This window comes from Streptomyces sp. NPDC044719 (genome assembly GCF_056433405.1).
Genome location: NZ_JBWKHE010000001.1, coordinates 1,355,532 through 1,413,202, shown reverse-complemented (window position 1 = coordinate 1,413,202; position 57,671 = coordinate 1,355,532). Strand labels below are relative to the sequence as shown.

Below are 57,671 nucleotides of genomic sequence, written 5' to 3'. Positions count from 1 at the left end.
ATTACGGCACATGCCTTGGCGCGAGCACATCCCGCCCGCACAGCCACTCAATGGGAGGCGGCCCGGCACACAGTGTGCCGGGCCGCCTCGAACCGCGTATGACTAGGAGATTCTCACCGGGTTAACGACGTCCGCGATCAGGACCAGGATCGTGAAGCAGACGAAGATCCCGGCGACCACGTAGGCGACCGGCATGAGCTTCGCCACGTCGAAGGGGCCCGGGTCCGGCCTGCGCAGCACCTTGGCGGTGTTGCGGCGCAGCGACTCCCACAGCGCGCCCGCGACATGGCCGCCGTCGAGCGGCAGCAGCGGGAGCATGTTGAAAAGGAACAGGGAGAGGTTGAAGCCGGCTACCAGCATGAGGGCCATGGCCAGTTGCTGGGTCGGCGGGATGTCCAGGGTGAAGATCTCGCCGCCGACGCGGGCCGCGCCGACCACGCCCATCGGGGAGTCGGCCTCACGGGGAGCGCCGTCGAAGGCCGCGTTCCACAGCGCCGGGATCTTGCCGGGGAGGGCGGCGAGGGAGTCGACGGCGTCGCCCATCCGGTCCCCCATCCAGGTCACGGACTCGCCGAAGTCCTGCTTGACCACGCCGGTGGCCGCGCTGAAGCCGAGGAAGCCGGCCTGGACGTACTGGCCTTCGACGATCTGCCCGCTGGAGTCCTTCTTGGCGACCTGGTTGGTGGCGATCTTCGCCTGCAGGGTGACGTCCTGGCCCTTGCGGTCGACGACGATCGGCACCTCCTTGCCAGGGGTGGCGCGGATGAGGTCGGACAGCTTGTTCCAGTCGTCGGTCTTGACGCCGTTGAAGGAGACGATCTTGTCGCCCGCCTTCAGTCCGGCGGCGGCGGCCGGGCTGGCCGGGTCGCCCTTCTCGCACTTGTCGCGGTTCTCGCTCTGGGCGATGACGCACTGGGAGACGGAGCTGACGGTGTTCGTCTGCTGGGTGATGCCGAAGCCCATCAGGATGGCGAGGAACAGCGCCACCGCGAGCACCAGGTTCATGAAGGGGCCCGCGAACATCACGATCACGCGCTTCCAGGGCTTGCGCGTGTAGAACAGGCGCTTCTCGTCGCCCGGCCCGAGCTCCTCGTAGGCGGCGGTGCGGGCGTCCTCGATCATGCCGCGCCACGGGGAGGTGGAGCGTGCCGTCAGCCGGCCGTCGGGGCCTGGCGGGAACATGCCGATCATGCGGATGTAGCCGCCGAACGGGATGGCCTTGATCCCGTACTCGGTCTCGCCTTTCTTGCGGGACCAGATGGTCGGGCCGAAGCCGACCATGTACTGCGGCACGCGGATGCCGAACAGCTTGGCGGTGGACAGGTGCCCCAGCTCGTGCCACGCGATCGAGAACAGCAGGCCGACCACGAACAGCACTATGCCGAGGATGAACATCAAGGTCGTCATGCACGGGCCTCCGCCGTCTGTGCCGCCAGTTCCCGGGCCCGGGTCCGCGCCCAGGTCTCCGCTTCGAGGACGTCCGACACGGTGAGTGAGGTTCCCGTACGCGGGGTGCCGTGCTCCTCGACGACCCGGGTGACGGTCTCCATGATGCCGTTGAAGGGCAGCGCGCCCTGGCGGAACGCCTCCACGCACTCCTCGTTGGCCGCATTGAACACCGCGGGGGCGGTGCCCGCGAGCTCGCCGACGTGCCGGGCGAGGTTCACCGAGGGGAAGGCCTCGTTGTCGAGCGGGAAGAACTCCCAGGTCGAGGCCTTGCTCCAGTCGAAGGTGGGGGCCGCGTCGGGGACGCGCTCGGGCCAGCCGATGCCGATGGCGATGGGCCCGCGCATGTCGGGCGGGGTCGCCTGGGCCAGTGTCGATCCATCCGTGAACTCAACCATCGAGTGGACATACGACTGCGGATGCACGACGACCTCAATGCGGTCGAAGGGAATGTCGTAGAGGAGGTGTGCCTCGATGACCTCCAGGCCCTTGTTGACGAGGGTCGCGGAGTTGATCGTGATGACCGGGCCCATCGCCCAGGTGGGGTGTGCGAGGGCGTCCTCGACGGTGACGTTCGCCAGCTGCTCCTTCGTGCGGCCGCGGAAGGGACCCCCGGACGCCGTGACGACCAGCTTGCGGACGTCGGCGCGGGTGCCGGCGGCCAGGGCCTGGAAGAGGGCGGCGTGCTCGGAGTCGACGGGGATGATCTGGCCGGGCTTGGCGAGGCCCTTGACCAGCGGGCCGCCCACGATGAGCGACTCCTTGTTGGCGAGCGCGAGGGTGCGGCCCGCCTCCAGGGCGGCCAGGGTCGGGGCGAGGCCGATGGAGCCGGTGATGCCGTTCAGGACGGTGTGGCAGTCGGATGCCGCCAGCCGCGTGGCCGCGTCCGGGCCCGCGAGGATCTCGGGGAGCGGCTCGCCCGTGCCGTACTGCGCGGAGAGCGCCTCGCGCAGGGCCGGTACGACGTCCTCGCGCGCGACCGCGACCGTGGGCACCCGCAGCCGGTACGCCTGCTCGGCGAGGAGGGCGACGCGGCCGCCGTTGGCGGACAGGCCGGTGACCCGGAAACGGTCGGGGTTGCGCAGCACGAGGTCGATGGCCTGGGTGCCGATGGACCCGGTGGAGCCGAGGATCACCACGTCCTTCGGGCCGTCGCCCACTACGGGGTCGTACACCAGGTGGGGGTCGGCCAGGGCACGGGCCGCGAGCCCCGTCGTCCGCCCGGAGGGCGGGCCCTGCGCCCGCCGCGGAGCGGCAGATGTCGCCCGAAGGTGCGTGCTCTCGCCGTGCCGGGCGCCGTCCTGCGTACTGGATGTACTCGGGTCGGCGCCCGGTGCGGCGAGAGTGCGTGCATGGCGTCGCGGGGCAGACGGGGCTTGCGGCCCGTGCCCTGAGGGGGCTGGACTGTCGCTCATTCCTCCATTGTTGCCGTAAGGCCGGTGTCTGAGGACAGCGCATCCCCTTCACGGGGGCGCGCGCCATAGCTGTGCACGCCCCCGTGGGGGCCGGGGTTACCTGATCGGCCGGTGGAGGTTCTCCCGCTGGGAGGGGCCCGGTGTCGCGTCCGCGATCCAGGGGCCGTCGCCCGACGGGTCGACGATGCCCCGCTCCAGCCACTCGTAGGTGCCGGAGAGGACGCCCTTGACGACCTTGCGGTCGAGGTCGTCGGTGTTGGTCCACAGGCGGTTGAAGAGCTCCTCGACGCGGATCCTGGCCTGGCGGCAGAAGACGTCGGCGAGCTGGTAGGCCTCTCGGCCGTGGTCGCCCTGCTTGCGCAGGAGTTCGGCGCGTACGCAGGCCGCGCTCATGGCGAACAGTTCGGCGCCGATGTCGACGATCCGGCCGAGGAAGCCCTGCTTGGACTCCATCCGGCCCTGCCAGCGGGACATGGCGTAGAAGGTGGAGCGGGCGAGTTTGCGGGACGTGCGCTCGACGTAGCGCAGGTGCCCGGAGAGGTCCACGCCGTGTTTGAAGTCGCCGTAGGACATGGGGAGCTGGCCCGGGCCCGCGACGAGCTTGGGGAGCCACTTGGCGTAGAAGGCGCCCGCGTTCGCGCCGGCCTTCGCCTTGTCGCCCAGGGACTTCTCCGGGTCGATGAGGTCGCCGGCGACCGAGAGGTGGGCGTCGACGGCCTCGCGGGCGATCAGCAGGTGCATGATCTCCGTGGAACCCTCGAAGATGCGGTTGATGCGCAGGTCGCGCAGGAGCTGCTCGGCGGGGACGCCGCGCTCGCCGCGGGCCCGCAGGGACTCGGCCGTCTCGAAGCCGCGTCCGCCGCGGATCTGGACGAGTTCGTCGGCCATCGTCCAGGCCATCTCGGAGGCGTACAGCTTGGCGAGGGCGCCTTCGATGCGGATGTCGTTGCGGTCCTCGTCGGCCATCTGCGAGGCCAGGTCCGTCACGGCCTCCAGGGCGAAGGTGGTGGCCGCGATGAAGGAGATCTTGGAGCCGACCGCCTCGTGGTGCGCGACGGGTTTGCCCCACTGCTCGCGGACCGCCGACCACTCGCGGGCGATCTTCAGGCACCACTTGCCGGCGGCGACGCAGGAGGCGGGCAGGGAGAGCCGCCCGGTGTTGAGCGTGGTCAGGGCGATCTTCAGGCCCTGACCCTCCTCGCCGACGCGGTTGGCGGCGGGGACCCGGACCTGGTGGAAGCGGGTGACGCCGTTCTCGATGCCTCGCAGGCCCATGAAGGCGTTGCGGTTCTCCACGGTGACACCCGGGGAGTTCGTCTCCACGACGAAGGCGGTGATGCCGCCTCTGTGGCCTTCGCTCTTCGGCACCCGGGCCATGACGACCAGCAGGTCGGCGACGACACCGTTGGTGGTCCACAGCTTCACGCCGTCCAGGACGTAGTCGTCGCCGTCCGGGATCGCGGTGGTGGCAAGGCGGGCCGGGTCGGAGCCGACGTCGGGTTCGGTGAGCAGGAAGGCGCTGATGTCCGTGCGGGCGCAGCGCGGCAGGAAGCGCTCGCGCTGCTCCTGCGTGCCGAACAGCTTCAGGGGCTGGGGCACGCCGATCGACTGGTGCGCGGAGAGCAGCACGCCGATCGCGGGGCTGGCGGAGCCGGCCAGGGAGAGGGCCTTGTTGTAGTACACCTGCGTGAGGCCGAGCCCGCCGTACTTGGTGTCGATCTTCATGCCGAAGGCGCCGAGCTCCTTCAGGCCGTCGATCACCTCGTCGGGGATCCTGGCGTCGCGCTCGATGACGGCCGGGTCCACCTTCGTCTCGACGAAGTCGCGGAGCTTGGCGAGGAACTCCTCGCCGCGCTGGGCCGCCTCGTCGCCGGGGAGCGGGTGGGGGTGGATGAGGTCGAGCCGGAAGCGGCCGAGGAACAGCTCCTTGGCGAAGCTGGGCTTGCGCCAGTGCTGTTCCCGGGCGGCCTCCGCCACCTCACGGGCCTCCCGCTCGGTGACGGCGGGACGGGAAGAGGGAGTGGAAGCGGACATGAGGGGCACCTCGCCGCATCTAGGGTAATTGAGGACTGTACGTTACCGACCAGTGCTACTGGATCGTTGGTACCCGAAACCGGACGCTCCCACCAGTCCTCGCGCGTCCGTTCAGCCGAAGGCCTGGCTCTGCCGCACGTCCGAGAGCGGTGGTGCGCCGGAGCGCCTTCCGGGAGACTGACCCCTTCGCCACCCGCTCGCCGGAATTCGGTATCGAAGCGCTTCGACAACCTATGGACACGTACTCCTGCTGGAGCTACTGTCGAACCACCCTCACCCGCGAATATCAGCAATGCGCATTGTCGAAGCGCTTCACAAAGCTTGGAGAGCTGGATGGTCACCCTCGCCGAGGTCGCCCAGCACGCCGGAGTCTCGGCGAGCACGGTGAGCTATGTCCTCAGCGGCAAGCGGTCCATCTCCGTCAACACCCGGCAGCGGGTCGAGCGGAGCATTCGCGAGCTCGGGTACCACCCGAACGCCGGGGCCCGCGCCCTGGCCAGCAGCAAGTCGAACATCATCGCGCTGATGATCCCGCTGCGCACGGACATGTACGTGCCCGTGATGATGGAGATCGCCATCGCGGTGGCGACCTCCGCCCGCACGCACGGGTACGACGTCCTGCTGCTCACCGGCGAGGAGGGCCCCGACGCGGTGCGCCGCGTCGCCGGGAGCGGGCTCGCCGACGGGATGATCCTGATGGACGTCGAGCTCGACGACGAACGGCTGCCGTTGCTGCGTGCGACCGACCAGCCGTCCGTGCTCATCGGGCTGCCCGCGGACACCTCCGGTCTGACCTGCGTCGATCTGGACTTCAGGGCGACGGGCGCGCTGTGTGTGGAGCACCTGGCGAAGCAGGGGCACCACGACATCGCCGTCATCGGCGAGGCCCCGGCCGTCTACGAGCGGCACACCGGCTTCGCCGAACGCACGCTCGAGGGGCTTCGGTCGCGTTCCCGGGAGCTGGGAGTGCGGCTGCTGCACCGGCCGTGCGAGGGCGGCTACGACGCGATGGCCGTGACCCTCGCCCGGATCCTCGACGAGCGCCCGGACACCTCCGGGATCATCGTGCAGAACGAGTCCGCGGTCGAACCGCTGCTCGCGCTGCTGCGGCAGCAGGGCCGGGCCGTGCCGGAGGACGTGTCGGTGGTCGCGATCTGCCCCGACCCGGTCGCGACACAGGCCTCCGTACGGCTCACGTCGGTCGCCATCCCCGCGCAGGAGATGGGCCGGCACGCGGTGGAACACCTGGTCGCCAAGCTCGAGGGACGCGGCAGCGACGAGGTCGTGCTGATCGCTCCCGAGCTGACGGTACGGACGAGCACGGGGCCGGCGCCGGCCCGGCCGTAGTCACTCCCAGCCATTGCACAGCGCCCCCTCCAGGGCACCCCCATGTCTGCTTCCGCACAGGAGCCCGCCACGTGAATCAGCCTGCTGAAACCCAGCCCCAGGTGAGCCTGGCGCAGTCCTCCCCCACCGTCGGCACGTTCCGCGAGCGGGACGGCGCGCTGGAGTGGAGCGGCCGTCAGGAGACCGTACGGATCGAGCCGTGGGGTCCGGACGCGGTCCGGGTGCGTGCCCGGCTGGGCGGCCCGGTCCTCGAGGGGCTCCCGGGCGCATTGCTCGACGAGGCCCCCGCGACACCGTCCACGGTGAAGATCGAGGACGGCCGGGGGCAGTTGACCGTCGGCGCGCTCACCGTCGAGGTGAGCGCCGAGGGCCTGATCCGTTTCCTGCGCACGGAGGACTCCGCCGAGCTGCTCGCCGAGGACCGGGCCCACTTCTGGTGGCCCGGCTCCCGCCTCTACACGGCCGTGGGCAACGGCCACCACCGCCTGGAGCAGCGCTTCGCCGCCTACGACGACGAGAAGCTGTTCGGCCTCGGCCAGCACCAGCACGGGCGGCTCGACCAGAAGGGCCTGGTGCTGGACCTGGTCCAGCGCAACGCCGAGGTCGGCATCCCGGTACTCACCTCCAGCCGTGGCTACACCCTGCTGTGGAACAACCCGGCGATCGGCCGGGTGGAGCTGGCGCACAACGGCACCCGGTGGGTCGCCGACTCGGCCCGGCAGATCGACTACTGGATCACCGCGGGCGACCCGGCCGGCGGCCAGCGCCGCTACAGCGCGGTGACCGGCCGCAGCCCCATGCTGCCGGAGTGGGCGGCGGGCTTCTGGCAGTGCAAGCTGCGCTACCGCACCCAGGACGAACTCATGGCGGTGGCGCGGGAGTACAAGCGGCGCGGTCTGCCCATCTCCGCGATCGTCTGCGACTTCTTCCACTGGACGCACCTCGGCGACTGGAAGTTCGACCCGAAGGAGTGGCCCGACCCGGGGGCGATGGTGCGCGAGCTGGACGAGCTCGGCATCAAGCTCGTGGTGAGCGTCTGGCCGTCGGTGTCGCCGCTGAGCGAGAACCACCCCGTCATGGAGCAGCGCGGGTACTTCATCGGCACCCAGTACGGCCCGATGGCGCACGCCGACTGGCCCGACAAGGAGGTCGCCTCCACGGTCCAGGTGGCCTTCTACGACGCCACCAACCCGGACGCCCGGGAGTTCGTGTGGTCGAAGGTGAAGGAGAACTACCTCGACCCGTACGGCATCACGGCGTTCTGGCTGGACGCCTGCGAGCCGGAGCTGAAGCCGGGCTTCCAGGAGAACCTGCGCTACTGGGCGGGCCCGGGCCTGGAGGTCGGCAACGCCTACCCGGCCGAGAACGCCCGGACCTTCCACGAGGGCCTGCTCGCCACCGGCGAGGAGGAGATCGTCACCCTCAACCGCTCGGCCTGGGCGGGCAGTCAGCGCTACGGCGCCGCCCTGTGGTCGGGTGACATCGGCACGGACTTCCCGACCCTGCGCCGCCAGATCGCGGCCGGCCTCAACACGGCCCTGTCGGGCATCCCGTGGTGGAACACCGACATCGGCGGCTTCCACGGCGGCGACCCGGACGACCCGGCGTACCGGGAGGTGATGGTCCGCTGGTTCCAGTTCGGCGCGCTGTCCCCGCTGATGCGGCTGCACGGCTTCCGCGACCCGGGCATGCCGCTGGGCCCAGAGATGACGGGCGGCCCGAACGAGGTGTGGTCGTACGGCGAGGAGGCCGGGGCGATCCTGGAGCGGTACCTGCGGCTGCGCGAGCGGCTGAAGCCGTACGTGCTGGACATGATGCGGGCGGCCCACGAGGAGGGCCTGCCGGTGATGCGGCCGCTGTTCCTGGAGTTCCCCGACGACCAGGCCACCTGGTCGGTGGACGACTCCTACCTCTTCGGCCCGGATCTGCTGGTCGCCCCGGTGCTGACCGCCGGCGCGACCGCCCGTACGGCGTATCTGCCGGCGGGGGCCGCCTGGACGGACGCGTGGACGGGTGAGACGTACGAGGGCGGCCGGGCCGTGACGGTCGACGCCCCGCTGGACCGCATCCCGCTCTTCCTGCGGGACGGGGCGCGGCTGCCTGTAGCGGAGTAGCCGCGCGAGGAGGCGGCCGGGGCGAGCGGGCTCCGGCCGCCTCCACATGCCAGCAACACGCCTGTCATGTACGGCAGTTCAGCCGATAGGGTCGGCGCGTGGCCTCATCACCGCTCGCCCTGACCCTGGCCAATCTGCTGGTGCGGCCGGGCTTCGGCTCCCGTCGTGACCCCGGCCGGATCTTCGACCGCATCGTGGTGGAGGCCGGTCAGGCGCCGGGCGACCGGGAGTTCGTCGACGAGTTCCGGGCCCTGCTGGGGTGGTGGGCGAAGGCCGGGAGCCTCACCCCCGTCGGCTGGCAGTCCGCGCAGGCGCACGTCCGGCGGCACCTGGCCAATCGCGCCCGGGTGCGACGGCTGATCGCCGAGCACCCGGACATCGAGCGGGAGCCGATCGAGAAGCCGGTGTTCGTCGTGGGGCTGCCGCGCACCGCCACCACCGTCACGCACTCCGTGCTGTCGATCTCGGACGGGCACCGCTGCCCCCTGCTGTGGGAACTGCTCTCGCCCGACCTGGAGTTGCCGACCCGGCGGCGGCGGAAGGCCATCGCCGCCGGGCGCCGGATGGTGCGGGGCACGGACCTCTTCGCGCCGCGCTTCCGCGACATCCACGCGATGGCCGCCGAGGGCCCCGAGGAGTGCACCTTCGTCCTCCCGCACGCCCTGATGCCGTTCTCCCAGGCCCGTATCCCCGAGTACCAGGCCTGGCACTGCGCGCGGGACTTCACCGCCGACTACCGGTATCTCAAGCAGGTCTACCAGGTGCTCCAGTACGGCCGTCCGCGCAAGCGCTGGATGCTGAAGTCCCCGATGCACCTGGAGAATCTGGACGCGCTGCGCACGGTCTTCCCCGACGCCACGATCGTGTGGTGCCACCGCGACCCGGTGACCGTCGTGGCGTCGTTCTGCTCGCTGATCGAGCACGGCATGGCCGTCAGCTCCCGCCCGGTCGACCTGGCCGGCATCGGCGCCACCTGGCTGGAGCTGCTGAGCCGCGCCATGACGCGCGGGCTCGCGGCCCGGGCCGCCATCCCACCGGAGCGGCTGGTGGATGCCCCGTACTCCTGGCTCGGCTCGGATCCCGCGACCGGCGCCCCGAAGCTCCACGCCGCCGTCGGCGCCCCCTGGACAGAGGCCGACGCGGCCCGTCTCCCGGCGGCCGTCGCCCGCCCCGAGGGCACGCGCCGCCACACCTACGACCTGTCCCGCTACGGCCTGACCCGGGCCGAGGTCGAGTCGGCCTTCGCGGACTACAACGCGCTGCGGGCCGAGGTCGACCGCGCCTGACGGCACGGCCGACCCCGGCCCGCGCCGGGTCAGCCGCTGGTGATGCTCATGCTGTTGGTGCGGAAGTCCAGGCCGCCGGAGGACGAGGTGATCTCGAAGCCGAACTGGACGTCACCGATGGTCTCGTTGCCCATCCACCGCTTGGTGTCCTTGATCCACTTCAGGACGGGCAGGATCTGCACGGAGCCGGAGGTGGAGTCGGAGGTGCGCAGGAACGAGAAGACGTCCCAGTAGGTGCCGTCGGCCCGCTGGGCCCGGCCCTTGTAGACGTCCCAGGTGTGGCCGCCGACCGAGACGCGCTCCTGGTAGCTGCCGAGCGCGCCGACGGCCCCGTTGTAGTTGACCCAGAGCATGATCTCGTAGTCGTGGTCCGTGTCCCAGACGTCGTACGAGGTGTTGTACGAGCCCGAGGACGGGACGGTGACGTTGTAGCTACTGTTGAGCGACGCCAGCGAGGTGATGGACTTGTTCACCACCTTCTTGGCGTTCGGGTAGGACTTGATGCCGCCGGTGTTGGGGTGGTTGGCGTTGACACCCCAGTTGGTGCCGGAGTTGGCCCAGATGCACTGGGCGCCGGCGCCGCCGCCCCAGATGTTGTTGTAGAGCGTGTAGCCGTTCAGGCTCGTGTTGCCCCACTGGTCGCAGGAGTTCCAGACGGCGGCCGAGGCGGGGGCGGAGGCGAGGCCGATGGTCGCGCCGAGTGCCAGGGCCGGGGCGAGCAGGGCCTTGGTGACCCTGCTCAGGGTGCGTGATGCCATGGTGTCCCTTCCATGGGGTGGGGGGATGGGGGAACTACCGCGACCTCAGGCTGAGGACGTGGTCTTCTCGCGGAGGTGGTCAGGGCCGGAGCACCGCCGCCTCGTAGCGGCCGAGGGTGATCCGGTCGGTGACGGCCGTGCCCGTCAGCAGGTCGTGGTGGGTGCCGGGGACCTCGACGGTCACCGGCTCGCGGCCGTGGTTGAGCAGGAACAGCAGCTCGCCCCGGCGCACGGCCTCGACCTGGTCGGGAAGACCGTCGAGCACCGGCCGGACGCCCGCGCCGTCGGCGATCCGGGCCAGCAGGTCGCGCAGCGCCTCCGGCTCCGGGAGCGTGGAGAGGTACCAGGCGCGGTCCTTGCGCAGCACGGCGGGCATGCCGTCCAGTTCGCCGCCCTTGTAGCAGCTCGTGTGGTCGGGGTCGGCCGGCTCGATCTCCTCTGACCACAGCGTGCCCCGGAAGCCCTCGCACGCGACGGTCTCCCCCGCGTCCAGCGGCCACCACTCGTGCAGCGTGCGGATGCCGAACAGCTCCCGCAGCCGGGCGTCCATGCCTCCGGGGCGCACCCGGTCGTCCTCGTCGGCGACCCCGGTCAGGAAACCGCAGACGAGGGTGCCGCCGCCGCGGGCGTAGGCGAGGAGGTTGCCGATCGCCGCGTCGGTGAGCGCGTACATCTGAGGCACAACGACCATCGAGTACGGCGTCAGATCGTGCTCGGGGTGGGCGAAGTCGGTGGTGAGGTGGGCCTGCCAGAGGGCCTTGTGCCAGGCGCGCAGCACGTCCGGGTAGTCCACCTCGGTGGACAGGCGTCCGTCCTGGGCACCGGCCCACCAGGCGTTCCAGTCGTGCAGGACGGCGACGTTCGCGGTGATGTGCCGGCCGGTCACCTCGGGGGCGATCCGCGCCAGGTCCGCCCCCAGCCGCTTGACCTCCTGGTACGTACGGCCCTCCTCTCCCGCGTGGCTGACCATGCCGGAGTGGAACTTCTCCGCGCCCTGCCGGGACTGCCGCCACTGGAAGTAGCAGACGGCGTCGGCGCCCCGGGCCACGGCCTGCAGGGACCACAGCCGGTTGAGGCCGCGCGGCTTGGGGTGGTTCACCCCGCGCCAGTTGACCGGCCCGGCCGCCTGTTCCATGAGCATCCAGGGCCCGCGCGCCTGGGAGCGGGTCATGTCCTGCACCAGGGCCCCGTTCTGGGCGCCGAGCGGATCACGCGGGTCCGGGTAGAGGTCGACGGAGACGACGTCCTCCTCCTCCGCCCAGCGCCAGGCGTCCTGGCCGAACCACAGCGGCATGAAGTTGCTGGTGACCGGCAGGTGCGGGGTGTGGCGCCGGACGATGTCCCGCTCGGCGACGTAACACTCCAGGAGCATGTCGGAGGTGAAGCGCCTGAAGTCCAGGACCTGGCCGGGGTTGCGCAGGTAGTGGGGCAGGCGGGGCGGCAGGATGCCGTCCCAGGTGTCGTAGCCCTGGCTCCAGAAGGCGGTGCCCCAGGCCTCGTTGAGCGCGTCGAGCGTGCGGTACCTCTCGCGCAGCCACCGCCGGAAGGAGGCGGCGGCCTCGTCACCGTGGTCGAAGGTGCAGTACTCGTTGTTGATGTGCCACATCGTCAGGGCCGGGTGGCCGCCGTAGCGGACGGCCAGGTCCTCGGTGATCGCGGCGGCGTAGCGCCGGTAGGTGGCACTGGAGTGCGAGAAGTGCTGCCTGCCGCCCCACCACTCGGTGCGACCGTCCTCGGTGACGGGCAGGGTGTCGGGGTGCAGCCGGCCCATCCAGGGCGGGGGCGAGGAGGTGGGGGTGGCGAGGACGACCCCGATGCCGTTCCCGTGCATCAGGTCCATCAGGGTGTCCAGCCAGCCGAACTCCCGTGCTCCGGGCTCCGGTTCCAGTTTCGACCACGAGAACACGCCGAGCGTGACGGAGTTGACGCCGGCGTCCTTCATCAGCCGGACGTCGTCGTGCCAGGTCTCCTGAGGCCACTGCTCCGGGTTGTAGTCGCCGCCGAAGAGGAGACGGCCCCGGGTGGCGTCGCTCAGGGCGGGCCCTTGTCGCGCGGGCATCAGACGGGCTCCCCGTACTGCACGCCGCGTCCGTTGGTGGCGATGTAGATCCGGCCGTGGATGCGCGGGTCGCCGGTGATGGTCGCGCCGATCCAGCCCCACTGGTGCCGGTCGTCGTTGATCCGGGTCCAGGTCTTCGCCTCGTCGTCGGAGCGGTAGACGGCGGTGATGCTCTCGGTGGAGCCGACCAGGTAGAGGGCCGGGTAGGAGGCGCCCTCGGCGGCCTTGCCGAAGCCGAGGGTGTACGAGGCCCAGCAGCTGCCGACCTTGGTGAAGGTGGCGCCGCCGTCGGTGGAGCGGTACAGCCCGTTCCATTTCAGGCTCAGCCACAGGTCGCCCGAGCGGCCGGGGGCGGCGGTCAGCTGGAACTCGCTGTCGCCCGAGTTCAGGCCGGTGGCCCGCGCGGTGAAGGTCTGGCCGCCGTCGGTGCTGGCGTGGAGCGTTCCGGTCGTGGTGTCGAAGGCGTAGAAGCGCGTCGCGTCGACCGGGTCCGCGACCGGGGCGGCGCCCTTCGGGAATGAGGCGATCTCGGACCACGTGGCGCCGTTGTCCGCCGAGCGGAATCCCGGGTTGGCGGTGCCGAAGGACCACAGCAGCACACTGCCGTCGGCGTTGGTGGCGATCGGCCCCGGCGCGGACTTGGCCATGGGCGGCTGGGCCTTGAAGGGTGCCCAGGTCTTGCCGCCGTCGCGCGACCAGGCGCCGTTGCCGTTGTCGCCCCACCCGGCCCGCACGACGTACGACGGCTCGGCAGCGGCCAGCGCGAGTCCCGTCGCCGTGCCGAACACCGGGTTCGACGCCATGCCCCGGGATGGGGAGGCGGTGAGCCGCTCGTGGTACATCACGCCGATGTCCCCGGACCCGCTGATCAGGTGCGCCTCTCCGGCCGGAGGGGAGATCAGCTGACGTATGGACGCCTCCTCCAGGCCCCGGATCTGCGGGGCCCAGTGCTTGAGGTCGCGGGTGCCGTAGAGGGTCGCGCCGGTGCCGTAGACGACGTGCTCGGAGTCGTACGGGTCGACGGCGAGGGCCTGGATCCACCAGCCGAACTTGGGCTTGTCGGCGCCCCACTTGAGGTACGGGGTCTCGGACACGTCCAGGACGGCCTTGTCCTTCAGGGACTTCCAGGTGCGGCCGCCGTCGGTGGTCCGGTACAGGGTGTCGACCAGCGCCCAGCGGTTGTTGGTGGAGACGACGACGGTGCCGGGCCTGCGGGCGTCGACGGCGACACCGCCGTACCCGAAGGAGTCGGTCCCCCCGTCCTCCGTCGCCCCGCCGGGCTTCACGGGCGTGACCTCGGTCCACTTCCCGTTCGTCGTCCGCAGCTTGTGCACGCTGCCGTCGGACTGGCCGTTGGGGCCGGGGGCGTTGGCGTACGTCACGTACAGCTCGCGGGTGTGCCGGTCGTACGCGGCCCGGATCGGCACCTTTGCCGTGGTGCCGGCGGGCTGCTTCGGGACTGCCTCCCACGTCGTGCCGTCGGACGTGCGGTACAGGTTGGGCTTTTCGGCCGTGCCGTCGGAATCGCCCCAGCCGGCGTAGACCGTACGGCCCGCCGCGACGAGGAGCGTGACGCCCTGGCCGGTGGCGCCGGCCGTGGCCGGGAAGCTCACGGCCGTGAAGGTCGCGCCCCGGTCAGTCGACTTGAGCAGCCCGTCGTGCCGGGTGCCGAGCCACAGGGTGTCGCTGTCGCGCGGGTCGACGAGCAGCCGCTCCCCGCAACCGCGCCCGTCCTCGTTGGCCCCGAGCTTCACGGTCAGGTCGGTGCGCTTCCAGGTGGCCCCACGGTCCTCTGACCGCAGCACGGCCCCGTTGCCGGCCCAGGACTGCGCATACGTACCGAGGGCGAGGTACAGCCGGTTCGGATGAGCCGGATCGACGGCCATGGCCTCCACACCGAGGAGGTTCCAGTCGTCCCAGCCGATGTGATCGGTCAGCGGCACCCACCGGCCGGTCCGGTCGTCCCAGCGATAGGCGCCCCCGATGTCGGTGCGGGCGTAGGCGAGTCCTCGGACCGAGGGGTGGAAGAGCACCCCGGTGATGAAGCCGGTGCCGCCCTGGACCACGTTGCGCCACCGGTAGCCGCTCTTGGCGGATGTGACGGCCGCGGCTTGTCCCTGAGTCGCCGGAAGGGAGACGACCGCGGCGACGGCAGCGGTCCCGGCCAGCACGGAACGTCTGCTCAGGTGAAACGTGCTCATGACATACCTCGGTTCTTGCGAACGGGGAGTAGAGGGAGGCTCTTTCGGGAGCGCGGGGAACTGCGCGACAAGCCACAACGCAGCCGCAGACAACAAACAGCCGACAGCCCTACGGCGAGACTCGGAACAAGGGCATCACCCCTTGACGGCCCCCGTGAGCATGCCCTTCTTGAAATGCTTCTGGACGAACGGCGAGATCACAGCGACCGGCAGCAACGCCATCACCATCACGGCCATCTGAATCGCCAGCCCGGAGATCTGCCCGGTCTTGATCGCCTGACTCACCCCCACCGGCGCCTCCTGCTTCTGCACCAGCTGGATCATGACGTTCTGCAACGGCATCATGTCCTGGTCGCTCAGATAGATCGACGCGTTGAACCAGGCGCTCCAGTAACCGACCGCGTAGAACAACGTGATCACCGCGATCACGGCCCGGGACAGCGGCATCACGATCTGCCAGAGAATCCGCCAGTCCCCCGCCCCGTCGATCCGCGCGCTGTCGACGAGTTCCGGCGAGATCCCCATGAAGAACCCGCGCAGCACCAGAATGTTGAACACGCTCACGGCGCTCGGCAGGATCAACGCGAGATACGTGTCGGTCAGCCCGAGCGACTGCACCAGCAGATACGTCGGAATGAGCCCGGCCCCGAAGAACATCGTCGCCAGCAGCGTCATCAGCAGCCAGCGGTGCCCGAGCGAACCGCTGCGGGACAAGCCGTAGGCGGCCAGCACCGACACCGTCATGGAGAACACCGTGCCGACCAGCGTCACGCACACGCTGACGATCGCGGCCCGGGTCACCTGCCCGCCGCTCAGCAACTCCTGGTAGGCGATGAAGGTGACGCCCTTCGGAATCAGCACCAGTCCACCGGCCTCGGTGATGGTCTGCTTCGAGGAGAGGCTGGTGACGATGACGATCCACAGCGGGAACAGGACCGCGAGACAGGCACCGGCCAGGACGATGCCCTTGCCCGCGATCCCGGCCTTGCCCGGCTCGTCGTCCCAGACGGGCCGCGGCGGAGCCTCCCACCAGCGCGGTGCACGCGCCGCCTCCTCTTCGGCGGCCTTGTCCATGACGGCGGTCACTTCTTGTACACCCCCTGCTCGCCCATGAAGTGGGCCACCTTGTTCGCCGCCAGGACGAGCGCCACGCTCACCAGGCCCTTGACGAGGCCCGCGGCTGCCGCGTAGCTGAAGTCCTGGTTGCGGACGCCGTTCCACCACACATAGGTGTCGAGGACTTCCGACGCGCCCGGTCCCACCGCGTCGCGTTGCAGCAGGATCTGCTCGAAGCCGACGGTGAGCGCGTCACCGACCCGCAGCACCAGCAGCAGGGCGATCACGGGCCGCAGCGCGGGCAGCGTGACGTGCCACATGCGGCGCCAGCGCCCGGCCCCGTCCATGGCCGCCGCCTCGTAGAGGTCGGGGCTCACGGAGGCAAGCGCGGCGAGGAAGACGATGACGCCCCAGCCCGCGTCCTTCCAGACGCCCTCCGCCGTCACCAGGAACTTGAAGATCCCCGGGTCGGTCATGAGGTCGAAACCCTCGTAGCCGTGCTCGCGCAGGGTCTGCGCGATGATGCCCGCCCCGCCGAAGATCTGCTGGAAGACGGTGATGACCAGCACCCAGGAGAAGAAGTGCGGCAGGTACAGGATCGCCTGCGACACCGCCCGCACCCGCGGCCTGATCACGCTGTTGATGAGCAGCGCGAGCACGATCGGGATCGGGAAGAACAGCACCAGCTGGAGGACGAACAGCACGAGGGTGTTCTGTACGGCGTCCCAGAACGCCGAGTCCGCGAAGAGCCGCTCGAACTGCTCCAGGCCCACCCAGGGGCTCTCCAGCATCGCGACGAAACCGTTGTCGCTGACGTACGGGTCGTACTCCTGGAAGGCGACGACGTTGCCCAGGATCGGTATGTAGTTGAAGACCAGGACCAGCGCGATGGCGGGCAGGGTCATCAGGATCAGGGTGCGGTCCCGGCGCAACCGCAGGCGCAGGCTCAGTCTGCCGGAGAGTTTCCTCTCCGGCCGGCCCCCTCCGGGGCCGTCCGCCGCGCGGGGGTCCGCCTCGTTCGTCTTCGCCTCGGCCCTGCTGCGAGGCACCGTGCTGTGGGACACGGCCTACTCCTTGCCCCAGCGCCTGGTCACTGTGCGGAACCGTTGGTGTCGTGCAGCTTCTGGTACCAGTCCCGCAGCTTGTCGCCGCCCTGCTTCTTCCATTCGGCGACGGCCTGCTGCACATCGCTGATCTTCTTGCGGCCCCGGACGACGTCGTCCTCCAGCTGCTCGAAGTCGTTGGAGAGGTTGGTGTAGCGGGCGGGCTCGGTGATCTGCATGCCCCAGAAGGTCGACTTCTTGGTGAAGGCACCCATCCGCTGCTGCCATTCCACCTGCTCCTTCGCGATGTCCGGGAGGTCCGGGTGCGCGATGGTCGGGGCGGGGCTGGCGAGCATCACATAGGCGTTGATGACCTCCTGGTTGCCCTTGTCGTTCTTGGTGGGCACCCCGTCCTCGACGGTGTAGTGCGTGCCCTCCACCCCGTAGTTGGTGAGCATGTACTCCTTGGTGCCGTACGGGGCGGCGGTGACGTTCGCGGCGGCCAGGATGTCCTCGACGACGGCCTTGGACGCCTTCTTGCTGACGAAGGCGAAGATGCCGGCGGGCGAGCCGGCCCACAGCGTGGGGTCGCCGCCGTCGGCACCGAAGATGTCCATGCCGGAGATGCGGAAGCCGGTCTTCTGGCCCGCCTGCTCGGCCATCTTGCCCCACCAGTCCGAGATGTTCTGGTTGTACATCAGGACCTGGCCGGCGGAGAAACGGTCGCCCGCCGTGCCCTGGTTGGCCGCCTTGGCGTCGGGGTGGACCACGCCGGCCGAGTAGAGCTTGCGCGTCCACTCCAGGGCCTCGAGGTACTCCTCGGTCTCGACGCGGTAGACCAGCTTGCCGTCCGTCAGGTTCCAGCCGAGCGGCTTCTCGCTGCCCGAGAGCACACCGAAGATGTTGAAGGCGGTCCACTTCATGTCGTCGCAGGCCCACACCTTGGCCTTGGGCCGGGTGATCTCCTTGGCGAGGGCGAGGAACTCGTCCGCGGACTTCGGGAGGTCGTAACCCTCCTTGTCGAAGACGTCCTTGCGGTAGAAGGGCACGATGCCGGTCAGGGAGGGGGCGGGCTGGGGCAGGCCGCGCAGCTTGCCGCCGAAGATGGAGTACTGCCAGGCGCCGCTCGGGATGGCGGCGAGGTTCGGGTACTTCTTGACCGCGTCCCCGGACAGGTACGGGCCGAGGTCGGCGAACTTGCTGATGATGGCGCTGGGTATCTTGCCGCCCATGTTCCAGCTGGGGATGACCACGACGTCCGGCAGGTCGCTGGAGGCGAGCACCGCCCCCAGCTTCTCGTCGTAGGTGTTGCCGTCCTGGTTCTGCCAGGTGATGTCGACACCGATCAGATCGTTCATCGCCTTGTAGTAGGGGTTGTCGCCCTTCGGCGGCGTGCCCCAGAACGGCGACATGATCTTGATGGCACTGCCCTTGCCCAGCTTCTTCGGCACCGCCGTCTTGAGGTCGGCCAGGTCGAGCTTGCTCGTGAAGCCCATGGCCGAGCCGTTCTTGGACGGGATGTCCGGGCTCACCACGTTGCTGGCGACGTACGCGGGCAGCAGCTTCTTCGCCGACTTCCCCGACGTGGTGCCGTCCCGCGAGCCACTGTCCGAACCGCCGCAGGCGGCGAGCAACGGCATCCCGCCGGCCACGGCCGCGGTGGCGACCGCCGTGGAGGCGAGGAAGGATCTCCGGCTCGGTCCGGAGGAGGCGGCGTTCGGCGTCATTGCGTCAACCCTTCATGGCACACCAGGACACCCGGCGGAGAGCCGTCGGCCGCGGTGTCTCGAGTGGAACTGGCTGAGCCGAAGCGAGCCTTCGACCCATGTACCCGGGGTTCCCGCAGTCGAAGCGCTTCGATGTTGCTGTGAGGTTAAGTGAACGCCTCAGGGTGCACAAGGGTCGTCCCCAAACTTCCTCCTGGGCACGGGAAGGGACCTTTCCATATGCACCGCTTGAAGTGACGGCGTCATTCCCTTGACACCCGACCCGTCGCCGAACCAGCATCGAAGCGCTTCGAAAGCACCTCGCCGAGCCATCGCAAGGGATCCCCACGTGACCGCACACTCGCCACGCACCGAACCGTTCCGCGATCCGCAGCTGCCGTTCGGGAAGCGCATCGACGATGTGCTGAGGCGGCTCACCCTCGACGAGAAGATCTCCTTCCTGCACCAGTTCGCGCCCGCCGTCGAGCGCCTCGGCATCGCCGCCTTCCGCACCGGCCAGGAGGCCCTGCACGGCGTGGCGTGGATGGGCCCGGCGACGGTGTTCCCGCAGGCGGTCGGCCTCGGCGCCACCTGGAACCCGGAGCTGGTGCGGCGGGTCGGCGACGCGGTGTCCAAGGAGGCCCGCGCGATGCGCGCCAAGGACGAGCGCGTCGGGCTCAACGTCTGGGCCCCGACGGTCAACCTGCTGCGCCACCCCCTGTGGGGCCGCAACGAGGAGGGCTACTCGGAGGACCCGAAGCTCACCTCGGCGATCGCCACCGCCTATACGCACGGTCTGCGCGGCGACCATCCCACCTACTGGCGCACCGCGCCCGTGCTGAAGCACTGGCTCGCCCACAACAACGAGACGGACCGGTCGACGACGTCGAGTTCGGTGCGGCCGCGCGTGCTGCGCGAGTACGACCTGCGGGCGTTCCGCGAGACCGTCGAGGCGGGCGCGGTGGCCGGGGTGATGCCCGCGTACAACCTGGTCAACGGCCGTCCCAACCACGTCTCCCCGTACCTGGCCGAGCAGCTGCGGTCCTGGACCGGCGAGGAGCTGCTGGTCTGCTCGGACGCGGGCGCGCCGAGCAACCTGGTCGACTCCGAGCACTACTTCGACACCCACGAGGAGGCCACCGCCGCCTCCCTCGTGGCGGGCGTCGACAGCTTCACCGACCACGGCACGGACTCCTCGCAGATGACCGGGCGGCTGCGCGGCGCCCTGGAGCGCGGTCTGCTGACCGAGGCCGACCTCGACACGGCCGTCCGCCGCCAGCTCTCGGTGCGCTTCCGCCTCGGCGAGTTCGACCCGGAGTACGACCCGCACGACGCCACCAGCGAGTTCGACTCCCCGGGGCATCGCGCCCTGGCCCAGGAGGCGGCCGAGCAGGCGGTCGTGCTGCTGAAGAACGACGGGGTGCTGCCGCTCGCCCCGGACACCCGGATCGCCGTGGTCGGTCTGCTCGCCGACGAGTGCAAGCTCGACTGGTACAGCGGCACGCTCCTGCACCGCTCGACCCCGCTGGAGGGCCTGTACGGGCGGTTCGGCGCGGAGCGGGTGGAGTTCGCGGAGGGTGTGGACCGGGTCCGGCTGAAGACCTCCGGGGGCGCGTTCCTGCGCGTGCCGGTGGCGGCGGACGCCGCCGACGAGGTGCGCGGCGCCGAGGGCGCGCTCGACCCGGCGCTGCTCGCGGGCCGCACGGACCTGCCCCCGCTGACCACCGACGCGACCGGCACCGAGCTGGTGCTGGCCGACTGGGGCGAGGGCGTGCTGACGCTGCGCGCGCCCGACGGCCGCTACCTGTCGGTCGCCGAGGACGGCCGGGTCCGCGCCTCCGCCGACCAGCCGGGCGGCTGGATCGTCCAGGAGACGTTCCGTCTGGAACCGCACGGGAAGGGGCACCTCCTGAAGCACCTCGGGACGGGTCGTCATGTCTGTGTCTCCGCCGAGGGCGTGAAGGTTGCCGACGAAGATCCCGAGGTGTTCGAGCTGGTCGTCGCCGAGCGCGGCGAGGACGCGGTGGGGCGGGCCGCCGCTGAGGCCGACGTGGTCGTGGTGGTCGCGGGCAACGACCCGCACATCAACGGCCGTGAGACGGAGGACCGTACGACTTTGCGTCTGCCGGAGCACCAGGAGCGGCTGCTGCGGGCCGCCCGGGCGGCGAACCCGGCGACCGTGCTGGCACTGGTCTCCGCCTATCCGTACGCCGTCGACCCGGGGGACCTCGCGGCCGTGCTGTGGACCGCGCACGGCGGCCAGGCGGCCGGCACCGCGCTGGCCCGCGTCCTGGCCGGAGACGTCTCCCCCGCAGGCCGCCTGCCGCAGACCTGGTACGCCGACGACGCCGATCTGCCCGGCCTCCTCGACTACGACGTGATCGGCGCCCGCCAGACGTATCTGTACTTCGAGGGCACGCCCCTGTTCCCGTTCGGGCACGGCCTGTCGTACACGTCGTTCGCGTACGACGGCCTGACGACCCGGGTCGACGGCGGCACGCTGCACGTCTCGTTCAGGGTCACGAACACCGGTGACGCCACGGCCGACGAGGTCGCCCAGCTCTACACCCGCGCCGTCGACCCGTCCGTGCCCCGTCCGCGCCGCGAGCTGCTGGACCACCGCCGTGTCGCTCTCGCCCCCGGCGCCACGGCGGAGCTGAGCTTCGACGTTCCGCTGACCGCCTTCGCGTTCTGGGACGTGGCCCAGGACCGGTGGCGCGTGGAGCCGGGCGCGTACGAGCTGCTGGCCGGGGCCTCCAGCGAGGACGTCCGGCTGCGGACGACCGTCACGCTGGAGGGCGAGCCCACTTTGCCGCGCGCGGTCCTGGCGGGCGGGCTGGACGCGGCCGGTTTCGACGAGCAGAGCGGCATCGAGATCGTCGACCGTACGAAGGTGTCGGGCGACGCGGTGACGCCGGCGGGCCCGGCCCCGGGCGAACTGGTCTACCGCGACTGCGACTTCGGCCGAGGCATCACCGAGGTGACGGTGGAGGTGGCCGGCGAGGGCACGGTCGAAGTGTCCCTCGGCGACGGCCCGGCCCTCGCGGTGATGTCGACCACCGGCCCCACCTCGGGCCCGTACGACTACGTCTCGCTCGGCGCGTCGCTCGCCGCCGCGGGCGTGCACGACGTCCGTCTCAGGCTGCGCGGCCCGCTGCGGCTCGCGCACGTCGGCTTCTCCGGTTGAGGGTCCGGAGCAGGCCGGCGTAAAGAAGGGGCCCGGCACCGGAAGGCATCGGTGCCGGGCCTCTTCGCCAAGCCTATATGAAAATGGTTCCCATGAGCTAGAGGTCGATCCCGGTCAGGACCAGCACGCGCTCGTAGGTGTAGTCCTCCATGGCGAACCGCACGCCCTCGCGGCCCACGCCGGACTGCTTGACGCCGCCGTACGGCATCTGGTCGGCGCGGTAGGACGGCACGTCGCCGACCACGACACCGCCGACCTCCAGGGCCCGGTGGGCACGGAAGGCGGTCTGGAGGTCGTGCGTGAAGACGCCCGCCTGGAGGCCGTACTTGGAGTCGTTGACGGCGGCGAAGGCCTCGGCCTCACCGTTCACCTTCTGCACGGTGAGGACCGGCCCGAAGACCTCCTCGCAGGAGATCGTGACGTCGGCCGGTACGTCGGCCAGGACGGTCGGCGCGTACGAGGCGCCGTCCCGCTTGCCGCCGGTGAGCAGCGCGGCACCGGCGTCCACGGCCTCCTGGACCCACGTCTCGACGCGCTTGGCGGCGTCCTCGCTGACCAGCGGGCCGACGTCGGTCGCGTCGTCGCCGGGGTCGCCGGTGACCTGGGCCTCGACGGCGGCGACGACGCGCGGCAGCAGCCGGTCGTAGACGGCGGCGTCGGCGATGACCCGCTGGACGGAGATGCAGGACTGGCCGCCCTGGTAGTTGGAGAAGGTGGCGATGCGCTGCGCCGCCCGGTCCAGGTCCTCGTCGCTCGCCCAGTCGGCCAGGACGACCGCCGCGCCGTTGCCGCCCAGCTCCAGGGTGCAGTGCTTGCGCGGCACCGAGTCCATGATCGCGTAGCCGACCTTCTCGGAGCCGGTGAAGGAGATCACGGGCAGGCGCTCGTCCCGCACGAGGGCCGGCATCTTGTCGTTGGCGACGGGCAGGACGCTCCAGGAGCCGGCCGGCAGCTCGGTCTCGGCCAGCAGCTCGCCGATGATCAGGCCGGACAGCGGGGTGGCCGGGGCCGGCTTCAGGATGATCGGCGCGCCGGCGGCGATGGCCGGGGCGATCTTGTGGGCGCAGAGGTTGAGCGGGAAGTTGAAGGGCGCGATGCCGAGCACGACGCCCTTCGGGAAGCGGCGGGTGAGGGCGAGCCGCCCCTGGCCGCCGAGGTCGGTGTCGAGGCGCTGGGCCTCGCCACCGTTGAAGCGCCGGGCCTCCTCGGCGGCGAACCGGAAGACGGACACGGCCCGTCCGACCTCGCCGCGCGCCCACTTCAGGGGCTTGCCGTTCTCTGCGGAGATCAGCCGGGCGATCTCCTCGGTGCGCTCGACGAGGCGCTTGCTGACGTGGTCGAGGGCGGCGGCCCGCACATGGGCCGGGGTGGCGGCGAACTCGTCCCGCACGGCGTACGCGGCGGCCACGGCCTCTTCGACCTGCGCGTCCGTCGGCACGCTCACCTGGCCGACGAGCCGCCCGTCCCACGGGGAGCTGACGTCGAAGGTGTCCTCGCCGGTGGCCTGGCGGCCGGCGAGCCAGAAGGCGTGGGTGGAAGTCATAGAGGTGTTCCGGCCCTTCGGCGTCGGGGGTGGTCCTGTGCTTGCGGGTTCCCACGGTAGGGGCCGGATGACCGAAGTGCGTTTGTCCGGGGTGTAGCAGTACCGGCCGCGAACACTACGGTTTGGCGGACGGCGCCGGTTCCGTGGTCGTCGCCTTGAGGGCCAGCCAGAGCTCCATCCGCGCGTCCGGGTCGTCCAGGGAGCGGCCGAGGATCTCCTCGACCCGCCGCATGCGGTAGCGCAGGGTGTGGCGGTGGACGCCGAGGTCGGCGGCCGCCGCGTCCCACTGGCCGTGCCGGGACAGCCAGGCGCGCAGGGAGGCGACGAGGTCGCCGCGGCCCGTGGCGTCGTGCTCGTACAGCGGCCGCAGCATCCCGTCGGCGAAGGCCCGCACCGCGTCGTCCGCCAGCAGCGGCAGCACGGATCCGGCCGCCATCTGCTCGTGCTCCACCAGGACGCGTCCGCGCCGCCGCGCCACCGACAGGGCCTGTTCGGCCTGCTTGTACGCGGCCGAGGCGGCGATGGGCCCGGCCGGTGCCGACAGGCCGACGACCAGCTCGGCCTCCTCGCCGCCGGGCACCTTCTCGCGCGTGCCGACCCGGGCCGTCTCCAGGGCGGCCGCGTACTCCCCGCAGGCCGCGGCGGCGGCGCCGCGGTCCGCGGCGAGCACCACCAGCCGCTCCCCCTCGGGCACCACCAGGACGGCCTCGCCGGCCCGGGCAGCGGCGGACTCCATGACGTCGGCGAGCGCCGCGAGGGGGTCGCCGCCGGTGTCGGCGGCGGCGAGCGCGGCGGCGGAGGGCCGGTCCGCGGCCGGGACGCCCGCCCGGGCCTCGGCGCGGGCCAGCGCGGCCGACGCCGACACCGGTACCCGCTCCGCGACCAGCATCCGGAACGGTGCGTCCAGCAGCCCTCCGTACAGGTCCCCCGCCACCGTGCGCGCGTGGTCCGGCTCCCCGGCCAGCAGCATGCGCAGCACCGCCGCGCCGACCCGCTGCTCGGCGGCCTGGAGGGACCGGGAGCGTTCCGTGGTCAGGGTCAGCAGCGCTATGGCCGAGTGGACGGCGTAGCGCTCGGCGGTGCCGAGGGCGGCGGCCGTGCCGACCGCCAGAGCCGCGCGAGGGCGACGGCCCGTGCCGATGGTGTGCAGCTCGACCCGGTCCTCGTTCTCCGGCCCGCCGACCACCGAGGAGGCGGGCGCCGGCCGCTCCCGCAACCGCTCGACGTCGCCGGTGAGCCGCGCGGCCCGCCGTCCGGCCCACTCCGGTGCCGTGGCGACGACGGCGCCCGAGGCGTCGTACAGCGCCGCCCAGCCGTCGACCTGTGAGGCGAGGGCGGACAGCAGTCCCTCCGGCCCGCCGGTCTGCGCCTGCCGGGTCAGCTCCCGCTGGGCGGCGAACCCGGCCGTGACGGATCGGTACTGGTCGGCGGCGATCGCGGCGGACACGGCCTTGCTGATGGCGAGGAAGGGGGTGCGGCGCGGCACCTCCAGCAGCGGCAGGCCCTCTTCCCCGGCCGCGTCGACGAGCGCCTTGGGCGTCTCCTCGTAGTTGACGCCTATGGCGAAGCCGAGCCCGACCACTCCGGCTCCGGCCAGCCGCCGCACATAACGGCGCATGGCCTCCGGGTCCTCGGCGTCCAGCTTGAGCGCGGTGATCAGCAGCAGTTCCCCGCCCTCCATGTAGGGCACGGGGTCGGCCAGCTCACTGACATGTGCCCAGCGCACCGGCACGTCGAGGCGGTCTTCGCCCGCCCGCACGGTCAGTTTCAGCGCGGAGTGATGGACGAGCGAGGCGAGGGTCGGGGGCATGAGGCCTTCATGTCTGCGTCAGGACTGTGTAGTGCTGTGTGATCTTTGTGCTCTTTGGCCGTCGCGTATGAACGACCTGTGACGATTCTGCCTCACCGTACGGTCCTCGCGTACCGCACCAGCCCGTAGAGGTCAGCCCCTAAGGTCCACCAGCAGCGGCGGAGCGTGCTCGCCCTTCACATCGGTCAGCGACAGCACCGCGTGCCCCGCCGGTACGCCGTGCGCCAGCTCGGACGCGGACCAGCGCTCCCGCTCGACCTGCCGCACGGTCACCGCCCGCGCGGTCGGCGCCTTGCCGGTGATCACCCGGCGCAGCATGTGCACGGCCTTGCCCGCCGGGGTCTCGGCGATGATCTGCCGGTCGGTGACGTCCCGGGCCTCGGTCCACTCCTTGCCCCACACCTCGGCGAAGTCCTGCCCGTCCCAGGGCGTGACCCCGGACAGCGCCATCCGGCAGCCGGTGGCCCCGAGCAGCGGTCCGCGCAGCGGCCGGGCCACGTCGTCCAGCGTCCGCAGGGTGAGCACGACACCGGCGTTGCCGGACCGCAGCCGCTGGATGCCGCGCACGCCCTCCGGCGTCACCACGCCGGTCGCGTCGTCCAGCACCAGGCAGGCGAACAGCGACCGGTCCTCGCGCACCGCGACGCTCGCGGAGAACTGTGCGAGCACCAGCCGCGCCAGCATCCGGGAGGCGTCGGCGTGCCCGCGCTCGGGCAGATCGATCCGCACCCGCACGGGGTGGTCGAGGGCCTTGAGCGTGAAGGGCCGGGTGGCCCCGGACGTGTCGAAGAACGAGGCGAAGGCGGGCCGGTCGAGCAGCGCGACCCGGTCCGCGAGCACCCCGCCGACGTCTCCGGGCTGCCCCATCTGCCGCTCCCGGGCGTCGAGCTCCCGCAGCAGCGAGTCCTGCCCGGCGTCCTGCAGCCCCTGCCGCAGCGCGGCGAACGGCCCGGGCGCCCCGTCCAGGAGCTGCCGCAGCTCCGGTACGGAGGGAAAACGCCCGTGCACGGCCCGGAACGGTCCGAGCAGCTGGGCGAGCACGGTCGTGGAGCGCCGGGTGTCACTGCCCGGGTGCGGATCGGCGAGGTCCCCGACGAGCGCCTCGGCGAGCACGGCGGCGGCCTCGTCCGGGTCTGCGGTCCCGCCGTACAGATCGAGGTCGTACTCGGAGTCCTGGTTCCCGATCCGCACGACGACGTCGTACGCGTCGGCCGGCCCGAGCCCCGCGCCCGCCCCACCGACCACGACCACGGCGGCCCGTCCGGCCAGCGCGTTCAGACACAGCGACTCGGCGAGCGGCCGGACGACGGTACCGGTCTTGCCGGACCCGGCGGGGCCGACGGCCACGAGCGAGGTACCGAGCAGATCGGGCCCGAGGGCGAGCCCAGCGCCTCGGTAGGCGTACGGGTTACGGCTGTCGTCGACGGTGGTCCCGAGCCGCACCTGGCCGGTGACGAGGTCGTGGCGGGCGAGGCGGGTGGGGAGATCCCGGGCACCGGAGGGGTGCAGGCAGGCGGTGGCGCCGTCCCGCAGGACGGTGGAGCTGAAGGTGGCGAGGCTGTGCCGTCCGGTGCGCACGCCCTGCCAGGCACGGAGGATCCGGGCGTGGTCGACGTCCTTCATGAGCCCGGAGCGGGCGTCGGCTGCGAGCCGCTCGGCGGCGTCGACGGCTCCGGCGGCGCGGAGCTCGTTCCACTGGGCCGGGTCGTCCTGGGGGTCCCGATGAGCCGTCTGGGGCTCCGCCCGGCGGAAGCGCGGCACGACGAAGCGGCGCCACACCTCACCCCAGCGGCCGAGCCGGGCCACCCCGACCATGATCGCCAGGGCGACGAGCAGCTCATACCCCTGGTACACGACAAACGTGCCGGTCTCGCCGAGATCGCTGTCGCCGCCGCGCCAGGCATCGGGGACGATCAGGTCGAACGGCACCCACCACCAGTTGCCGAGGTACCCGTTCTGCAGCAGCGACCAGATCAGCCACCCCACGAGGAAGGCGATCAGGGCCCCGCTCAGCAACTGCCGGGTGGGGATCTCCTCGGGTTCCTCCGCGGGCCGCGGCCGGTGCCCGAACCGCCAGACGCCGGGTGCAGCGTCGGGCCGGGGCGTGCGCAGCCACGTCATGAAGGACGAGCCGTCGGGCACCGGCGGCGCCCCGGGCGCCCGCGTGGGCCGGGGCGGCACGGCCGGTCCGTCCAGGGGCGCGCTCCGGCCGCCCGGTGGCTCGCCGGGGCCGTTCGGTGGCACCGAGGGCACCTCCGGCGCCCCCGCCGGACGCGGTACGGGGCTCGCATGGGTACCCCGTGCCTCCTGCGTCCCGTCGCTGTCCATCGCCCTTTCCCCCTGACCAGCCGCTCCGTCCACCATCAGCGAGCCAATCTAACGCCCTCCCCTGGGGAGTTCACCGCTTACACGGCCGGGGCGTGGGCAGCAGCCCACCTAAGCGCCATGTCCACCCCGGACAAGCCGCCCCGCCGACAACGCCCACATGGAGTATGCCCACCCCCCTTTCCCGGCCCTAGCCTGCGAGAAAAGAAGAGCCAAGCGTCCTCAGCACACCATCCGCACCACCCCAGGAGCCCCGCATGACCTCACTTCCGCAGGAGCGCCGCGTCGTCACCGCCATCCCCGGACCGAAGTCGCAGGAGCTGCAGGCCCGCCGCACCGCCGCGGTCGCGCAGGGCGTGGGCTCCGTACTGCCCGTGTTCACGGCGCGTGCGGGCGGCGGGATCATCGAGGACGTCGACGGCAACCGGCTCATCGACTTCGGCTCGGGCATCGCCGTGACGTCCGTCGGCGCCTCCGCCGAGGCCGTCGTCCGCCGGGCCTCCGCCCAGCTGGCCGACTTCACCCACACCTGTTTCATGGTCACGCCGTACGAGGGGTACGTCGAGGTCGCCGAGGCGCTCGCCGAGCTGACCCCCGGTGACCACGCCAAGAAGAGCGCCCTGTTCAACTCCGGCGCCGAGGCCGTCGAGAACGCCGTCAAGATCGCCCGCGCCCACACCAAGCGCCAGGCCGTGGTGGTCTTCGACCACGGCTACCACGGGCGGACCAACCTGACCATGGCGCTGACCTCGAAGAACATGCCGTACAAGCACGGCTTCGGGCCGTTCGCGCCCGAGGTCTACCGGGTGCCGGTGGCCTACGGCTACCGCTGGCCGACCGGCGCGGAGAACGCGGGCCCCGAGGCCGCCGCGCAGGCCATCGACCAGATCAGCAAGCAGGTCGGCGCCGAGAACGTGGCCGCCGTCATCATCGAGCCGGTCCTCGGCGAGGGCGGTTTCATCGAGCCGGCCAAGGGCTTCCTGCCGGCGATCCGCCAGTTCGCCTCGGACAACGGCATCGTCTTCGTCGCCGACGAGATCCAGTCCGGCTTCTGCCGCACGGGTCAGTGGTTCGCGTGCGAGGACGAGGGCATCGTCCCGGACCTGATCACCACCGCCAAGGGCATCGCCGGTGGCCTCCCGCTGGCCGCCGTGACCGGGCGCGCCGAGATCATGGACGCCGCGCACGCGGGCGGCCTGGGCGGCACCTACGGCGGCAACCCGGTCGCGTGCGCTGGTGCGCTCGGCTCCATCGAGACGATGAAGGAGCTCGACCTCAACACCCGGGCGAAGAGCATCGAGGCGGTCATGAAGGCCCGCCTCACCGCCATGGCCGAGAAGTTCGACATCATCGGCGACATCCGCGGGCGTGGCGCCATGATCGCCATCGAGCTGGTCAAGGACCGGGCCACGAAGGAGCCGAACCCGGAGGCGACCGCCGCGCTCGCCAAGGCCTGTCACGCGGAGGGCCTGCTGGTCCTGACCTGTGGCACCTACGGCAACGTGCTCCGCTTCCTGCCCCCGCTGGTGATCGGCGAGAACCTGCTGAACGAGGGCCTCGACATCATCGAGCAGGCCTTCGCCCGTATCTGACACGGCAGTTGCGCATCTGAGCCGCCGTCGGGGCAGGTGAGCCCTCATGGTTCCGCTCCCGGGGGCGGCGAGCGGCAGAGCGTGTGAAGAACGTGTGCGAGGTGGATGACAGGCGGCCCTGTGGCCTGTCCTCCGCCCAGCCCCTGTCGTAGGTTCTACCCAGATGAGAGATACACCCCCGCCCACAGGGGACTGTGGGTGACATCAGGCCGGGGCCTCCCCAGCTTCGACCTGGTCGTGCCCTCGCGCACATAGCCGGAGCCTGCGGCTCTGGAATCTCCTCACCGATCGGACAGTCGCCCGCCCCAAACCCCCCGGGGCGCGCGACGTTCCGGTCCGGACGGCCGCCTCGGAACCACCCCCCCTGTTCCGGGGCGGCCGACCTCCCTCTTCTCTCCCTCTCCTTTTCGCCGCGGTTCGCGGGCCGGATCAGCTGTCGTCGGCCTCCCGTGCGACGCGCTCCAGCCGGCGTCGGTGGTTCTCCCACCAGTCCTGATCGCCTTCGGGCATGGTGTCGGTGCTCTTCGTCAGCCCGACACTGCCGTCGATGAGTTCGCGCACGATGTCGGCGTGGCCGGCGTGCCGCTGCGTGTCGGAGATGACCCGGACCAGGATGTGGTGCAGCGTCACCTCCCGGCGCTCCTCGGGCCACCACGGGACGTGACCGGTCGCCTCCAGTGCCAGCGTCTCGATCGTGCGGTTCGAGTGCTCCCACGCCGTGCGATAGAGCCCGGTGATCTGCTCGCGTGACTCGTCCGCGTCGGCCCACATGTCCGCGTTGGGTTCGGCGTCCTGTGTGTACCACCAGTTCGGGGGCGGTTCCTCGACGAAGTACGGACGCCCGAAGGTGTCGCCGAAATAGCCCAGCTCCACCCCGGCGACGTGCTTGACCAGGCCCAGCAGGTTGGTTCCCGTCGGCGTGAACGGGCGGCGGACGTCGTACTCGGAGAGCCCTTCGAGCTTCCAGAGCAGGGCGTCGCGGGCGTCCTGGAGGTAACGGAGCAGGTCGGCTTTCGGGTTGGGTTCGGTCATGGCTGGCAGTCTGGCACCCGGCACTGACAATCAGCCGGGCAGAGCGGGCTCCGGGCGGTGGATGCCACGCGGGCGGTAGCCCAGGGCGTCGGCGACACCGGCGACATCCGCGAGCAGCCAGATGATCGCGAGCCACATCTCCGTGCCCTGGAGGCCGGGGGCGCGGCCCGGGCCGGTGCCGTCGGGGGCCGGGCCGAAGGCGAAGCCCTGGCCGGGATGCCAGCGGCGCAGGGCGGCGGTGAGCTGGGCCGCCGCCCAGGAGCGGGCCTCCTCACAACGGTGGGTGGTCTGCCGGGCGCAGAGCCACAGGGGGTGGATCACGTCCAGGACGTTGCAGGCGTTCTCGCGGCCGGGTGCGAAGTGGCGGGGGTCGCGGGCGTGGTCCAGGACCGTGTCGATCACGCGCTCGGCGTACGGCACGGGCAGTCCGAACTGGGCGAAGGAGCCGCGGGTGAGCCGGTAGTAGCCGTTGACCATCTGGAGGTGTCCGTCCCGGGGCGTGGGCGAACCCCACATGCCGGTACGGCGGTCGACCCGGGTGTGCAGCCGGCCGAACAGCGCCTCCAGCGCCCCGGGCGCGGCCGCTTCCGCTCCGAGGCGCAGGTTCCAGTGCGCGGCGGTGGCCCAGGAGTCGACCCAGGCACCGGCGTGCCAGGCACGGTCGTCCCAGGGCAGTCGGTCCAGGTGCGGGACCAGCCGGTCGGCGGTGGTGCGGCGGACCGCGTGGACGGGGTGGGCGAAGGAACTGCCGAGCAGGTCCAGCGCGTACCCCACGCACAGCACGTGATAGGCCGCTGCCCCGTCGTCCGGCACTCCGGCCGGGCCGGGGACCGGCGGTGGTGCGCCGTACTCGGGTATCAGGCCGGTGGCCGGGTCCTGGAGGTCGCGCAGCCGAGCCACGTGCTCGGCGACGGGCAGTTGGGGCGGCGCCTCCCCGAGGAGGAGGTCGGCGATCTCGACGGCGTCGCAGTGCGCCCGCACGGTGGGCTCGGCGCCGGGCCGGTCGACGTACCGGCCGGTGTCCGGTTGCCGGCAGCGGTCCAGCACCTCGACGGCCTGTGCGCGGGCGGCCTCGGCGAACTCCGAGAGCGCCTCGACGAGGGCGGGGGTTTCGGCGGGGCGGGGCTCGGTACCGACCGGTGCCGCACTCCCACCGGCCCCGCTGCCGGGCCCCGCCGTGCGCGGATCGCGGCGGTCCCTGAGGCGGCGGGCCGGGTTGCCGGCCGCCATCGTCCAGGCGGGCAGGTCCTTGGTGACGACCGCGCCCGCGCCGATGACGCAGTGGTCGCCGATGGTGACGCCGTCCAGGACGACCACGTGCGAGCCGATCCACACGTCGTCGCCGATCGTGATCCCCCGGCTGGTGAGGGGCTGCCGGTGGACCGGCAGGCCGGGCTCGGTCCCGTGGTTGAAGCCGAGCAGCGAGCTGTGGGCGCCGACGCGTACGCCGTCCCCGAGGGTGACGGTGCCGCGCACCACGGTGAAGGGGTTGATCGTGCAGTCGGCGCCGGTGCGTATGTCGCCGGTGACATACGCGTGGGCCGCGATGTAGGAGCGGTCGCCCAGGTCCAGGTGGTCCGGGTACACGGCGGCCGTCTCCGCGACGAAGCAGCCCTCGCCCAGCCGCACCGCCCCGGCCCCCGCGAGGAGCCGTTTCCGGCGTTGTTCCTGTGCCGCCCGCTGCGCCTGGGACGCCTGCTCGGCGTAGAGCCACGGGCAGTGGTCGAAGAGGCCGTCTTCGCTCTCCGGCTGGTTCACGAGATCCTCCACTGGGGGCGCGCGGGTGGACAGGGGACAGCGGTTGGACAGGGGTTATCCGTGCCCGTGCCAAGCTGTGTCCCATGCCGATCTCCGGGAACCAGGTTCGCGACGAGCCCACCGCGACATACTCGCGCTTCGTGGCCTTCCTGCTCACCCTCCCGGCCCTGCTCTTCGTCCTGATCACCTGGCAGGTCGTCGCCGACGGCCCGCTCATCCGCCTCGACGAGCGCGCCAGCCGCGAACTCGTCCACCCCGACCGCTACTCCGAGCTCCTCGCCGACCTCGGCAACGTCCAGGTCGCGGTTCCGGTCCTCGCCGTCGCCCTCGGATACGTCGCCCTGCGGACCCGCCGTACGCCACGCTGGTGGCTGCCGGTCACCGCCGCGGCCCTCCTCATGGCCCTGGTCCCGGCGCTGATCATCCCGCTCAAGGACCTCACGGACCGGCCGGGCACCCCGGCCGTCCCGCCGGGCACCGGCTACTACCCCTCCGGCCACACCGCCACGGCCGCCATCGCCTACGGCTGCGCCACCCTGCTCCTGCTCCCCCGGCTCCGCACGCCCCTCGCCCGCGGCACTCTGGTCACCGTCTGCCTCGCCCTCGTACTCGGCGCGAGCTACGGCCTGGTCCGCCGCGGCTACCACTGGCCACTGGACGTGGCGGCCAGCTGGTGTCTGTGCGCGGTGCTGCTCGCTTCGCTGTGGCTGTTCCTCAGGCGGGGGACGGCCGAGCGGCAGCCATGAGTCCCGGCCACTCGCCCTACTCGTCCCCCTGAGTGGCCAGCCGCGCCGCCGCCTCGTGCATCGCCAGTTCCAGCAGCGTCGGGTCCGTCAGCATGCCCGAGCCGTCCGGTGGGATCAGCCAGCGGACGCCGCCGGGTGACGAACGGCCCGGGTACGGCACGACGATCCAGGTGCCGGCGCCCGCCGTCCTGATGCCCGTGCCGAGCCAGCGTGCCGCGGTGCCCGGCGGCACGAAGAACCCGATGCGCTCGTCGCCGAAGTCGACGAGCACGGGCCCCGGCCGGTCGAGCACACGGCTGAGCACGTCGAGCGTGGCGTAGCCGAGGTCGCCGGGCAGGATGAGCACGTCCCAGGCACCGCCGGCCGGCAGCAGCGCGACCCCGAGCGGGTTGCGCTCCCACTCCCAGCGGCAGGCCTCGGGGTCGGGCGCGGCGGATGCGAGCCACTCGGCCGCCGTCTTCGCACCGGTCATGAGGAAGACCCCCTGTTCTCTCGTGAAGCTCGTGCATCTCGCGAACGCGGCGCGTCCCGAGGGCGTCACGAGGGAGAAGGGGGTCTCCGTGCGGTCATTACGCGGGTTTTGGCTCCTCGTTGGAGTGAACCGGCTCACACCCCGCTCGGTCAGCTGTCGAAGCCCAGCCCCAGCCGGTCCATCGTGCGCAGCCACAGGTTGCGGCGGCCGTCGTGGGCGTCCGCGCGGGCCAGGGACCACTTGGTCAGGGCGATGCCCGTCCAGGCGAAGGGCTCCGGGGGGAAGGGCAGGGGCTTCTTGCGGACCATTTCCAGTTCCGTGCGTTCCGTGCGCTCACCGGACAGCAGGTCCAGCATCACCTCGGCGCCGAAGCGGGTGGAGCCGACGCCCAGGCCCGTGTAGCCCGCCGCGTAGGCGACCTTCTTCTGGTGGGCGGTGCCGAAGAACGCCGAGAAGCGGGAGCAGGTGTCGATCGCGCCGCCCCAGGCGTGGCTGAAGCGGACGCCCTCGAGCTGCGGGAAGCAGGTGAAGAAGTGCCCGGCGAGCTTGGCGTAGGTCTCCGGGCGGTCGTCGTACTCGGCGCGGACGCGGCCGCCGTAGGGGTAGATCGCGTCGTAGCCGCCCCACAGGATCCGGTTGTCGGCGGAGAGGCGGAAGTAGTGGAACTGGTTGGCGCTGTCGCCGAGACCCTGGCGGTTCTTCCAGCCGATCGAGTGGAGCTGCTCGGGGGTGAGCGGCTCGGTCATCAGGGCGTAGTCGTAGACCGGGACGGTGTACGAGCGGACGCGTCTGACCAGGTTCGGGAAGATGTTCGTGCCGAGGGCGACCTGGCGGGCGCGGATCCGGCCGTAGGGGGTGGTCACGGCCATGCCGGGGCCGTACGGCTTCAGGGTCAGCGCCGGGGTGTGCTCGTAGACGCGGACGCCGAGCCGGAGGCACGCCTGCTTGAGGCCCCAGGCGAGCTTCGCGGGGTGCAGCAGGGCCACGCCCCTGCGGTCCCACAGGCCCGCCCGGAAGGTGGGTGAGTCCACCTGCTCCCGTACGGCCTCCGCGTCCAGGAACTCGACGCCCTCGGCGAGGCCCCGGCGGGTCGTCTCCTCGTGCCAGTCACGCAGTTCGGCCGCCTGGTACGGCTCGGTGGCGACGTCGATCTCGCCGGTGCGTTCGAAGTCGCAGTCGATGGAGTGCCGGGAGACGGCCTCCTCGATCGCGTCGAGGTTTTGGGTGCCGAGTTCCTGGAGCTTGTGGATCTCGTCGGGCCAGCGGGCGAGGCCGTTGGGCAGGCCGTGGGTGAGGGAGGCGGCGCAGAAGCCGCCGTTGCGGCCGGAGGCGGCCCAGCCCACCTCGCGACCCTCCACCAGCACCACGTCCCGTCCCGGGTCGCGTTCCTTGGCGATCAGCGCCGCCCACAGTCCGCTGTAGCCGCCGCCGACGACCAGCAGGTCGCAGGTCTCGGAGGTGGTGAGGGCGGGTTCCGGACGGGGCCGGCCGGGGTCGTCCAGCCAGTACGGGACCGGCTGGACGTCGGAAAGCGAATGGGTCCACTGATTCATGGCGCTCGGGGCCATGATTTCAACTCCCTACGGTTATGCCTTTATGCCTTTTGCCTGTTGCGGCGGTTACCGACGGCCATGGAAGCCAGCACGAACAGTACGGCGACGATGAACATGGCCGTGCCGATGACATTGATCTGAACGGGCGTTCCACGCTGCGCCGAGCCCCAGACGAACATGGGGAAGGTGACGGTCGAGCCGGCGTTGAAATTGGTGATGATGAAGTCGTCGAAGGAGAGGGCGAAGGCGAGCAGGGCGCCCGCCGCGATTCCGGGGGCGGCTATCGGCAGGGTGACCCGCACGAAGGTCTGGAACGGGCCCGCGTACAGGTCCCGGGCCGCCTCCTCCAGTTTTGGATCCATCGACATGACCCGTGCTTTCACGGCCGTGACCACGAAACTCAGGCAGAACATGATGTGCGCGATGAGGATCGTCCAGAAGCCCAGCTGGGCGCCCATGTTGAGGAACAGGGTGAGCAGCGAGGCGGCCATGACGACCTCGGGCATCGCCATCGGCAGGAAGATCAGCGAGTTCACGGCGGAGCGGGCGCGGAACCGGTAGCGGACCAGCGCGAAGGCGATCAGGGTGCCGAGGAGGGTGGCACCGAGCGTCGCCCAGACGGCGATCTGGAGGCTGAGCGACAGCGAGCCGCACAGGTCGGAGACCCCGCACGGGTCCTTCCAGGCGTCCAGGGAGAACCGCTGCCATTCGTAGTTGAAGCGCCCCTTCGGTTTGTTGAAGGAGAACACCGTCACGATGATGTTCGGCAGCAGGAGATAGCCGAGTGTCAGCAGTCCCGCGATGACGACGAGATTTTTCTTGAGCCAGTTGACGAAGGGCATTTAGACCAGATCCTCCGTCCCGGACCTGCGGATGTAGAGGGTGACCATGAGCAGAATGGCGGCCATGAGAATGAAGGAGAGCGCGGCCGCCGTCGGATAGTCCAGCACTCTCAGGAACTGCGTCTGGATGACGTTTCCGACCATGCGGGTGTCCGTGGAGCCGAGGAGGTCGGCGTTGACGTAGTCGCCGGTCGCCGGGATGAAGGTGAGCAGCGTGCCGGAGACGACTCCCGGCATCGACAGCGGGAAGGTGACCTTGCGGAAGGTCGTCCAGGGCTTCGCGTACAGATCGCCCGCGGCCTCGTGCAGCCGGCCGTCGATGCGCTCCAGTGAGGTGTAGAGCGGCAGGATCATGAACGGCAGGAAGTTGTACGTCAGACCGCAGACCACGGCGAGCGGGGTGGCCAGGACGCGGTCGCCGGCGGTCCAGCCGAGCCAGTTGGTGACGTCCAGGACGTGCAGCGTGTCGAGCGCGCCGACCAGCGGGCCGCCGTCCGCGAGGATCGTCTTCCAGGCCAGGGTGCGGATCAGGAAGCTGGTGAAGAACGGCGCGATCACCAGGATCATGATCAGGTTCCGCCAGCGGCCCGCGCGGAAGGCGATCAGATACGCGAGCGGGTAGCCGAGCAGCAGGCACAGGATCGTGGCGGTGCCCGCGTAGAGCACCGACCGGACGAACTGCGGCCAGTACGCGGTCAGCGCGTCCCAGTACGTGGCGAAGTGCCAGGTGACCTTGTAGCCCTCCTCAAGGGAGCCCGTCTGCACGGACGTGGAGGCCTGGTAGATCATCGGCAGCGCGAAGAAGACCAGCAGCCAGAGGATGCCGGGGAGCAGCAGCCAGTACGGCGTCCAGCGGCCCCGGCGCTTCGGGGGCTTGGCCTCTGGTGTTTCCGGTGCGAGCGGCGGTGGCGCCTCGGTGAGTGTGGGCATCAGGCCGCCTCTTCCACTCCGGCGGAGCCCTCTAGTCCGTCAAGCACGGACTGGGCGGCGTCCAGGCCGAAGGTGTGGGCGGGGTTCCAGTGCAGGACGACGTCGGCGCCGGGCACCAGGCGGGGGTCGCGGTCGATGTTCTGGGCGTAGACCTCGAAGTCGGAACAGACCGGGCTGTCGACGACGTACTGCGTCGAGACGCCGATGAAGCTGGAGTCGGCGATCCGGCCGGTGATGCGGTTGCGGCCCTCGGGTATCTCGCCGGCTTCGTCCGCGTGGGTGAGGGATATCTTCTCCGGGCGGACCCCGACCAGCACCTTGCCGCCGGTCGCCGCGGGCGCGGAGCAGCGCGTCTCGGGCAGGACGAGCTTGCCGCCGCCCGCCTTGAGCACGATGTCCTCGCCGCTCTTCGAGTCGACCTCGGCCTCGATGAAGTTGGAGGTGCCGAGGAAGTTGGCGACGAACGTGGTGCGCGGGTTCTCGTAGAGGTCGGTGGGGGCGCCCAGTTGCTCCACGCGGCCCGCGTTCATCACGGCGACCGTGTCGGCCATGGTCATGGCCTCCTCCTGGTCGTGTGTGACGTGGACGAAGGTGATGCCGACCTCGGTCTGGATGCGCTTGAGCTCCAGCTGCATCTGGCGGCGCAGCTTGAGGTCGAGGGCGCCGAGCGGCTCGTCGAGCAGGAGCACCTTGGGGTGGTTGATCAGCGCGCGGGCCACGGCGACGCGCTGCTGCTGGCCGCCGGAGAGCTGGTGCGGCTTCTTGCGGGCCTGCTCGCCGAGCTGCACGAGGTCGAGCATCTCCCCGACCTGCTTCTTCACCGACTTGATGCCGCGCCGGCGCAGACCGAAGGCGACGTTCTCGAAGATGTCGAGGTGCGGGAAGAGGGCGTACGACTGGAACACCGTGTTCACCGGCCGCTTGTACGGCGGGAGCGCGGTCACGTCCTGGTCGCCCAATGACACGGTCCCGGAGGTGGGTTCCTCCAGGCCGGCGATCATGCGCAGGGTGGTGGTCTTGCCGCAGCCGGACGCGCCGAGCAGGGCGAAGAAGGAGCCCTGCGGCACGGTCAGGTCGAGCGGGTGCACGGCGGTGAAGGCGCCGTAGGTCTTGGCTATGCCCTTGAGGCGGACGTCGCCCGTGGCGTCTGTCTTGTTCGTCATGGTGGTCACGCCCCCGTCAGCTTCGCGAACTTCGCTTCGAACTCGGTCTCTTCCTTCGAGCTCAGCGAGCGGAAGGCATGGGACTTCGCGGCCATGGCCTTGTCGGGGATGATCAGCGGGTTGTTCGCCGCGTCCTCGTCGATCTTCTCCAGCTCGGCCTTCACGCCGTCGACGGGGCACACGTAGTTGATGTACGCGGCGAGTTCGGCGGCCGGTTTCGGCTCGTAGTAGAAGTCGATGAGCCGCTCGGCGTTCGTCTTGTGCCGGGCCTTGTTGGGGATCAGCAGGTTGTCGGTCGACGTCATGTAGCCGCTGTCCGGGATGAGGAAGTCGATGTCGGGGCTGTCGGCCTTGAGCTGGACGACGTCACCGGCCCAGGCGACGCAGGCCGCGAAGTCGCCGCTGGTCAGGTCCGAGGTGTAGTCGTTGCCGGTGAAGCGGCGGATCTGGCCCTTGTCGACGGCCTGCTGGAGCCGGGCGATGGCCGCGTCGTAGTCGTCGGCGGTGAAGTTCGCCGGGTCCTTGCCCATGTCGAGCAGCGTCATGCCGATGCTGTCGCGCATCTCCGACAGCAAGCCCACACGCCCCTTGAGCCTGGGGTTGTCGAGCAGGTCGGAGAGCGACTTCACCTCGACGCCGTCGAGGGCCTTCTTGTTGTACGCGATGACGGTGGAGATGCCCTGCCAGACGTACGAGTAGGCCCGGCCCGGGTCCCAGTCGGGGCTGCGGAACTGGGCCGAGAGGTTGGCGTAGGCGTGCGGCAGGTTGCTCGGGTCGAGCTTCTGCACCCAGCCCAGGCGGATGAGCCGTCCGGCCAGCCAGTCGGTGAGGACGATCAGGTCGCGGCCGGTGTCCTGGCCCGCGGCGAGCTGCGGCTTGATCTTGCCGAAGAAGTCGTTGTTGTCGTTGATGTCCTCGGTGTACTTGACCTTGATGCCGGTGCGCTTGGTGAACTGCTCCAGCGTCGGGTGGTGCTTGCCGCTGTCGTCGACGTCCATGTACTCGGTCCAGTTGGAGAAGGCGACGGTCTTCTCCTTGGCCGAGTGGTCCTGCGCCGAGACGCCGCCCTGCGACTGGCCCGCCGCCGGGATGCCGCAGGCGCTCAGCGTCCCGATTCCGCCGGCCGCGAGCGCCCCGCCCGCGGAGGCGCGCAGCAGCGACCGCCGGGTGAGGGCGGCCCTGCCGTTCCTGAAACTGCGCCGTATCGCGGCCACCTGGGCCGGGGAGAGGCGGTCGGGCTCGTACTGCTCCATGCGCGTGGTGCCCTTTCGGAGGGTGGACGGCCGTTGGTCAGGCGGCCTGCATACGGCTAGCGGTCCCCGAATACGGTGCGGTGCCAGTCCTTCGCGGCCACCGCGGTGTTGTCGAACATGACGTGCTTGATCTGGGTGTACTCCTCGAACGAGTACGCGGACATGTCCTTGCCGTAGCCGGAGGACTTGTGGCCGCCGTGCGGCATCTCGCTGATGATCGGGATGTGGTCGTTGACCCATACACAGCCCGCCTTGATCTCGCGGGTGGCACGGTTCGCCCGGTACACGTCCCGGCTCCAGGCGGAGGCCGCGAGCCCGTACGGCGTGTCGTTGGCGAGCGCGATGCCCTCGTCGTCGGTGTCGAAGGGCAGCACGACCAGGACCGGACCGAAGATCTCCGACTGGACGACCTCGCTGTCCTGGGCGGCGTCGGCGATGAGGGTGGGCCGGTAGTAGGCGCCCTTGGCCAGCTCGCCTTCCGGCGCCTCTCCGCCGGTCACCACGCGTGCGTAGGCACGCGCCCGGTCGACGAAGCCGGCGACCCGGTCGCGCTGCACGTGGGAGATCAGCGGGCCGAGGTCGGTGCCGGCGGCGAAGGGGTCACCGAGCCGGACCGTCTCCATGAGTGCCGCGGTCCGCTCCACGAACGCCTCGTACAGCGGCCGCTGCACGTACGCGCGCGTGGCGGCCGTGCAGTCCTGCCCGGTGTTGATGAGCGCGCCCGCGACCGCGCCGTGGGCGGCGGCCTCCAGGTCTGCGTCGTCGAAGACCACGAAGGGCGCCTTGCCGCCGAGCTCCAGGTGGAGGCGCTTGACGGTGGCGGTGGCGATCTCCGCGACCCGCTTGCCGACGGCGGTGGAGCCGGTGAAGGAGGTCATGGCCACGTCGGGGTGGCCGACGAGATGCTCACCGGCCTCCCTGCCGGTGCCCGTGACGATGTTGATCACACCGTCCGGGATCCCCGCGTCCGTCGCCGCCTGGGCGAAGAGCAGCGAGGTCAGCGGGGTGAGCTCGGCGGGCTTGAGGACGATGGTGTTGCCCGCCGCGATCGCCGGGAGGACCTTCCAGGCGGCCATCTGGAGGGGGTAGTTCCAGGGCGCGATCGACCCGACCACACCGATGGGCTCACGCCGGACGTACGAGGTGTGGTCGCCGGAGTACTCACCGGCGGACTGCCCCTGGAGATGCCGCGCGGCACCGGCGAAGAAGGCGGTGTTGTCGATGGTCCCCGGGACGTCGAACTCGCGGGACAGCTTCAGCGGCTTGCCGCACTGCAGCGACTCGGCGCGGGCGAAGTCCTCGGCCCGGTCGGCCAGGACCGCGGCGAACCGGTGCAGGGCGTCGGAACGCTCGCCGGGTGTGGCCCCCGCCCAGCCGGGGAAGGCCTCGCGGGCCGCGGCGACGGCCCGGTCGACGTCGGCCGTGCCGGCCAGTTCGTAGCGGAGGACCTCCTCCCCCGACGCCGGGTCGACGACCGCGTGGGTACGGCCGGAGGTGCCGCTGGTCAGGCGGCCCGCGATGAACTGAGCGCCCTCCTCGAAGCGCTCCGCGGCCGGAAATCGGTCCGGGGTGGCGTTGCCCGGCTTGTGCATGTGGCTCTCCTCCGTGTCCCCTGGTGGGGCCGGCGTGGCTCAGGCTCGATTTGAGTGCCGATCCTGACAGAGGGATGACACGCCAACAAGGGATTCCGTTGTTGATTTTTGGTTACGCAACGGAATCTGTCGACCAGGTGTCGAGTCCACCGCGAAAAGGCAGGACGGTGTGTCAGTGGTGCGTGCCAGACTCGGGTGCATGGAGAAGATCACGGGGGCGGTCTTTTCCCGCGAGGCCCTGATCAGGGCGTCCCGGGAAGGGGCGAGGATCAAGTATCTGCACTTCTGGGGGCACCGGCAGCGACCGGACGGCCGGATCGGACCGAGCTGTCTGAGCCAGTGGTGGCCGGCGCCGTTCACGGTGGCCGGCGTGGAGTACGCGACGGCCGAGCACTGGATGATGGCGGGCAAGGCCCGGCTGTTCGGGGACGCGGCGGCGGAGCGTGCCGTGCTGGCTGCCGCGCACCCCGCCGAGGCGAAGAAGGCCGGGCGGCTGGTGCGCGGTTTCGACGAGGCGATATGGGAGCGGGAGCGGTTCCGGATCGTCGTGGACGGCAGCGTCCACAAGTTCGCCGCGCATCCCGGGTTGCGGGAGTTCCTGCTGAACACCGGCGAGAGGGTGCTGGTCGAGGCCAGCCCCGTGGACCGGGTGTGGGGCATCGGGCTGGCCGCGGACGACGAGGCGGCGTCGGATCCGGAGTGCTGGCGGGGGCCGAACCTGCTGGGGTTCGCGCTGATGGCGGCGCGGGAGCGGCTGCGCGGGATGTGAGTGAAGGGCATGAGTGAGGGGCCGGCCCATGGGACCGGCCCCCTGTGAGCGGCGGCTTCAGCTCGCCGCGCCGAGTCCGCCCATGATGCTGGCGAAGAGCAGGAACCCCAGCAGCGGCAGGATCACGGTCGCGATGATGCCGCAGACCAGGCCGGCGGTCGCGGCGCCCTTGTTGGTGGCCTCACCGCGGGTGGCCCTGCCCCGGCCGATGGCGCCGAAGATGATCGCGAGGATGCCCAGGATCACGCCGAAGAACCACATGATGAAGGTGACGCTGCACACCACGCCGATGATGCCCAGCACCAGACCGGTGGTTCCCATGCCGTTGCTCGGCTGCGCGGGCATCGCGTAGCCGGGCGCCTGCGGGTAGCCCGCGGGCGGCGCGGCCGGGTAGCCGGGGCCGCCCTGGGGGTAGCCGTAGCCCGGGCCCGACTGCTGCGGATAGCCGTAGCCGGGGGCCGGCTGCTGCGGAGGCTGCGGCGGCTGGGACGGCGGACCGAACCCACCGGGGGTGGGGTTGGTGTTGGACATGGACGATCTCCCCTCGTTGTCAGACCAAGGCATCGTAGTGGCCAAGTCCGCCGAGGAGGACGGGTGTTTCAGGGGTGGGACGGGGCGGTGGCCACGGGGCCGCGGGCGCCGTAGTACGGGTCGTCGTCGGAGGAGGTGTCGCTGTTGATCGCGGCCGTGATGCCGACCGCGATCAGGACGATCACCGTGATGCCGAGGATGATCCCGATGATGCCCATGATCAGACCCGCCTGGGCCTGGCCGTGGTTGGTGGCGACTCCCGCCTCGGCGCGCTTGCGGCCCTTGATGCCGAAGACGACGGCGAGGATGCCGGTGACGAGGGAGACGATGCCGTAGAGGCAGAACAGCGTGCAGGAGACGATGCCGAGCACCATCGCCGCTATGCCCATGCCGTTCTGGGGGGCCGGGGGCATGCCGGGCCAGCCGTAACCGGCCTGGGGGTAGCCGGAGCCCGCCTGCGGGTAGCCGGGGTAGCCGTAGCCGCCGGGGGCGGTGGGGGCGGCGGGCGGTGGAGGTACGGCGCCCGTGCCGGAGGTGTCGAACTGCGGCGTGCCGGTGGGCGGGGTGAAGCCCGGCATCGAGGTGACCGTGGCCTGGTCGTGCACGGACGGTGGCTGCGGCTTCTGGTTCTTGTCGAGTGAGGTCTTGCTCTCCGGAGGCGCCCACGGGTCGTGGCTGTTTCCGTCCGGCTGCGTCGCGTCCGTCATCGTGTATCCCCCCGGGATCGTTCGTGCCGTCATGCTACGGGGCGGTTCGGCGCGTGCCATCGTGCGGGTGCGTGGGGGTGCTCGCGCCCACGCGGCGGAGCCGCATGTCGGTACCGCCCCGCGCCCCTGAAAAGACGGGGCGCCGCACCCACCGCATACGATGAACCCGAGTCATCGATCAGCCGATCACCCGCGCCCGCCCGCCTCGTGCGGGCCGGGGCGCCGTTCCGGGGAGGAACCTTGGCCCAGCATCTTGTCGACCCCCATGCCCCGCGCGACCTCGCGGCGTTCATCGCGGAACTGCCCAAGGCCGAACTGCATGTGCACCACGTGGGCTCCGCCTCCCCCCGGATCGTGTCCGAGCTGGCCGCCCGGCATCCTGACTCCAAGGTGCCGGCCGACCCCGCCGCCCTGGTCGACTACTTCACCTTCACCGACTTCGCCCACTTCATCGAGGTGTATCTGTCGGTCGTCGATCTGATCCGCACCCCGGAGGACGTCCGGCTGCTCACCTATGAGGTGGCCCGTGACCTGGCCCGGCAGCAGGTGCGGTACGCCGAACTGACCATCACGCCGTTCTCCTCCACCCGGCGCGGCATCGACGAGCGCGCCTTCATGGACGCGATCGAGGACGCCCGCAAGACCGCCGAAGCCGAGTTCGGGACCGTGCTGCGCTGGTGCTTCGACATCCCGGGCGAGGCCGGTCTGGAGGCCGCCGAGGAGACGACCCGGCTCGCCACCGACGACCGGCTGCGCCCGGAGGGTCTGGTCTCCTTCGGCCTGGGCGGGCCCGAAGTCGGCGTGCCGCGTCCGCAGTTCAAGCCGTACTTCGACCGGGCCATCGCGGCCGGGCTGCACTCCGTACCGCACGCGGGCGAGACCACCGGCCCGGAGACGGTGTGGGACGCCCTCACACATCTGCGGGCCGAGCGCATCGGCCACGGCACCAGCTCCGCGCAGGACCCGAAGCTCCTCGCGCACCTCGCCGAGCACCGGATCGCGCTGGAGGTGTGCCCGACCTCCAACATCGCCACGCGCGCGGTCCGCACCCTCGACGAGCACCCGCTCAAGAAGTTCGTCGAGGCCGGCATCGTCGTCACGATCAACTCCGACGACCCGCCGATGTTCGGCACCGACCTCGACAACGAGTACGCGGTGGCCGCCCGGCTGCTCGGTCTCGACGAGCGGGGCCTGGCCGAGCTGGCGAAGAACGCCGTCGAGGTGTCCTTCCTGGACGCGGCCGGCAAGGCCCGGATCAAGGGCGAGATCGACACCTACACCGCGGCGTGGCTCGACCGGTGACGCCTGTTCCCCTCGCCGTCGGCCACCGTGGCGACCCCTACCGGCACCGCGAGAACACCGTCGCCTCGCTGCGTTCCGCGCTGCTGCGGGGCGCGGACGCGGTGGAGATCGACGTACGTCTGACCCGGGACGGCGTGCCGGTGCTGCTGCACGACGACACGCTGAAGCGGCTCTGGGAGCACGAGCGGCCGGTGCGCTCGCTGTCCTGGGAGGAGGTGCGCGGGCTGACCGGCGGCGGGGTGCCGTCCCTGCCGGAGGCACTGGCCGCGACCGACGGGCACCGGGTGATGATCGACCTGCCCGGCTCGCCCGACGTGCGGGCGGTGCGCCGCCTCATGGACGCCGTACGGGAGTCAGGGGCCGCGGACCGCGTGTACTACTGCGCGGGCGCCGATGCCATGCTCGCCGTGCGCGCGGCGGACCCGGACGCGGAGATCGCTCTCACCTGGACGACCCTGGCCCCGCCCCGGCCGGTCCTGCTGGAGGCGATCCGCCCGCGCTGGCTCAACTACCGTTTCTCCCTGGTGGACCGGCCCCTCGCCGAGCGGGTGCGCCGCGGCGGGCATCTGCTGTCCGTGTGGACGCCCGACACCCGCCGCTCCATGCGACGGCTCCTGGACGCCGGGGTGGACTCGATCACGACCAACCGGATCGACGTGCTGTGCGCTACACGCGCGAGCGCTGCGGCACCGTCGCCGGATCGGCCGGGGTCGAGCGGGTGACGTACTGCGGCACCGGCGCGCTGTCCGTGCCGGTGTCGCGGACGAGGCCGTAGCGGATGGCGCCCCGGTCGGGGCCGGCGTTGATGTCCTCGTCCACGGCCTGCCAGTTCGAGGGGAAGACGGTCAGGCCGTAGTCGCAGCCCCGTTCGTTCTGGGTGAGGGTGACGGTGCCGTCGACGTAGAAGTACTCGTTCTGCCACATCTGCTGGGTGCCTGACGGCAGTTCGGCGTATCCGATGGCGGGCCCGCCCATGCCGGTGGCGTAGCCGTTCGGGGCGCCGGGCAGCGGGTCGTCCATCCGGCGCCAGCCGCCGGACGCCACGTGGAAGAGCTTGCCCTTCAGGCCGGTCCAGGAGGGCATGACCAGCGCGCCCGGCCGGGACTTGGGCGAGATCTGCCAGCGGACCAGGACATAGCCCCGGCCGCTCAGCGTCACGCTGTCGCCCCGGTGCTGCATGACGGCCTTAGGGCCGCCGGTGCTGGTGATGCCGGGCTCGGGGCGGCGTGGCAGGGCGGCGGGCCGGGCGTTCGGGTCGGGGGCGCGGTCGACGGCGTCGACGACCGTGCCGTAGAGGCCGGCCTTCTTCGTCGGCGAGGGCTTCGGGGTGGGCGGGGCGGAGGACGGCGGTGGTCCGGACGTGGTGGCCGTCGCCGTGGGGGTGACCGCGGCCCTGGGTGGCGGGGCGTCAGGCGGCTGGGTGACGACGTAGGCGCCGCCCGCGACGATGGTCGCGCCGGCGGTCATCGCGACGGCCGGCTTGGTGAGGGCGCCGAGCAGCTTGGCCGACCAGCCGACCGAGCCGGCCGAGCCGACCGCCACGGCCGTCTTGCCGCCGAAGGCCAGCGACAGGGTGAACCCGACGGGCAGCGGGACGAGCGCGATACCGACCAGGAGGCGTTCCGCCGGTACGACGGACTCGGGGGTGCCGCCGCAGTAGCCGCAGCCGCGGATGTGCCGGGCCAGCCGCTTGCGCCACACCGAGTCCGGCCGGCCGTCCCAGCGGCCGGTCAGCTCGCGCAGGTCGGCGCAGGCGCCGTCCAGGGCACGGACGATGCCGCGCGAGGTCTCCAGGCGCTCCTTCATCCGCTGGACGCGCACGGCGGCGTGCTGCCGGGTGATGCCGACGGCGGCGGCCAGTTCGCGCCGGGTCAGTTCGCCCGCGACCTCCAGCCACCACAGCGACAGCAGGTGACGGTCCTCGTCGTCGAGCCAGCGCGCCGCCTCGGCGACCTCACGCCGCTGCCCCTCCAACTGCAGCCGCAGCACGGTCAGTTCGGCGAAGTCGGCGGACTCCGTCTCCTCCAGCCGGTCCGGGGTCCTGCGGCGCGCGCGGTCCCGTATCTGCCGCATGGCGATCGCCACCAGCCAGGACCGGAAGCTGTCCGGGTCGCGCAGGGAGCCGAGGTTGCCGACCGCGCGCAGCATGGTCTCCTGGACGACGTCGTCGACATCGGCGTGGCCGTTCAGGGCCCGGCCCACGATGTTGTAGACCAGCGGCAGCCAGCCCGCGACCAGCTCGTCCAGCGCCCGGCGGTCGCCGCCCTGCGCCGCCGTGACGGTGGCGCGCCAGTGCTGACTGTCCACGGTGGCCTCTCGACGCCTGGGATCCCTGATGTCCGGATCACTGATGTCCGGATCACTGATGTCCGGATCACTGATGTTCCGCACGCACCCTCTCAGCCGGTCCGGGGGTCCCCGCTATGTCGGGGATCACAACGTGGAGACGGCGTGAAGGGCAGGCGATAACACTTTTTGGCACCGAGTCCTGGCACCGCGTCCTGGCACCGAAACCTTTTCCCAAGTGGTCAGTCCCTGCTCAGCGCCTGTCCCAGCTCACCCCTGCGCCGTATGCCCAGCTTCTTGTACGTGCTGGTCAGGTGGGTCTCCACGGTGCGCCGGGCGAGGTGGAGGAGGCCGGCGATCTCGGCGTTCGTCCGGCCGCCGGCCGCCAGCCGGGCGATGCGCAGCTCGCTCCCGGTGAGGGCGCCGGAGCCGGTGCGGGCGGTGGCGGCGCGGCGGGCCCCGCCTTCGCGCAGGGCCTTCTCCGCCAGGGTCCGCAGCCGCACCGCGCCCAGCCGTTCGGCGCGTTCCGCGGCGGTCCGCAGACAGTCCCGGGCGCGGGCGCGTTCGCCGGCGGCGGTCAGCTGCCGGCCCTGGGCGAGGAGCGCGGCCACCAGTTCCCCCTCCGCGGCGGCCGGCGCGTCCGTGAGGAGGGCCACGGCCTCCTCGGCCAGGCGCAGGCCCCGGCGGCCGCCGGTGACCGTGCCGAGCACGCGGAGGGCGCGGCCGACGGTGCGGGGCGTGCCCCACACCCGGGCCAGGCGCAACTCCTCCTCGGCCAGGGCGAGCGCCTCCTGGGGGCTGCCGAGGGCCAGCCGGCATTCGGCGGCGGCGGAGCGCCATGGGGTGACGATGGGGCTGACCACGTCCCGGGCGGTCTGGCGGCGGCCGCACTCCAGGAAGTCGTGCAGCGCGCCGGCGGTGTCGCCCGCGTCGGCGCGCTGCACGCCCCGCGCGTACAGGAAGCGGTTCAGCTCCCAGTTGTCGGGCGCCTCGCGCAGGTCGAAGCCGTCCGCGAGCCGCCGGGCCTCGGCGGCTCGGCCGGTCTCCACGAGCGCGATCAGGGTGGTGGCGTGCACGTTGGACGGGCCCTGGCCGTGGGTGGGGGGTTCGGCGGGCAGCAGGGTGTACTCGCCGCGCGCGGCGGCGATGTCGGCCCGCGTGTTGAGCAGCGCCGCGTGCATGGGGTGCAGCAGGTCGGGGCGCTGTCCGGCCAGTCCTCGGTCCACCAGGCGGTCGGCCTCGTCGAGTTCGTCGGCCCACTGGGCGACAGCGGCGGACGTGCCCAGCAGGAAGGGCTCGGTCAGCGGATGGGCCGGTTCGGCGAGCAGCGCGCGCACCTGGCGCATCGCGTCGCCCGCCGAGGCGAGTGCGGCGCTGGCCGCGTACCGGACGAGCAGTGCCCGGGTCGCCGGTCCTACGAGTTCCGGTGAGCGCTCGGCGGTCTCGGACAGGCAGCGGTACACATCGCTGCGGACCGTCTGGTCCTGGTCGGACAGCAGGGCGGACGCGGTCTGGAGGGCGTTGCCCAGGTCGGGGTGTCCGGTGAGCTGGCCGTTTACCGTGCGCAGTACCTCGACGGCGGCGCGGGCCCGGCCGCGTCCGGCCAGCGCGGTGCCGAGGGCGACGGCGGCCCGCACCCGGTCCTGCGGTGTGCCGTGCAGTCCCAGTGCCTCGGTGAGCCGGGGGATGCCGGCCGAGGAGTCCGGACCCGCGCACTCCAGGGAGCCCAGCTCGGTCAGCACCCGCTGCCGGTGGTCGTCGGGCAGCGGCTCCCGCAGGGCTCTGCGCAGGAACGCGACGGCGTCGTCGGAGCGGCCGTCGCGCAGCGCGAGGGAGGCGGCGTCCCGCAGCACGGCCGGGGCCCACGGGGCGTCCACGGGGCCGGACCCCAGCAGGTGCCGTGCCACCGCCTCGGTGGGGGCGCCGCGTTGCAGCAGCGCCTCGGCGGCGGTTCGGTGCACCGCATGGCGCCGGGCCGCGGGGACGCCGGTGAGTACGGCGTCCCTCAGCAGCGGGTGGGCGTAGCGGGGCAGGCCGTCCGGGCCGGGGCGCAGCGGGCCGAGCCCGGTCATCGCGGTGAGCCAGCCCGCCACCCGGGCCGGATCGGCGCCGGCCAGCTCACCGAGCAGTCCGGCTGGATCCTCGCCCCCGCCCGCTCCCCTCTCCGCCTGTTCCCAGCCCTCCTCGAGCACGGCGAGGGCCCGGGCCACCTCCGCCGTGCCGTTCCCGGCGCTGTCCAGCCACCACTGCACGGCGGCCACGTAGGAGCCCTGGTACAGGGCGGCGGAGGTCTCGGGGAGCGCGGGGTACGGGTGCGGGGCGTCGGTCGTGTACCCGCCGGAGGCGCTGAGGTCGTCCAGGAGGGCCCTCAGCAGCAGGGGGCTGCCCGCGCCGGCCCGGACACAGCTGTCGACCCATGCCGTGGGGGCGTTCGGGTGCTCCGCGCGGACCAGGCCCGTCGCCGAGTCCGGGGTGAGCGGGGACAGGGTGTGGGTGTCGACGAGGGCGGGAGAGAGGGTGTGGCTGAAGCCGGGGGCAGGCGGGTCGATGTCGTACTGGCTGCGTTCGGTGACCGCCAGCAGGATCGGCAGAGGTAATCGGTCCACGTGCCGGGCGGCCTCCACCAGCCAGCGGTACGAGGGGCCGTCGGCGAGGTGGACGTCGTCCACGGCGAGCAGCAGCGGGGACTCACCGGCGTACGAGCGCAGCGCGTGCCGGAGCAGGGCGGCCTGCTCGCGTTCGTCGCCGGCCGGGTCGGTCCGCTCCGAGCCCGGTACGGATGCGAGGAGTTGGAGCACGGCGGCGAAGGGCGCGGCCGCCCAGTCCGGGGAGCAGCGGGCGCGCAGCACCCGCACGCCCTGTGCGGCGGCGGCGTCGGCGGCCGCCTCCAGGACGCTGGTCCGGCCGGTGCCGGTGGCTCCGCGCAGCAGCACGAGGCCGCCCGTCCCGGACCGGGCGCGTGCCAGGCCGGCCGCCAGCAGGGCGGCGGCTTCCCGGTGTTCGGCCGGCTGCGCGGACCGCGACGGCTCGGGCTGAGGATCGGGCATTCCTGCCTCCCTGGTCGGACGTGGCGTCTTCCCCCCGTCGAGGACGGCCTGCGCCCGGGGGCGGGTGCCGTGACAAGTGCCACGGCGGCGAGTTCCGGCCCCGGCGGAACCGGACGGGCCGTCACCTCACGGCTGCCGTGAGGTGGTCTGCGAGATCGTGGCCGGTGCGGGGCCGATGTCGTGGTCGGCGCGGGGCCGGTCTCGTGGCTGGCGCGGGGCCGGTCTCGTGGTCGGCGTGGGGCCGATCTCGTGGCCCGCGTGGGGCCGGTCTCGTGGTCGGCGTGGGGCCGATGTCGTGGTCGGCGCGGGGCCGATCTCGTGGTGCGTCTCGTGGTGATCCACGATTGCGACCGGGCCGTCCGCCCCAGAAGGGTGAGGAGTGCACATCCGCCACCGACTCCACAGAGGTGGCGCGTACGTGGACATAGGGGAAACGGTTGCTCAGCTCATCGCGGACCACACGCCCCGGCACGGCCGATTCCGCGTCCCGGATCCCCGTGGCGGTGCACGCCACGGACCCGATCACGCGCGAGGGAGCGCTCAGCCAGCTGCGGCGGTTCCCGGAGATCGACCTGCGGGAGGAGACCGGGTCCGGCCCCGGCACGGTGGCCCTGCTCATCGACGACGTCCTTGACGACACGGCCCTGACCCGGCTGCGCCGGCTGGTGCGCAGCGAGGGCGCGCGGGCGGTGCTCGTGGTGTCCGCGCTGCGGGAGGCGGAGCTGCTCGACGTGATCGAGTGCGGGGTCGGTGCCATCGTGTGGCGCCGCGAGGCCACCGCGACCCGGCTGGTGCAGGCCGTGCTCGCGGCCGCCCGCGGCGACGGCGACCTGCCGGCCGATCTGCTCGGCCGGCTGTTCAACCAGGTGGGCACCCTGCATCGCAGCGCCGCAGGCCGTAACGGCGCTCCGGCCTCGGGGATGACACCCCGTGAGGTGGACGTACTGCGGCTGGTGTCCGAGGGACTCGACACCGGTGAGATCGCCAGCAAGCTGTCCTACTCCGAACGCACCGTCAAGAACGTGATGCACGGGCTGACCACCCGACTGCACCTGCGTAACCGGGCACACGCCGTGGCCCATGCCCTGCGGGAAGGCTACATCTGACCGAACGGGCATCCGAAGTCGCCCCCGCGGGCAGCGCTTTCTGCCTCGCCGGCGTCCCCGGCGGCCCTGCGGGCCGTGGCGGGGCGGAGGGCAGGATCGGATACGGCGGCCCGTCGGCCGCACATCGGCGGCAGGTGCCCCCGCGGGGACGAGCACGGCACGGCAGGGCGGAAGCGGGAGCACAGCGGTGATCCACGAAGTGGACGAGGTCCTCAAGAACCTGCTCGGCGGCGGCGCACTGGCCGGTTCCGGCATCGACGTCGCCCTCGAGGCGCCGACCCGGGACTGGGCCGCACGCCGCAACGCGCCCACGATCAACGCCTATCTGTACGACATCCGGGAGGACGTCGCCCGCCGGCAGCGGGGCCATGTCCCGGTCCACGACGATCGGGACTTCGTCGTCAAGCACCGGCAGCCGCCCCGCTGGTTCCGGCTGTCGTACCTGGTGACGGCGTGGACGAAGCAGCCCCAGGACGAACACCGGCTGCTGTCCGCGGTGCTGGCCACGCTGATCCCGCGTGAGCTGATCTCCGCCTCGGAACTGCCCGGTTCCCTGGGCGCGTTGGGCATGACGATCCCGCTGTCCGTGGCCGGCACCCAGACCGAGTCGCGTTCCCTCGCGGAGATCTGGTCCGCGCTCGGCGGCGAACTCAAGCCGTCCCTCGACCTCGTGATCACCGCTCCCTTCCCGGCCTACCCCGAGTACGACGCGGGTCCGCCCGTCACCGAGGGCGTGGCGGTCCGGGTCCGCACCGTGGACGACACGCAGCCGCGGACGGAGGAACGCGCCCACAGCGCACGGCAGGTGGCGGCGGCCCAAGAGGCCCGGGAGGCCCGCAGGACCGCGCGCCGGGGCCGAGGGCCGGACCGCACGACATGACCACCCGGACGTCCAAAACCGACAGCCCCGCCTCCGCGCTCCTCGCCCGTCTCGCCGAACTGCGGGACCGGGTCGCCCTGCTGGTGGAGCACCGGTCCGCCGGTGACCCCACGGCCGGCGACCCGCTGCGCGGCCTGTACCTGTCGGAGGAGGCCGTACGGCATCTGCTGCGCCCGGCCGAGCCGTTGCCGCTCACCTGCCCCGGCCCCGGCGGACAGCCCGATGACCGCCTGGCCCGCCTCGCCGCCCGGCTCCGCCTGACCGAGCTCGACACCGCGCTGCTCCTCATCGCCCTCGCCCCCGACCTGGACCGGGCCTTCGAGCCGCTGTACGGCTACCTCAACGACGACGTCAGCCGCCGGCGGGCCACCGTCGCGCTCGCCCTCGATCTGTGCGGGATCCCCGTCCACCTGGCCGAGGGACGGGCCCGGCTGCATCCCGCGGCCCCCCTGTCCGCGCTCGGACTGCTCACCGTGGAGGACCCCGAACGCCCCTTCCTCAGCCGTGCGCTCCGCGCACCGGACCGCCTCGTCTCCCACCTCCTCGGCGACGACACCCCCGACGCCTCACTCGCCGGGCATCTGCAGACGCTGCCCGCGCCGGAAGCCGGTACGGGCCTCCCCGCCCCGGACGACGAGGCCGCCCGGATCGCCCGGCGGCTGGCCGCCCTGCTGGTCTCCGGTCCGCCCGTCACCGTGTATCTGCGCGAGCGCCGCGAGGGCGACGGGCTTCCCTGTGTCGTCGCCGCCCTGCGCGCCGCGGGCGTCGCGGCCGTGCGTTTCACTGGGCCCGAGGACCGCGTCCCGGACCTGCTGCGGGAGGCCCGGCTGAGTGACCGTGCGGTCGTCGTCACGGGGCTGCCGGAGCAACCGGCGGGGCTGTTCCGGGAGTTGGCCGCGGCGACCGACGTCCCCGTACTGGTGACCGGGTCCCGCCCGTACGACCCCCAGTGGTGCGACCAGGACCCCCTCGTCCTGGAGGCACCCGCACGGCGCGCGGCCGCGGTGGACGCCTGGTCGGCCGCCCTCGGCGGGGACCCCGGTTTCGACCTGGCCGCCACCGTCGCCCCGTACCACCTCGCCGGTGACCACATCACCCGTGCCGCCCGTGCGGCGCGGAGTCTCGCCGAGTTCGACGGGACCCCGCTCTCCCCCGCCCATCTGCGCCTCGCCGCCCGGCAGCAGTCCGCCTCCGGGCTGGAGCGGCATGCCCGCCGGATCCGGCCCGACGTGGACTGGCGGGACCTCGTCCTGCCCGACGGTCCCCTGACCCAGCTGCGGGAACTCGCCCTGCGCGCCCGCCACCGCGACCGGGTCCTCGGCGACTGGCGGCTCAGCGCGGGCGGCGGCCGGGGCCGGGGTGTCCTCGGCCTGTTCGCCGGCGAGTCCGGCACCGGCAAGACGCTCTCGGCGGAGGTCGTCGCGGCCGACCTCGGACTCGATCTCTACGTCGTCCAGCTGTCGTCCGTCGTCGACAAGTACGTCGGCGAGACCGAGAAGAACCTGGAACGCATCTTCACGGAGGCCGACCGCACGGACGCGGTACTCCTCTTCGACGAGGCCGACGCCGTCTTCGGCAAGCGGTCCGAGGTGAAGGACGCGCACGACCGGTACGCCAACCTGGAGAGCGCCTACCTGCTCCAGAGGCTGGAGTCCTTCGACGGCGTCGCCCTCCTCACCACCAACCTGCGCGCCAACATCGACGAGGCGTTCACCCGGCGCCTGGACCTGATCGTCGATTTCCCGTTCCCGGACGCCGGTCAGCGTCTCGCGCTGTGGCGGCACAGCCTCGCGCACGTGCCCTGCGCGGACGGCATCGCACTCGACGCGGTGGCCTCCGGCTTCGAACTGGCGGGCGGCTCCATCCGCAGCGCGGTGGTGACCGCCGCGTATCTGGCCGCCGGGCGCGGCGGCCACGTCACGGCGGACGACCTCCTGGAGGGCGCCCGCCGCGAGTACCGCAAGGCCGGCCGCCTGGTGCCGGGGGAAGGCACCTGGTAGCGGCCGGCCGGGCCGTCAGCCCTGCGAGGGCTGGACGATCTTCCACTCCTGGTCGTCCGTGTTGGAGCAGTGGAACAGCGTCAGCCGGCTGCCGTCACCGCCGGTGCTGTAGCCGGACACGTCCAGGCACTTGCTGTTGCTGGCGTAGTTGCGGATCCAGTAAGCCCCGCTCTCCTGCTTGTCGATCCACCACAGCTGGTTGTCCTGCATCGTGCCGTCGCACTTGTACTCGGTGATCCCGGACGGCACCGGCGCCGCCCCGAAGTTCGGCAGGTCCATGCAGAGCTGGTCCTTGGTGTTGCGGATCTGGAAGAGCGCGTGGCCGCCCGGCCCCTTGTTGCCGTACTTCACCTCGAGGTTCCACCGCTGGTTGTCCTGCCCGGTCTCGTCGCAGGTGAACTGCTGGATCGGCGCGTCGGCCTTGTTCTGGGCGGCGGCCGCGCACTTCTTGGTGGTGGGGTTGTACAGCAGGACGTTCATCGCCGGCACCGCGGGCTTGGGCTTCTTCTTGGGGGGCGGCGGCGGTGCGGCACCACCGCCGCCGCCCTGCCCCGCACCGGCCTCCGACTCCTGCGGCGTCGGCGACGGGGGCGGCGCCGAGGTCAGGGACGGGGTGGGTGTCGGGGACGGCTCGAGGGTGCTGCCCGCGCCGACGGGCGACGCGTCGGCCTTGGTGGTGACCGGGGGTTTGTAGGCGAGCCACAGCATGAGGAAGGTGAACGCGAGGGCGAACAGGATCCCGAAGAGGGTCGCCAGCCAGCCCGGCAGGAACCCGCGCTGCACGAACGTCCCCTCCACGGGCATCGCCGTGGCGCCGGACCGCTGCACGGCGAGGGTGTAGGGCCGCTGCTCCTTCGACCCGAACCAGATGATGTTCTTGGGCTTCAGCGTGGCCTTGACGAACGCCGCCCGGCCGGGCTCGATCTGCACGTTGGCCGGGTGGATGTCGTACGACAGTTCGTCGCCGTTGTCGCTGCCGCTCAGGGACGCGGTCAGCTTGGTGTTGCCCACGTTGTCGACGGCGAGCCGGGGCCGCCCCCGGAACCGCCCCTTGACCGTGGGCGGCACCAGCTCCGCCCGCACCTCGGTGAACGGCGTGATGGTCAGGTTCCCCTCGGGGACGGTCGTCGCCTCGGGATGCTCGGTCGGCGTGATCCGCACCGCGTACGGGTTCGGGCCCGCCGTGGCGTCCGGCGTACGCGGTGGCGCGAACGTCAGCTCCACCGTGCCGGTCGTGCCGGGGTAGAGGCGCAGGGACGCCGGCTCGACCGTCGTCCAGGGAGCGACGGGGCCGACCGGTTCGAAGCGGTACTCGTCGACGACGTCACCGGTGTTGCGCAGGCGCAGGCGCACGCGCGTGCTGCTGCCCGGGTCGACGGTCGCGGAGGCGGGTTCCAGAGATGTCCACAGGCTCACGTCGCGACGCTAGCCGGGGTGTTCAGAGCGCGTCAGGAAGCTAAAGGGCACGATGGGAGGGCCGAACGGGCCACGCCGCGGCCCCTCAGGTCCGGGGCGCCGGGGCGCCGGTCGCCGTCAGGACGAGCCGGGCGCGGGGACCGGCACGGGGCGCCCTCGGAACTGCCCTTGCGGGCAACCGGATTGCCCCCGCCTCGGCACCGGAGGCCGTTCCCGCGCCGGTCCGGCGCGCGCGAGGGTGAGGGCTGTTCGTGTCTCGTACCCCGAGGAGAGCAGAGCATGCCGTCCTACCTGTCGCCCGGCGTCTACGTCGAGGAGGTGGCCAGCGGCTCGCGCCCGATCGAGGGGGTGGGGACGTCGGTGGCGGCCTTCGTCGGACTCGCGCCGACCGGACCGCTGAACGAGCCGACACTGGTGACCAACTGGACGCAGTACGTGGCGGCCTTCGGTGAGTTCACCGACGGGTACTACCTCGCGCACTCCGTCTACGGGTTCTTCAACAACGGCGGTTCCGCCGCGTACGTCGTCCGCGTGGGAGGCTCCACCGAGGGCGCGCCCGCCGAGGCCGGCCAGGGCCCCGCCGCCGTCACCGGCCGCTCCGGCGGCACCCCGGCCGCGCTGCCCGCGGGCGAGCCGAAGCAGCTCGGCACCTTCGCCGTCACCGCCGTGGCGCAGGGCGATCTGAGCGTCGAGGTCGCGGACCCCGAAGGCGAGGGCCCCGCCGAGCGGTTCAAGCTGATCGTCAAGGACGGCGGCAAGCCGGTCGAGACGTTCGACGTGACCGCCAAGAAGGGCGGCCGCACCTACGTCGTCACTCAGGTGAAGGAGCGCTCCAAGCTCATCACGGTCACCGAGGCCGCGCCGGCCGCGCAGCTGGTCCGCCCGGACAACCAGACGGTAACCCTCGCGGCCCCGCCCGCGCCCGCGCCCGCCGCCGCTTCCGACAACCACCCGGACGCCGCGCACCCGGGCCCGGCCCAGTACCTCGGCGACTCCGCCGACCGCACCGGCTTCGGCGGTCTGGAGGCCGTGGACGAGGTCTCCATGGTGGCCGTCCCCGACCTGATGGCCGCCTACCAGCGCGGCGCGATCGACCTGGAGGCCGTCAAGGCGGTCCAGCTCGGACTGATCGCGCACTGCGAGCTGATGGGCGACCGGGTCGCCGTGATCGACCCGCCGCCGGGCATGAACGCCCGCCAGATCCGGGTCTGGCGCCAGGAGACCGCCGGCTACGACTCCAAGTACGCGGCCCTGTACTACCCCTGGATCAAGACCTTCGACCCGGCCACCGGCCACGCCCGGCTGGTGCCGCCGAGCGGCCACGTCGCCGGCATCTGGGCCCGCAACGACTCCGAGCGCGGCGTCCACAAGGCCCCCGCCAACGAGGTCGTACGCGGCGCCGTCGACCTCGAACTGCAGATCACCCGCGGCGAGCAGGACCTGCTCAACCCGATCGGCGTCAACTGCATCCGCGCCTTCCCCGGCCGCGGCATCCGCGTCTGGGGCGCCCGCACCCTCTCCTCCGACCCGGCCTGGCGCTACCTCAACATCCGCCGGTACTTCAACTACCTGGAGGAGTCGATCCTGATCGGCACCCAGTGGGTGGTGTTCGAGCCGAACGACCACAACCTGTGGGCGCGGATCCGGCGCAACATCTCGGCGTTCCTGGTCAACGAGTGGCGCGACGGCGCCCTGTTCGGCCAGCGCCCCGAAGAGGCGTACTACGTCAAGTGCGACGAGGAGACGAACCCGCCGGAGTCGGTCGACGTCGGCCGGGTGGTCTGCGAGATCGGCATCGCCCCGGTCAAGCCCGCCGAGTTCGTGATCTTCAGGCTGGCCCAGTTCTCCAGCGGCGGCGGGGAGCTGGAGGAGTAGCCCCGGCCGCACACCCGCCATCCACCAAGACCCCCTAGAAGGACTGCGAACAGCACATGAGCCTTTCGCCGGGTGACTCCCTCACCTCACACAATTTCGGGCTGCAGATCGACGGCGTCATGGTCGAGTACCTCGCCGAGGTCAGCGGCCTGTCCATGGAGCAGGACGTCATCACGTACCAGCAGAACACCCAGAACGGCCAGAACAAGGTCGTGAACCTGCCGGGCGTGAAGAAGAACGGGACCTGCACGGTCGTCCGCGGTATGACCCAGTCGGCCGCGTTCACCGAGTGGATCAACCAGTCGATCACCGGCCAGATGAGCACGGCCCGCAAGAACGCGTCCATCATCATGATGGACTACCAGAGCAACCCGGTGAAGCGCTACAACATGCGCAACGCGTGGTGCAGCAAGATCGACACGAGCACTGTGAAGGCGGGCGAGGCGTCGGCGCTCACCGAGACCGTGACCATCGTGTTCGAAGAACTGGACATCGAGTAATGCGGCGTACGGCTGCCAGGGCCGGCGGCGCGGTCATGTACTCCGGCGCCGACGCCGCGGCGCCGGCGGGGCCGGTGGGGACGGGGCCGGAAGCGGTCCCCGGGCCCGGGCAGTCGCAGGCCCCGCCCGCCGCCCCGGCCCCGGCACAGGCCGCGCCGCAGCAACAGTACGAACTGCGCACCGAGTTCCCCTTCCAGCTGCCGCGCGGGTACGTCGACGAGTCGGGCACCGTCCACCGCGACGGTGTGATGCGGCTGTCGACGGCCCGGGACGAACTCGTGCCGCTGCGGGACGTACGGGTGCAGGAGAACCCCGCGTTCCTGTCGGTCGTGCTGCTGGGCCGGGTGATCACCCGGCTCGGCACGCTGCCGAATGTGCACGACGGGACCGTGGAGAACATGTTCGCCTCGGACCTCGCCTTCCTGCAGGACTTCTACCGCCAGATCAACGCGGAGGGGCACACCCGCGCGGCCGTGGAGTGCCCGCACTGCGCGGAGCCCTTCGAAGTGGAACTCGGCGGGAGCCGCCTGGGGGAATCGTGACGTACGCGACCGACCGGCTGCACGAGGAGATCGCGTACGTCGCCTACCACTTCCACTGGAGCATGGACGAGATCCTGGACCTGGAACACCGCGACCGCCGCCGCTACACGGCCGAGATCGCGTCCCTGGTCACGCGGGCCGGGGCGGAGGACTGAGGCATGGGGTTCCTGGACCGCTTGCGGGGACGGCGGGGCGGCGGGCTCGACGGCGTCGACCGGGTCGCTGCCGCTGAGGCGGCACCGGTGGGCGGTGGTTCCGCGAGTACGGGTGCGGATGCCGGTACGGACATCAGTGCGGCGGCCGGTGCGGGTTCCGGTACGAATGGTGCCGGTACGGATGGTGCCGGTACGAACAGTGCCGGTACGAGTGCCGGGCCCGTGGTGAGCGCCGCCTGGTCGAGGCTGCCGGCGATCCAGCGGGCTCTGGCCTCCGGGCGGGAGGCCGGGG

42 protein-coding genes and 1 pseudogene are annotated in these 57,671 nt (G+C 71.6%); 17 read left to right on the top strand and 26 right to left on the bottom strand.

Annotation, left to right across the window (positions count from 1 at the left end):
• Nucleotides 1-102: 102 nt before the first annotated feature.
• The 3 genes from AC07DF_RS06555 to AC07DF_RS06545 all read right to left on the bottom strand — a co-directional run bounded on the left by AC07DF_RS06555 (nucleotide 103) and on the right by AC07DF_RS06545 (nucleotide 4,895).
• Nucleotides 103-1,395 carry a M50 family metallopeptidase gene (locus AC07DF_RS06555; RefSeq protein WP_478967613.1) on the bottom strand — a complete coding sequence of 431 codons (1,293 nt, stop codon included), beginning with the start codon at nucleotides 1,393-1,395 and terminating at the stop codon, nucleotides 103-105.
• An 8-nt stretch (nucleotides 1,396-1,403) separates the two neighbouring features.
• Complete coding sequence (dxr, locus tag AC07DF_RS06550; RefSeq protein WP_478967461.1) at nucleotides 1,404-2,621, bottom strand: 1-deoxy-D-xylulose-5-phosphate reductoisomerase; 1,218 nt, start codon at nucleotides 2,619-2,621, stop codon at nucleotides 1,404-1,406.
• 336 nt (nucleotides 2,622-2,957) lie between these two features.
• Nucleotides 2,958-4,895 (bottom strand): acyl-CoA dehydrogenase family protein, encoded by a 1,938-nt coding sequence (locus tag AC07DF_RS06545; RefSeq protein ID WP_478967459.1) that lies wholly within the window; start codon nucleotides 4,893-4,895, stop codon nucleotides 2,958-2,960.
• Nucleotides 4,896-5,228: 333 nt separating this feature from the next.
• Here AC07DF_RS06545 and AC07DF_RS06540 point away from each other — a divergent pair, with 333 nt between their 5' ends.
• From AC07DF_RS06540 to AC07DF_RS06530, 3 genes are all read left to right on the top strand, one after another.
• Nucleotides 5,229-6,242: a LacI family DNA-binding transcriptional regulator gene (locus AC07DF_RS06540; RefSeq protein ID WP_478967457.1), complete on the top strand. Its 1,014-nt coding sequence runs from the start codon at nucleotides 5,229-5,231 to the stop codon at nucleotides 6,240-6,242.
• 71 nt (nucleotides 6,243-6,313) lie between these two features.
• The gene (locus AC07DF_RS06535) at nucleotides 6,314-8,356 is read left to right on the top strand and encodes a glycoside hydrolase family 31 protein (RefSeq protein WP_478967455.1); all 2,043 of its coding nucleotides are present in this window, start codon (nucleotides 6,314-6,316) and stop codon (nucleotides 8,354-8,356) included.
• 98 nt (nucleotides 8,357-8,454) lie between these two features.
• The gene (locus AC07DF_RS06530) at nucleotides 8,455-9,642 is read left to right on the top strand and encodes a sulfotransferase family protein (protein ID WP_478967453.1); all 1,188 of its coding nucleotides are present in this window, start codon (nucleotides 8,455-8,457) and stop codon (nucleotides 9,640-9,642) included.
• Between the two features lie 29 nt (nucleotides 9,643-9,671).
• On the opposite strand, the gene AC07DF_RS06525 is transcribed toward AC07DF_RS06530, so the two are convergent.
• The 6 genes from AC07DF_RS06525 to AC07DF_RS06500 all read right to left on the bottom strand — a co-directional run bounded on the left by AC07DF_RS06525 (nucleotide 9,672) and on the right by AC07DF_RS06500 (nucleotide 18,486).
• Entirely contained in the window at nucleotides 9,672-10,400 is a 729-nt protein-coding gene (locus tag AC07DF_RS06525; protein WP_478967451.1) for a glycoside hydrolase family 12 protein, read from the bottom strand.
• Nucleotides 10,401-10,479: 79 nt separating this feature from the next.
• Nucleotides 10,480-12,459, bottom strand: coding sequence for a beta-galactosidase (locus AC07DF_RS06520; RefSeq protein WP_478967449.1), 1,980 nt, complete (start codon nucleotides 12,457-12,459; stop codon nucleotides 10,480-10,482).
• On the bottom strand, nucleotides 12,459-14,660 hold the full coding sequence (locus tag AC07DF_RS06515) for a WD40/YVTN/BNR-like repeat-containing protein (protein ID WP_478967447.1): 2,202 nt from the start codon (nucleotides 14,658-14,660) through the stop codon (nucleotides 12,459-12,461). The genes AC07DF_RS06520 and AC07DF_RS06515 overlap by 1 nt, the downstream gene beginning before the upstream one ends.
• 135 nt (nucleotides 14,661-14,795) lie before the next feature.
• Nucleotides 14,796-15,746 (bottom strand): carbohydrate ABC transporter permease, encoded by a 951-nt coding sequence (locus tag AC07DF_RS06510; RefSeq protein ID WP_478967445.1) that lies wholly within the window; start codon nucleotides 15,744-15,746, stop codon nucleotides 14,796-14,798.
• Nucleotides 15,743-16,780 (bottom strand): ABC transporter permease, encoded by a 1,038-nt coding sequence (locus tag AC07DF_RS06505; RefSeq protein ID WP_478967443.1) that lies wholly within the window; start codon nucleotides 16,778-16,780, stop codon nucleotides 15,743-15,745. The genes AC07DF_RS06510 and AC07DF_RS06505 overlap by 4 nt, the downstream gene beginning before the upstream one ends.
• Nucleotides 16,781-16,806: 26 nt before the next feature.
• Nucleotides 16,807-18,486, bottom strand: coding sequence for an extracellular solute-binding protein (locus AC07DF_RS06500; protein WP_478967441.1), 1,680 nt, complete (start codon nucleotides 18,484-18,486; stop codon nucleotides 16,807-16,809).
• A gap of 328 nt (nucleotides 18,487-18,814) precedes the next feature.
• Here AC07DF_RS06500 and AC07DF_RS06495 point away from each other — a divergent pair, with 328 nt between their 5' ends.
• The gene (locus AC07DF_RS06495) at nucleotides 18,815-21,652 is read left to right on the top strand and encodes a glycoside hydrolase family 3 C-terminal domain-containing protein (protein WP_478967439.1); all 2,838 of its coding nucleotides are present in this window, start codon (nucleotides 18,815-18,817) and stop codon (nucleotides 21,650-21,652) included.
• Nucleotides 21,653-21,749: 97 nt separating this feature from the next.
• On the opposite strand, the gene AC07DF_RS06490 is transcribed toward AC07DF_RS06495, so the two are convergent.
• The 3 genes from AC07DF_RS06490 to AC07DF_RS06480 all read right to left on the bottom strand — a co-directional run bounded on the left by AC07DF_RS06490 (nucleotide 21,750) and on the right by AC07DF_RS06480 (nucleotide 27,333).
• Nucleotides 21,750-23,195 (bottom strand): aldehyde dehydrogenase family protein, encoded by a 1,446-nt coding sequence (locus tag AC07DF_RS06490; RefSeq protein WP_478967437.1) that lies wholly within the window; start codon nucleotides 23,193-23,195, stop codon nucleotides 21,750-21,752.
• 115 nt (nucleotides 23,196-23,310) lie between these two features.
• Nucleotides 23,311-25,005, bottom strand: coding sequence for a PucR family transcriptional regulator (locus tag AC07DF_RS06485; RefSeq protein WP_478967435.1), 1,695 nt, complete (start codon nucleotides 25,003-25,005; stop codon nucleotides 23,311-23,313).
• Between the two features lie 132 nt (nucleotides 25,006-25,137).
• Nucleotides 25,138-27,333: an ATP-binding protein gene (locus tag AC07DF_RS06480; protein WP_478967433.1), complete on the bottom strand. Its 2,196-nt coding sequence runs from the start codon at nucleotides 27,331-27,333 to the stop codon at nucleotides 25,138-25,140.
• Nucleotides 27,334-27,587: 254 nt separating this feature from the next.
• On the opposite strand from AC07DF_RS06480, the gene gabT reads away from it, so the two are divergent.
• A complete protein-coding gene (gene gabT / locus AC07DF_RS06475) occupies nucleotides 27,588-28,922 on the top strand; it encodes a 4-aminobutyrate--2-oxoglutarate transaminase (protein WP_478967431.1) in 1,335 nt (444 codons plus the stop codon).
• Between the two features lie 194 nt (nucleotides 28,923-29,116).
• Nucleotides 29,117-29,318 (top strand): annotated as a pseudogene (locus AC07DF_RS06470) (phosphatase PAP2 family protein); the annotation flags it as partial.
• 33 nt (nucleotides 29,319-29,351) lie between these two features.
• Here AC07DF_RS06470 and AC07DF_RS06465 read toward each other — a convergent pair.
• Together AC07DF_RS06465 and AC07DF_RS06460 are read right to left on the bottom strand one after the other, a co-directional pair.
• Nucleotides 29,352-29,954 carry a DinB family protein gene (locus AC07DF_RS06465; protein ID WP_478967429.1) on the bottom strand — a complete coding sequence of 201 codons (603 nt, stop codon included), beginning with the start codon at nucleotides 29,952-29,954 and terminating at the stop codon, nucleotides 29,352-29,354.
• Nucleotides 29,955-29,984: 30 nt separating this feature from the next.
• Nucleotides 29,985-31,712 (bottom strand): acyltransferase, encoded by a 1,728-nt coding sequence (locus AC07DF_RS06460; protein ID WP_478967427.1) that lies wholly within the window; start codon nucleotides 31,710-31,712, stop codon nucleotides 29,985-29,987.
• 83 nt (nucleotides 31,713-31,795) lie between these two features.
• Here AC07DF_RS06460 and AC07DF_RS06455 point away from each other — a divergent pair, with 83 nt between their 5' ends.
• Entirely contained in the window at nucleotides 31,796-32,458 is a 663-nt protein-coding gene (locus AC07DF_RS06455) for a phosphatase PAP2 family protein (protein WP_478967426.1), read from the top strand.
• Nucleotides 32,459-32,474: 16 nt separating this feature from the next.
• Here AC07DF_RS06455 and AC07DF_RS06450 read toward each other — a convergent pair whose 3' ends face one another.
• The 7 genes from AC07DF_RS06450 to AC07DF_RS06420 all read right to left on the bottom strand — a co-directional run bounded on the left by AC07DF_RS06450 (nucleotide 32,475) and on the right by AC07DF_RS06420 (nucleotide 40,263).
• Nucleotides 32,475-32,930 (bottom strand): bifunctional DNA primase/polymerase, encoded by a 456-nt coding sequence (locus AC07DF_RS06450; protein WP_478967424.1) that lies wholly within the window; start codon nucleotides 32,928-32,930, stop codon nucleotides 32,475-32,477.
• A 149-nt stretch (nucleotides 32,931-33,079) separates the two neighbouring features.
• Nucleotides 33,080-34,498, bottom strand: coding sequence for an NAD(P)/FAD-dependent oxidoreductase (locus tag AC07DF_RS06445; protein WP_478967423.1), 1,419 nt, complete (start codon nucleotides 34,496-34,498; stop codon nucleotides 33,080-33,082).
• A 26-nt stretch (nucleotides 34,499-34,524) separates the two neighbouring features.
• Entirely contained in the window at nucleotides 34,525-35,325 is an 801-nt protein-coding gene (locus tag AC07DF_RS06440; protein WP_478967421.1) for an ABC transporter permease, read from the bottom strand.
• Nucleotides 35,326-36,255, bottom strand: a complete 930-nt coding sequence (locus tag AC07DF_RS06435) for an ABC transporter permease (protein ID WP_478967419.1) — start codon at nucleotides 36,253-36,255, stop codon at nucleotides 35,326-35,328.
• Nucleotides 36,255-37,418: an ABC transporter ATP-binding protein gene (locus AC07DF_RS06430; protein WP_478967417.1), complete on the bottom strand. Its 1,164-nt coding sequence runs from the start codon at nucleotides 37,416-37,418 to the stop codon at nucleotides 36,255-36,257. The genes AC07DF_RS06435 and AC07DF_RS06430 overlap by 1 nt, the downstream gene beginning before the upstream one ends.
• Nucleotides 37,419-37,423: 5 nt before the next feature.
• Entirely contained in the window at nucleotides 37,424-38,671 is a 1,248-nt protein-coding gene (locus AC07DF_RS06425; protein ID WP_478967415.1) for a polyamine ABC transporter substrate-binding protein, read from the bottom strand.
• A gap of 56 nt (nucleotides 38,672-38,727) precedes the next feature.
• A complete protein-coding gene (locus AC07DF_RS06420) occupies nucleotides 38,728-40,263 on the bottom strand; it encodes a gamma-aminobutyraldehyde dehydrogenase (RefSeq protein ID WP_478967413.1) in 1,536 nt (511 codons plus the stop codon).
• Between the two features lie 199 nt (nucleotides 40,264-40,462).
• Between AC07DF_RS06420 and AC07DF_RS06415 the strand changes: the two genes are divergently transcribed.
• Nucleotides 40,463-41,032 (top strand): NADAR family protein, encoded by a 570-nt coding sequence (locus AC07DF_RS06415; protein WP_478967411.1) that lies wholly within the window; start codon nucleotides 40,463-40,465, stop codon nucleotides 41,030-41,032.
• A gap of 57 nt (nucleotides 41,033-41,089) precedes the next feature.
• Here AC07DF_RS06415 and AC07DF_RS06410 read toward each other — a convergent pair whose 3' ends face one another.
• Both AC07DF_RS06410 and AC07DF_RS06405 read right to left on the bottom strand, forming a co-directional pair.
• Nucleotides 41,090-41,563: a DUF4190 domain-containing protein gene (locus AC07DF_RS06410; protein WP_478967409.1), complete on the bottom strand. Its 474-nt coding sequence runs from the start codon at nucleotides 41,561-41,563 to the stop codon at nucleotides 41,090-41,092.
• Between the two features lie 68 nt (nucleotides 41,564-41,631).
• On the bottom strand, nucleotides 41,632-42,270 hold the full coding sequence (locus AC07DF_RS06405; RefSeq protein WP_478967407.1) for a DUF4190 domain-containing protein: 639 nt from the start codon (nucleotides 42,268-42,270) through the stop codon (nucleotides 41,632-41,634).
• A 240-nt stretch (nucleotides 42,271-42,510) separates the two neighbouring features.
• On the opposite strand from AC07DF_RS06405, the gene AC07DF_RS06400 reads away from it, so the two are divergent.
• Together AC07DF_RS06400 and AC07DF_RS06395 are read left to right on the top strand one after the other, a co-directional pair.
• Nucleotides 42,511-43,572, top strand: coding sequence for an adenosine deaminase (locus tag AC07DF_RS06400; protein WP_478967406.1), 1,062 nt, complete (start codon nucleotides 42,511-42,513; stop codon nucleotides 43,570-43,572).
• Entirely contained in the window at nucleotides 43,569-44,294 is a 726-nt protein-coding gene (locus AC07DF_RS06395) for a glycerophosphodiester phosphodiesterase (protein ID WP_478967404.1), read from the top strand. The genes AC07DF_RS06400 and AC07DF_RS06395 overlap by 4 nt, the downstream gene beginning before the upstream one ends.
• Here AC07DF_RS06395 and AC07DF_RS06390 read toward each other — a convergent pair.
• Nucleotides 44,239-45,879, bottom strand: a complete 1,641-nt coding sequence (locus tag AC07DF_RS06390; RefSeq protein ID WP_478967611.1) for an RNA polymerase sigma factor — start codon at nucleotides 45,877-45,879, stop codon at nucleotides 44,239-44,241. The two genes, AC07DF_RS06395 and AC07DF_RS06390, sit on opposite strands and share 56 nt — an antisense overlap.
• Nucleotides 45,880-46,100: 221 nt before the next feature.
• Nucleotides 46,101-48,905, bottom strand: coding sequence for an AAA family ATPase (locus AC07DF_RS06385; protein ID WP_478967402.1), 2,805 nt, complete (start codon nucleotides 48,903-48,905; stop codon nucleotides 46,101-46,103).
• A gap of 437 nt (nucleotides 48,906-49,342) precedes the next feature.
• On the opposite strand from AC07DF_RS06385, the gene AC07DF_RS06380 reads away from it, so the two are divergent.
• The 3 genes from AC07DF_RS06380 to AC07DF_RS06370 all read left to right on the top strand — a co-directional run bounded on the left by AC07DF_RS06380 (nucleotide 49,343) and on the right by AC07DF_RS06370 (nucleotide 52,891).
• Nucleotides 49,343-50,011 carry a helix-turn-helix transcriptional regulator gene (locus tag AC07DF_RS06380; RefSeq protein WP_478967400.1) on the top strand — a complete coding sequence of 223 codons (669 nt, stop codon included), beginning with the start codon at nucleotides 49,343-49,345 and terminating at the stop codon, nucleotides 50,009-50,011.
• Between the two features lie 187 nt (nucleotides 50,012-50,198).
• A complete protein-coding gene (locus AC07DF_RS06375; protein ID WP_478967398.1) occupies nucleotides 50,199-50,891 on the top strand; it encodes a Pvc16 family protein in 693 nt (230 codons plus the stop codon).
• Complete coding sequence (locus AC07DF_RS06370; RefSeq protein WP_478967396.1) at nucleotides 50,888-52,891, top strand: ATP-binding protein; 2,004 nt, start codon at nucleotides 50,888-50,890, stop codon at nucleotides 52,889-52,891. Before AC07DF_RS06375 ends, AC07DF_RS06370 begins: the two co-directional genes overlap by 4 nt.
• 15 nt (nucleotides 52,892-52,906) lie before the next feature.
• On the opposite strand, the gene AC07DF_RS06365 is transcribed toward AC07DF_RS06370, so the two are convergent.
• A complete protein-coding gene (locus AC07DF_RS06365; protein WP_478967394.1) occupies nucleotides 52,907-54,307 on the bottom strand; it encodes an RICIN domain-containing protein in 1,401 nt (466 codons plus the stop codon).
• 279 nt (nucleotides 54,308-54,586) lie between these two features.
• Here AC07DF_RS06365 and AC07DF_RS06360 point away from each other — a divergent pair, with 279 nt between their 5' ends.
• Genes AC07DF_RS06360 through AC07DF_RS06345 form a run of 4 tightly spaced genes read left to right on the top strand, consistent with a single transcriptional unit; the run spans nucleotide 54,587 to nucleotide 57,379 of the window.
• Entirely contained in the window at nucleotides 54,587-56,182 is a 1,596-nt protein-coding gene (locus tag AC07DF_RS06360; protein ID WP_478967392.1) for a phage tail sheath subtilisin-like domain-containing protein, read from the top strand.
• Between the two features lie 56 nt (nucleotides 56,183-56,238).
• A complete protein-coding gene (locus tag AC07DF_RS06355) occupies nucleotides 56,239-56,682 on the top strand; it encodes a phage tail protein (protein ID WP_189728071.1) in 444 nt (147 codons plus the stop codon).
• Nucleotides 56,682-57,224 (top strand): hypothetical protein, encoded by a 543-nt coding sequence (locus tag AC07DF_RS06350; RefSeq protein WP_478967390.1) that lies wholly within the window; start codon nucleotides 56,682-56,684, stop codon nucleotides 57,222-57,224. The genes AC07DF_RS06355 and AC07DF_RS06350 overlap by 1 nt, the downstream gene beginning before the upstream one ends.
• Nucleotides 57,221-57,379, top strand: a complete 159-nt coding sequence (locus AC07DF_RS06345) for a DUF6760 family protein (RefSeq protein WP_382496829.1) — start codon at nucleotides 57,221-57,223, stop codon at nucleotides 57,377-57,379. The genes AC07DF_RS06350 and AC07DF_RS06345 overlap by 4 nt, the downstream gene beginning before the upstream one ends.
• Nucleotides 57,380-57,671: the final 292 nt, after the last annotated feature.

Bases quoted from the DNA above. Each gene is read 5' to 3' on its own strand.
- AC07DF_RS06480 (WP_478967433.1), bottom strand. From the start codon at position 27,333: ATGGACAGCGACGGGACGCAGGAGGCACGGGGTACCCATGCGAGCCCC.
- AC07DF_RS06525 (WP_478967451.1), bottom strand. From the start codon at position 10,400: ATGGCATCACGCACCCTGAGCAGGGTCACCAAGGCCCTGCTCGCCCCG.
- AC07DF_RS06455 (WP_478967426.1), top strand. From the start codon at position 31,796: ATGCCGATCTCCGGGAACCAGGTTCGCGACGAGCCCACCGCGACATAC.
- AC07DF_RS06360 (WP_478967392.1), top strand. From the start codon at position 54,587: ATGCCGTCCTACCTGTCGCCCGGCGTCTACGTCGAGGAGGTGGCCAGC.
- AC07DF_RS06385 (WP_478967402.1), bottom strand. From the start codon at position 48,905: ATGCCCGATCCTCAGCCCGAGCCGTCGCGGTCCGCGCAGCCGGCCGAA.
- AC07DF_RS06355 (WP_189728071.1), top strand. From the start codon at position 56,239: ATGAGCCTTTCGCCGGGTGACTCCCTCACCTCACACAATTTCGGGCTG.
- AC07DF_RS06425 (WP_478967415.1), bottom strand. From the start codon at position 38,671: ATGGAGCAGTACGAGCCCGACCGCCTCTCCCCGGCCCAGGTGGCCGCG.
- AC07DF_RS06405 (WP_478967407.1), bottom strand. From the start codon at position 42,270: ATGACGGACGCGACGCAGCCGGACGGAAACAGCCACGACCCGTGGGCG.
- AC07DF_RS06420 (WP_478967413.1), bottom strand. From the start codon at position 40,263: ATGCACAAGCCGGGCAACGCCACCCCGGACCGATTTCCGGCCGCGGAG.
- AC07DF_RS06445 (WP_478967423.1), bottom strand. From the start codon at position 34,498: ATGGCCCCGAGCGCCATGAATCAGTGGACCCATTCGCTTTCCGACGTC.
- AC07DF_RS06440 (WP_478967421.1), bottom strand. From the start codon at position 35,325: ATGCCCTTCGTCAACTGGCTCAAGAAAAATCTCGTCGTCATCGCGGGA.
- AC07DF_RS06490 (WP_478967437.1), bottom strand. From the start codon at position 23,195: ATGACTTCCACCCACGCCTTCTGGCTCGCCGGCCGCCAGGCCACCGGC.
- AC07DF_RS06520 (WP_478967449.1), bottom strand. From the start codon at position 12,459: ATGCCCGCGCGACAAGGGCCCGCCCTGAGCGACGCCACCCGGGGCCGT.
- AC07DF_RS06430 (WP_478967417.1), bottom strand. From the start codon at position 37,418: ATGACGAACAAGACAGACGCCACGGGCGACGTCCGCCTCAAGGGCATA.
- AC07DF_RS06465 (WP_478967429.1), bottom strand. From the start codon at position 29,954: ATGACCGAACCCAACCCGAAAGCCGACCTGCTCCGTTACCTCCAGGAC.
- AC07DF_RS06540 (WP_478967457.1), top strand. From the start codon at position 5,229: ATGGTCACCCTCGCCGAGGTCGCCCAGCACGCCGGAGTCTCGGCGAGC.
- AC07DF_RS06370 (WP_478967396.1), top strand. From the start codon at position 50,888: ATGACCACCCGGACGTCCAAAACCGACAGCCCCGCCTCCGCGCTCCTC.
- gabT (WP_478967431.1), top strand. From the start codon at position 27,588: ATGACCTCACTTCCGCAGGAGCGCCGCGTCGTCACCGCCATCCCCGGA.
- AC07DF_RS06415 (WP_478967411.1), top strand. From the start codon at position 40,463: ATGGAGAAGATCACGGGGGCGGTCTTTTCCCGCGAGGCCCTGATCAGG.
- AC07DF_RS06515 (WP_478967447.1), bottom strand. From the start codon at position 14,660: ATGAGCACGTTTCACCTGAGCAGACGTTCCGTGCTGGCCGGGACCGCT.
- AC07DF_RS06485 (WP_478967435.1), bottom strand. From the start codon at position 25,005: ATGCCCCCGACCCTCGCCTCGCTCGTCCATCACTCCGCGCTGAAACTG.
- AC07DF_RS06545 (WP_478967459.1), bottom strand. From the start codon at position 4,895: ATGTCCGCTTCCACTCCCTCTTCCCGTCCCGCCGTCACCGAGCGGGAG.
- AC07DF_RS06350 (WP_478967390.1), top strand. From the start codon at position 56,682: ATGCGGCGTACGGCTGCCAGGGCCGGCGGCGCGGTCATGTACTCCGGC.
- AC07DF_RS06555 (WP_478967613.1), bottom strand. From the start codon at position 1,395: ATGTTCATCCTCGGCATAGTGCTGTTCGTGGTCGGCCTGCTGTTCTCG.
- AC07DF_RS06500 (WP_478967441.1), bottom strand. From the start codon at position 18,486: ATGACGCCGAACGCCGCCTCCTCCGGACCGAGCCGGAGATCCTTCCTC.
- AC07DF_RS06435 (WP_478967419.1), bottom strand. From the start codon at position 36,255: ATGCCCACACTCACCGAGGCGCCACCGCCGCTCGCACCGGAAACACCA.
- AC07DF_RS06410 (WP_478967409.1), bottom strand. From the start codon at position 41,563: ATGTCCAACACCAACCCCACCCCCGGTGGGTTCGGTCCGCCGTCCCAG.
- AC07DF_RS06450 (WP_478967424.1), bottom strand. From the start codon at position 32,930: ATGACCGGTGCGAAGACGGCGGCCGAGTGGCTCGCATCCGCCGCGCCC.